This window comes from Shewanella colwelliana ATCC 39565 (assembly GCF_000518705.1).
Classification (GTDB): Bacteria; Pseudomonadota; Gammaproteobacteria; order Enterobacterales; family Shewanellaceae; genus Shewanella; species Shewanella colwelliana.
Genome location: NZ_JAEC01000005.1, coordinates 57672 through 115342, shown reverse-complemented (window position 1 = coordinate 115342; position 57671 = coordinate 57672). Strand labels below are relative to the sequence as shown.

Here is a 57671-nt window from a genome sequence, read left to right as displayed (position 1 = left end):
GGCATTTGTGAATCCATTCACATCAGATGCTGGCGCAGAGCACACAGGGATTGTGCTTGTACAATGTCCATGTCTAAAAGCCAGTTCGGCAAAATATATCCATATACAAATGCCAGTTCGACATCCCTGTCTCTCGTTCGCGAGTATATGGCTGTCGCCAAGCTCACCCTGCCTCTCGTTCGTAGGCTCGAAGCTACGCTTCACTCACCGTGTAGCAGAAGTGTTTGCACATTCGTCGTTCCCTCACATCCCTGTGATCACGACATTGGTGCTTCCATGCACTGCACCCGCCCGACAGGCGTTAAGTAGCAATGAAGGTACGACCTTCAAAATAGCCGCTTCCAAGCCAAATGTTAAAAATGACCAACCTTCATTCAAAGGTAACAGTCGATACTAGGACTCGCTTGATGATATCAAGACATCAAATTTAGGGTTGTCTCTTAGGTTGGCAAAGTCGGCTTCGTTGGCGGCCACTTCCTTAAATGAAGCACTGTTTTCAATGGCTTGCTCTAAGTCTGATAGGGCGCGGTCTTCTTGTCTTAAGCAGGCAAATGCACAGGCGCGTTGGTACAGAGCGTGGGCATTGGCACCATCGACCTCAAGTACGCGGTTACATAGGCTTAATGCCCAGTTGAACTCGCGCATCTCCATGGCGGCATCAGCTTTGTAGGTCATGGCTTCTAAATCGCCAGGACGAATGGAGAGGATCTCATTGTAGACATCAATTTTTTGCTCTGGGGTTTGTGCACTTTGAGCATGTAACCACAGGGTATGGATCTCGTTGATGATCTCAATTTCACGGTTGTTCTTGGTGATAATGCGGCTCTTACGTTTGAGGTCGTGCTCTAACTCTTTAAATTTCTCTTCATATTGCTCGGTAATTTTCTGTAGCTGCTCGGCAGCGAGCTTAGCGGTATTGGTTTTAATTTCACGCAATGATTGCCAACCGATAAAGGCGATCAACGAGGCGACACCCGCAATGATATAAAAGAAGTAGGTCACAGTGACATTGGCGTAGTTAAGCGACTTGTCGGCAACCGCCAACTCGCGGTCGGTGATATCTACTGTCATCCGGCGCTCTAAATCTTGCTGCTCCATTCTTAGGGCTTTGAGTTCATCCAAGATATAACGCTCAATCAGTGGTCTGTCTAATAGGTCTAGGTCTGAGTGAGTCACCACATCTGTTGTTGCTGTGGGCTGGGGGTCAACCGCAGCGACGAGTTGAGGAGCAAACGTGACCAGTAACAGGGCCAGTAGTGGCAAGATAAAGCGTGGCATAGGGCATTCCTTTAATACAGCTTTGGGACAATCAAAATTAAATTAGGGCCACCCTAACAATTTAGCCCTCTAGATGCTAGCCAATACGCCCATCTAGGGCCATTGACATGATATTGATTGATGGGCGAGGGAGCAAAAAGCAGATAGAAGCGCTTTTTTAACAGTTCTTTTCGCGATAACCGTATTTGATAGCAGTTTTGATAGCAGTTTTGATAGCAGTTTTGATAGCAGTTTTGATAGCAGTTTGGCATAGCCATCTTATATCCCAAAGGACGGGTGACAATGTCTGATCCGCCTAGCGACGTAATGTGTGGTTAACAGTGGTAAACTGCGTGTCTGTTTCTTTTAGTGTTTTCATCATGACGTTCGCTAACCTTAAGCTAACCGCCGCAATCATCGACAATTTGCCTCACGAACTCACCACCCCAACGCCGATACAGCAGTTGGCGGTGCCCGTTATTTTGGCCGGGCGCGATTTAATTGCGCTGGCCCAAACCGGCAGTGGCAAAACCTATGCCTTTGGCCTGCCACTGCTGCAAAACATCGACGTGTCAGCCGGTTATGTGCAAGGGGTGGTGATAGTGCCGACAAGGGAGTTGGCACAGCAAGTCGCCACAGCTTTGCAACCAGTGGCCCTAGGGCTTGGCATTAAGGTCAGCGTATTGTGCGGCGGCATTGATATTGAAGCGCAGCGCGCTGAATTAGTTACCTGTCCACAGCTGGTGGTAGCTACTCCCGGTCGGCTGCTAGCACTGTTGCAGCAACAAGCGTTGCAGCTTGAGGGGCTCAAGCAGTTAGTGCTGGATGAGGCCGACAGGCTGATGGAGATGGGCTTCTGGCCCGATGTTGAGCGCATGATGACCTATATGCCCGCGCGTCGCCAGACCTTGCTGTTTTCCGCTACTATGGCGGCCAATTTAACGGTGCAAACAGACAAACTGTTATTCCAGCCGCAACATATTAAGATATTGCCTGAGCGCGCTGCTGCTAACGACGTCACTGAGCGCGTGTACTTAATCAATAAGGGGGATAAAGCTAGGGCCTTAATTGCCTTGTTGAATCAATCGTCATGGCCCCAGGTATTGGTGTTTGTTAATGGTCGTGATGACACTGACAAATTACTCAAAAAGCTGCTCAAAGCGGGAATCGATGCCACTGCATTGCACGGTGATAAAAATCAGCAAGCGCGCGAGCAAGCCTTGGCCGATTTTAAAGCGCAGCGGGTGCGGGTGTTAGTGACCACAGATCTCTTGTCTCGCGGCATTCATGTTGAGGCCTTACCTGTGGTGATAAATCTGGATCTGCCCACGAGTGCCCCAGTTTATGTGCACCGTATCGGACGCACTGCGCGCGCTGGCGAGTCGGGGTTAGCGATATCGTTAATTTGCCACAGTGAACAGAGTTATCTAGAGGCGATCGCCGCGCTAACACAGCGGGTATTAGCACCTGAGCCGTTAGCGGGGTTCATGGTGACCGATAAACCGGCCAGCGAAATGGCCACACGTAAGCGAGCTCCTAGAGATAAACAAGCCAATCGACGCAGCCTAAACAAGCAAAGTGCGAGAGACTTTGTTAAAAAAGCCGATAGACGCTAGGCCGGACAGGCAGCGTCTTACAAGCTTGGTGGTTGGCAGCAAGGTAAAAATAATCGACCAACATCCCTGTTGGTCGATTGTAAAGCCCATAGGAGCTAAATGGGTGGGGGGATTACTTTCTTGCTCGCCATCCTGCAGCAATGATCAACATCAATAGTGCATAGCCTAATGCGCCGCCACCGCTTTGATTCGGTTCGACAATGACAGGAGGAAGCACTTCAGGGGCTGCGGCAACCGTTAGGATGAAGGTCGTTGATACTGAGAACTCTGCATCACTGGCGGTCACCACAATCTCAAAGGTGCCAGCTTCAGTCAATGAGCCTGATAAGGTCATGCCGTCAATGCTTAATGCATCTAGGCCTGACACCCTGTAGGCTAAGGTGTCATTTTCGGCATCGGCAAATACATCGGTTAAATCAACACTGAACGCCACGCTACCGGTATTGGTTAGCTCGGTGTCAACATGGCTCAGTGGGTTGGCGACTGTGGGCGCAGTATTGAGTGGGATTTCAACGGGCGCTAGACCTTCAACCTTAATCAGCGTGCCACCGATATTGCGAACCAGGTTCGCGGTGGTGCCGAGCTCAAGTAGACCATAGTAGACTTCGCCCTCTTCTAGTGGCATTAAGGTTTGGCTGTCATCCAGATAGCCATTGACCGTCACGGTTAGGTTGAATACTTCATCCTGAGCAACGCTTGATGGAGCCTCAATATCAAAGCTGGCTTGGCTGCTGTAATTTACTTGGGTCAAGCGGACAGTAACCTCATCAGGTTCATCTGCGGTTGTACCCTCAAAATTGTGTGCCAATATCCAATAGTTACCAGTGGTAGGCGTTTCGATGACACACCGCTCGTTTGAGTCTACTGCGCCGCTGACACAGACTAATGAGTAATACATTTCGTAGACGTCAGCTTTGCCGTCATTGTTTTCATCAATACCCACGTATAAGTCCATATCTGGCGCGGTGGTGTCTGTGATCTCGACAATGAGTCGCTTGGTATAGGGCTTCACGACCGTGGTGGTGGTAAAGAGCACTGCTTGGTTATAGGCTGGGGTATTGCGTTCTGCATCATTAGAGGCACCGATGGCGGTTCCGGTAACGCTTTGTGACTTGAATAATCCAAAACCTTTGGTTTGCAGATCGTTACTTCCGGAGGTCGTTATCTCATTGATTTCAATTGTATTATCAAGGTTGTTTAATTTGGCTGAGACCGTGTCGATGATCTGTCCCGCTTTAAAGCCTATGGTGGCTTGCAAGTGGGTGTCGCTCATGGTGGCATCGGCATTGTTGAGGTTAATATAGCCATGCACCCATTCATCAACCAGGTTAACGTTGGCAGTCGCCTTAATCGTCAGTTGCTGCGTGTCTCCGGCTTTCAGTGAAAATTGAGACGGCGTGACCTCCAATGTAAAGCCTTCGTTTAAGTACTCATAACTGGCAGTCCACGTGCTGTCTTTAGTTGCGGTAACTGTGCGTGTCCAAGTGCAGTTTGAAATACACTCATTGTTGACCATGGAACTGGTATTCAAATCACTAGGGTTACCACCGATTTCAGGGTTAGCTGCAAGGTACTCATCTTTGGTGATATCTAGCAATAACCCGGCTTTCAAGGCTGCATGAATACGCAAGCTGCCCGCCCCTTGAATAAAGAAATCAGAACGTATTTTTACGCCATCGTAATCATCATCTTGATAAGTCACCTGATGGGCTGTCGACATGATTGCCGATTGCGCTTGCGCCGGTGTCCAATTCGGGAATGAAGCTTTAATTAGCGCAAGTGCCCCCGCCACATGTGGGCTAGCCATAGAGGTACCAGAAAACGAGACGTATGGAATATGGCCTAGTTGATCCTTAAACACTCTATCTTCAGCATTGGCGGCATAGATATCGACGCCAGGTGCTGCAATATCTGGGGCAAAAATGTTCGGGTAGGGCAGGTTAGGCCCGCGAGAGGTAAATGGCCCTGCAATATCACCGAGCGCATCATCTGTACTGGTTACACTCGCGGCGATGGTTGCTTGATGATCGCTGCCAGTTGCTAACCAATGAGTCAGTCGCTCGCCATCTACATCATTTAAGTGAATGGCTGGGATCACATGGTTGTCATCATTCACGGTATCTGCGCCGCCAGCCAAGTTGATCAGAATCATTGCGCCAGCTCCACCCTCTCTGACGTTAATGCCTTTACGGACACGGGCATTAACGCCGCGTTCACAGACAACGATTTGATCAGCGGTAAATGTATTGGCGTCAAAAGGCTCGGTACACATTGCGTTATCAGGGTTGTGATCTTTAGCCTGAACAAGCTTACCAGTAAAACCTTTGGTAATGCCGCGACCAGATAGGTCTGCTAACGATTCTCCCCCCACAGAACTAAAATCAGTTAATCCTTTCTCATCAAAGCTGAGATTGTGGCTATAAGCCGCAACAGTGGTCACCCATGGCGCGTTACCTGGTGAACCTAATGTGCTCGCCGTGGGACCCGCGTTGCCAGCTGCGGTTGCCACATGGATACCGGCTTCACGAGCGTTTAGGAAGGCCTCGGCACTGACTGAGCTCCAGGGATCGGTGGCTGAACCGCCGACCGAGTAGTTGAGCACTTGGATACCATTTTCAATGGCATGCTCCAAGGCTTGAATCGTAAATTCTGGGTAACAAGCGCCTACATCGTCGCAGACTTGGTAGGAGACGATGTTGGCACGTGGGGCGACGCCGCTGATGGCATCAAATTCGAATGCGCTTTTCTCAGCGATAATGGTGTCATCATCTTCTTGGACTTGTAGATAATAGTTAACGTTATTAACGATGTTACCAGCGGTGGTGGAAGCAACGTGTGATCCGTGACCGTGGAAGTCATAACCCACTTTGGCTTTATCGGCTAAATCATCATACGCGGCATCGTCAAGGTTATCGGCTACGCTGGCACGATGATCGATAAGCTCTTTATAGCTGACGATACCAATTAGCTTGTTGTTGCAGAACTTTGGATACTGCTGACAATCACCAAAATATTGGCCTTCACCCAACGGATTGATGTGCGCATAGCCATCATCGCTGATGGCTTTGAAAGATGGATGATTGGCGTTGATGCCTGTATCCATAATACCGACTACAACGCCTTCACCTTTGGTGCCAGGAAGCTCATTCACCCCCTGCCATACTTTTTTTGCACCGACGAACTCAGGCCCGGTTGAGGTATGAATAAAATGCATACCAACCGGCTCGACACTCATCACGTCGCTATCTTTTAGAATGGTTTTTACTTCACTTGTGTCAAGTTGCACCGCAAAGGCGTTAGCGACGACCTGATATTGCTGCGATGGTTTGAGGGTGCGGTTAATTTTGCTGCTTAATCGTTGAGTCACTTGTGCCTGCTTGTTCTGCAGGTAGTGCTTGTAACTGATGCTAGCTTGAGATGTTAGGTTTAACACCCCAGAGGCTGTTTTATTGGCCTGATTGACCTTGAGGCTGGTGGCCGCATAACCGCTAACTGAACCGTCATAGCTGGCTAAGGCACGCTCTTTTAGGCGTACAAAGTACATGCCGTCGGTGCGTTGTTTGCTGGCGCGTTCGAGTTTTATTTTCTCTTCGCCAGGGTTGATGGTGTTAAGTGGCTTGCCAGAATCAGCTTGGCTTGAAAATGCCAGTACAGAACTCACTGCACTAAGAACCAAATATCTACGACTTAATTTCATTTGATTACCTATTTTATTATTAGAGAGGGAAAGCCCGAATGAGGCTTTCCCTATAAGGGATAGAATCAATTAGCTGATTAACCCGTTAGCGACGGCGACGCTGTGTCATGAGGCCTGCAAGCAACAGAGATAGTAGCCCCAAACTGCCGCCACTATCGCTTTCTGGCTCAAATGTCGACGTCACGTTTAGGCTATGGCTGACTTCATGAACGCCATCAGAGGCAGTTACTGTGAGTGGATGTGATCCCTCACTATCAAGCTCACCGATGATTTCGGTACCCGAGATAGACAGTGCGGTAAAGCTTGAACCCTCTAGGGTGTAGCTAAGGCTATTGCCTTCGACGTCCGTAAACAGACCTGCGATATCGATGCTAAAGCTGGCTGATTGGCCTTGTTTGAAGCTCAGTTGTGGCGTCGGCATTGAAGCGGCCACTTTCTCGTCAACCACTGGGGCAATATCATTGGCGTCGGTCACCATCACCTTGACCGTTTCCGTTTCACCAAGTGTGTTGCCTTTTTGAGCGGTGATTTTTAGTTCAAACTCTCTAATATTTTCATAATCAATTGCGGTAGGGTTAATCACGTATAACTCATGCGTGTCTTGATTAATCGCAAACGGCGTACCAATTAAGGTATTGGTAATGTGGATCTGTAATGGTTCAAATGAAGTAGAGCCGTAAGTAAAGAAGCCCTGTGTGTCTAATTCAATTTTGCCAATAATGGTCCCCACTTCAACGTTCTCTTCAAGGTTAAATGTCTGGTTTGCTTTGGCTTTGGCGACAATAGAACCGTCGTTATCCAGCATTGAGTTATAGCCTATCTGCATAAAGTCATCGTTGACACTGACGACCATAAAACCTTTAGGCTCTGGTATTGCGCCAATACCGCCTAACTCTGAAGCACCTACAGAGGCGATATAGATCTCTTCACCTGGCTGCGCGGTATAAGTGGGAGTAAAGGCTAACTCACCGAGTGAAGCCTCTGGAACCATCGCTGCAAAACCTACGTGTACCGAGCGGTCATTGACCATATCGCTACAGACCTCTTCGCCGGAAAACCAATCGAAGTAGCAAGATTGTTCTACCGAATAGGTGCCGCCTTTGATTGGATTAAATTGGGCGATTGGCTCGTATATCTCCGTGCCAGTATGGCGATCGGTTTGAATATGGAAACCAAAGTTTTGGTCGAAATCTTCGACGCTATCCAATTCATGGTGAAATAGATCTTCGAGACAAACTTGCGACACAACATTTTTACCGTTGTTGGCAAAATAGGTTGGCAAGGTCGATTCTTTTAGGCGTCCATTTGGATTGTTGTAGTCATATGGCGTTTTGTAATCAATGACATAGGTTGTTGGCTGCCCCTTTGCATTGAGTGCAATTCGTGGCTGGTTGACCATTTGAGCTTCATCCCATAGGTAAGCCCCTTCAAAGCTCTCGTGCCAGTTGTTTTCAAGTACCACAGATTCGAAAAACAGATCGTAGGTAAATAGCTGTGGACCGCGTTCCTGGAAGTTAGCCAGTGCGACGTCTGCGCGATCAAATAGGCTCACGGCGATGTTGAGTTTTTTGCCCGTTACGCTGCACATGGCATCGTCAAAGATAGCGCCACCGACAGCTTTAATCATGTGGCCTTTGACATTTTTTAGGTCGTCACGAACGTCACCGTTTTGTAAAATTAACGGGTAAGCATGGAATGTTGTTTCACTCTGTGAGTCATTGATAAATGAAGCCACGTAGCCTTGATAGCCGCCATTACCAAACTCATCGTCAGGGTATAACGCTTGCCCCCATGCAAGGTGATCCCAATCTGTTTGATAGGTATCAGGGTTCCAACCTAGGTAGGTGGGAAATTCCGTAGCGTTAGGGCGTTTAGTGATGGTGGTGCTATGACGTGCCTTAACCATCCAGCCTAGATTGATTTCTGGTTTTCCTTCAGACGTAAGACTAATGTAGCCATTTAGCTCAGTGGCTTTTAGGTTTGCATCACTATGATCCGCCGACATCATTAACGGCCACTGCGGCAATTTAGCTCCCTCAAGCATCATAGTGACGGGGATAACCACACTTGAGTTGGCCGGAATGTTTACCGATTCAGGTAGGGTAATCGCGAGTGCGGCATGGGCGGCTTTATCACCGACCATTTTGAACGATAAGTGGTAAGTTTGCGCAGTATCAGACAGGTTACGTACGGTGATATTCTTGTGAAGGGTTTTACTGCCAGCCACTTCATGCATACCAAACTGTACATAAGGTTGATTAGAGTTTGAGTCCCAAGCCACTAATGGTGAGCTAATTGCGGCATCAATATTTTCAACACCATGGCCGATAGAGTAGATCTCAGCGGGCGTAATTTCGTCACTCTCCAAAATGCTATTGATATTGGCGGTATTAGCCAGTAAGGCTTTGATTTCTGCTGGACCAAAACCAGGAAATTGACTCTTTATGACGGCTGCAGCGGCGGCGATTCTGGCTGCGCCAGACATTGAACCTGACCGTGTACCATATTTTGCGGTTGCATCGTCGGCGTTAGAAATTTTTGCTACCGGCTGATTGTCGGTAAAGGTGATGATTTCTGGCTTTAAGGTTTGTGACCCACGAACTGGTCCCATTGCAGCCCATGATGGAACAATCAGGGTTTCACCGTCTTCTGCGTAGTTTACCGCACCGACAGTTATCGCAGAGGTTGCACTGCCTTCTGCTGAAATCCAATTGCGGTGTTTTGCTTGTGCGTCACCGTACAGAGAATATTCAGCGAGGTCGCCAGCATGGGTGATCACAGTCATTCCCTGTGCAGACACTCGTTCAAGTAAAAGCTGTAGTAAATTAGCCGAGGCATTGCCGTCGATATTGAAAAATGCCCCAGCGCCCGAGGCTTCTAATAGTGCAATATCTATATGATCTGAGGTGTCGCCATCTTGGTTAGGGTCCAGTGCGTGCTCAAAGGCTTGAACTATTTTAGCCAGCGTCGGCCCCGATGCAGTGATATAGCTTGGGTCCCAGCTCGCGCCCGATACGTTATACACTTTATACGCGTGTAGCGTGGCCCCTGGCGCGAGTTGATGAACGATACTAGCAAGTTCAGTCCCCATGCCCGTTGGGTAGGTCCAACCATTCCACGACTCATAACTGAGGTTTTGATCGATTGGGTTGGCGTCATTACCGGCGTTCTCACTAGAGAAGTCCCAGCCACCGCCAACGACTGCGGTCGGAAAGCCGTTGTACTCTATGGCACCGTGCTCTAAGGCATCTAAGTAACTACCAGCTGGTGGCGGGGTCTCAGGATCGTTGTTTTCACCATAAACACCAGACCCGCCAAAGATTGGTAAGGTGTAATCGATACCGGTTGAGATAATAGCAACGCTGACACCTGTCCCTGCCGACGCGTTAGCCGTGTATGGACTCAGTAAGGCGATCTCTTCATCAGCCATCACCGATGTATCTTGCGCTGTGGCTTTGACACTTTGGTTTAGCTTAATGCTTGAAGAGTTATCTGCATTGAAAATCTGCTCAATGGCGTCGATGGCTTTAACTTGTTCAAGTGAACTGTGTTGCAATTCAACAGTAATAATGTTGGCCACCAGACCTGAGCGAGCAACGAGGGTTGCTTGAGGGTCAATCGCTTTAACTAGATTAAAAACTTGGTCTTGAAAGCTGCTGATTTGTTTAAGGCGTTGCTTATAGTTATTCTTTTTAGTCTGGAGTTCGATGGCCGACGCACTATTTAAATACAAGGTATAGGTTGCGCGTTGCTGCTGTTGGCCACTTGTAAATGCTGATATCGATTCAGTCTGAATTTCTGCCTGCAGAGCACCCGATAGGATGGCGGTGGAGACGCATAATGCGAGCGTGCATTTTCTAAATTTCATTTCCATTCCTTCTTGTTGTTATATTGTTGTGTCATTGCTGAGGTGACTGTCACAATTTAATAACCTGTAGGTGATACAGGCTCAACAAGAGGTGGCTCAATTATTAGCCGTTTTTTGCTCTTTTAAGGCATACAATTTATCTAATTAAAAACTAATCCTTTACTATTTAAATGTTTACCTTACATTTTCTGTGTTGGCGGAGAGGGCGTAGCCGAACACATCAGCTTCATTCGCGACCTTTAAAGTGACCAGAAATGAGTGTCTATCTGCCGCAGAAAGCCCGAAAAATTTGCGCACTGAGTTTGCTGGGTAGGTTGCAATGATGTCGACGTTTGCATCAGCGGTGACTGCAATCCGCTCGACAGTATCGAGTTGGTGTTCGCGAGAAAGGTAATAAATATAACCCTGTTCGTAGTAGAAGGAGCCAAAATCAAACTTGGCTAATTTGTCTGTTATTTGTGTCAATTCACTGGTTTCGACATCAAAGCGCCAAATGCCATTCTCATTGAATTTTGACAGATAAATAACAGAGTCACGCTCACCTTCAACACTGTAAACGCCATTGTTTTGAATGATTTGCTGCAGCTCTCCAGACTTTACATGCAACTTATAGATGGCGGTTAACGCTTTAGTTGAGCCTTTAAAGTAGAGGTACTCACCATCTTTAGACCAGCTAAGGTTATCTGCTTCAAGTCCATTGATGTCGATTGTGCTAAAGGTTTCTGAGTTGATGTCGCCTAAAAACAGGGTTGAGCGTCCATCGACATTGATGTTGACGGCGAAATCTGTGTTAATCGGCGATATTGCCGGCACAGTTACATTGCCTAAGTTTTTAGTTAAATTTTTGCTGCTAACGCGATTGTTTTTCCAAACAGACCAGAGTTTGGAGCGGTTAGACATAAATAATATGTCGTCGTTGGTGACTGAGTATCTGGCGTACATGTCACGAGAGGAGGAGGATATTCGGCGCAGCGTTTGTTTCTCATCGTAAGATTGTTGAGCGATATATTCTTTGGAAATATGCTCAGTGACATACAAGGTTTTATTGATGTCAGATAGGGTGATACTGCTGGGCAGCCCCACATGCTGAAGTGGTGGCAGCGGGGTTCCATCAGCGTAGATTCGAGAGATGATGGCGTTCGCGCCATCGACATTGTTGATGTAAAACAGATTGTCTGTGGCCGAGTAGTCAAAGTCGACAATACTGGCATTGTTGCTGATGAGCTGTTGGGTAGTGCCATCTAGGCCTTGTATAACCAGGCTGGCTAGGGTTGAGGTGCCGCTCTCGCGAATAAATGCAAGCTGGTTATCATTGGGTAGCCATTTCGGTGCGTAGTCGATCTCATTGCGTTGTGGGAAGGTAATTTGTTGGCTGATCCCAGTGGTTAAATCGTGAGTGACAAGACTGACGTTGTCGCCATACTGCTTGGAATAGACCAAACTGTTGTCGTCATGGCTCGACCATGCGACGACACGTTTATAGGGCATATAGAAGCAATCGGATGCAACGAGTGCATCGGTATTATCAATTAAGTTTTTGACTCGTACTTGGCATTCACCACCTTTAGCGATGCGGACGTAGGCGAGCTTATCATCTGCGCTGGACCAAGCTGGTGACGCTTCTTCATTGTTCTCAAAAGAGATGAGCGTTAGCGGTGAGTCTGTTTGGGTCAGATTTTTAATGTAGAGCTTGCCAGTGAGCGTGTCGGTACGCCATTGCATAGCCAGTCTCTTGCCATCATGGGAGACCGCAATATGCTCTTCAACCCCTTCATAATTAGTGACCTTTGTTTTAGTTGGTTTTACAAAGGCTGTCGGCGCAACGCTTGTCGGGGGAGTGATTGCTTGGGGGGGCTTGAGGTAAACAACCAGCGCGACAAGGGTGGCAATAAGGAGTAATGGGAGGATGATAACAAGCATTTTTCGCTGCTGGCTGTGCGCTGTAACGGCTGACTGGTGTTGAGTGACTGGGAGCGTGAGTTGGTAGCCGAGTTTGGGTAGCGTCGTGAAAACTTCATCTTGTATACCTAGCTCTTTGAACGTCTTTCTAATGACCCAGATAGCATTGGTGAAGCCTTTTTTTCCTACGCCTTCATTACCCAACCAAATCGTGTCGATAGCCTGCTGGCGAGAGACAATATTGTCACGATTTTCAATGAATAATAGCAAGAGTTGGTAAACTTTAGACGAGAGTTTGATGGTGTTTTGCTGATAGTTTAACGACATTAACTTACAGTCTAATTCGCACTCTCCAACCAAATATTTACTATTCATCATTAATCTAACTGTCCATCATTATTATAATAATTATCCTTCTATCATAGAACCAGAACTACGTTTCACTCAATAGCAGTTGAGAATGCATTGAAATTAAAAATCTAATATGTTGTTTTATTTAAATATTCAAAGGTTACAATTTGTTAAACTTTGATTTTGAGGCTGATAGCCCAGCGTTATCGCCAGCGGTGCTCAGGTTTATGCTGATTGGCCTTATTGGTTACGCAATAAAAAAGGTGAAACATTACTGTTTCACCTTTCTTTATTTCGAACGCTATCGATTATTCGCCTTGCTCAACGCCTGCACGGTTGATCAGGAACTGAGTTAACAAAGGTACAGGGCGACCCGTAGAGCCTTTGTTGGCACCGCTGTTCCATGCACTACCGGCCACATCAATATGGGCCCAGTTGTACTTCTTGGTAAAGCGTGACAGGAAGCATGCCGCTGTGATCGCGCCTGCTGGGCGGCCACCTAGGTTAGTCATGTCGGCAAATGGGCTTTCAAGGTGCTCTTGATACTCATCCCATAATGGCAAACGCCATGCGCGGTCACCACTTTGCTCACCGGCATTAAGCAGCTCATGAGCCAATGGATTGTGTGATGAGAACAAGCCTGATGCATGTTTGCCTAGGGCAATAACACAAGCGCCAGTCAATGTTGCGGTATCGACGACCAGTTCAGGGTCGAAACGCTCAACATAGGTCAACACGTCACACAGTACCAAACGGCCCTCTGCATCGGTATTCAATACTTCAACAGTTTGACCCGACATCGTGGTTAAGATGTCACCTGGACGGTACGCATTGCTTGACGGCATGTTTTCACAACCAGCAAGAATACCCACTACGTTGATAGGCAGCTTAAGCTCACACAGTGCTTTCATGGCACCGATAACACCTGCCGCACCACCCATGTCGTACTTCATCTCATCCATGCCTTCGCCTGGCTTAAGTGAGATACCACCTGAGTCAAAAGTAAGGCCTTTACCCACTAATACAATCGGCTTTTCAGTGCTGTCGACTGCGCCCTTGTACTCCATCACTGTCATGATGGATTCGTTGTCACTGCCACGGCCCACAGCAAGGTAGGAGTTCATGCCTAACTTAGCCATCTGCTCTTCGCCAACCGTTGATACCGTTAGGGTCTCATGAGTCTCGGCGATTTGGCGTGCCTGTGACGCCAAATAGGCTGGATTACAGATGTTTGGTGGCATGTTAGCCACGTCACGACATAGGTGCATACCTGAAGAGACGGCCATGCCATGCTCAATCGCACGTTCGCCAACCGTTAGCTCGCGACGTGTCGGTACGTTAAACACCAACTTGCGCAATGGGCGACGAGTTTCGCCTTTGCGGGTCTTTAATGCATCAAAGCTGTAAAGACTGTTTTGTGTGGATTCGACCGCTTCACGTACTTTCCAGTAGGTATCGCGTCCTTTGACATGTAACTCAGTTAAGAAGCATACCGCTTCCATAGAACCGGTTTCATTCAAAGTGTTGATGGTTTTAGTAATGATTTGCTTGTATTGGCGCTCGTCTAGCTCGCGCTCTTTTCCACAACCTACAAGCAGGACGCGTTCACTAAGGACGTTTGGTACATGATGCAAAAGCAACATCTGACCCGGTTTTCCTTCTAAGTCGCCGCGGCGAAGTAGGTTGCTAATGTAGCCGTCACTGATTTTATCCAGTTGCTCAGCAATACCAGAGAGGCGTCTAGGTTCATAGACACCAACGACAATACAGGCCGAACGTTGCTTTTCCGGACTGCCGCTCTTAACGCTAAACTCCATGAGCTCTCCTAGATTCTTAAAGACAAATTTTATTATTTATTAGATAATGTCTGCTTGTGTCCAAAACGGACCTAAAAATTGGTACACCAATGTTAATTTTTCAGGTGTTTTTCTACCATTTTTAGTTAATGGCTGGTCACAAAACTACCAAAAGTAGACAGTCTACATGAAAAGTAGGCTGACACCAGCATAAATATAAGTTTAGGGACTGGATCCTGCCTGTGATTGTATTTAGATACTTGATTCGAGAAGTTTTAAAAGCGCAAATGGCGGTGCTTTTAGTACTTTTAGCTATTTTTATTAGCCAACATTTTGTTCGTGTGCTCGCTGACGCATCAGACGGTGAGTTTCCCGCTTCTCTTGTGATGACACTGCTGGGGCTTAATTTGCCCTATCTGGCTGTGTTAGTGGTACCGCTCAGTCTTTTTCTCGGCATTTTGGTGGCTCATGGCCGCATGTATGCAGAAAGTGAGATGGTGGTGCTGCATGGCGTGGGCGTTAGCGAGTGGTATATCACGCGCGTCACCCTGCTGATCGCGATCGCTAACATGATCTTTACTGGCTTCTTGTCGATATACGTCACTCCCTGGGCGGAGGAGACGCAAAATCGTGTGCTTGAAAATGCACAATCAGAGGCGGGGATCGCTGCATTAACCCAAGGTCGATTCCAAACCAGCCCCAATGGACGTGCGGTACTCTTTGTTGAGCGCATTGGTCGTGACAATCAATTAGATAAAGTGTTTGTGGCCCAGCTGCCTGACCCTGACGATGATGCCGGACAGGCCAACATCGTTGTGGCGAAAGGGGGCAGTGTGGTTGAAGATGATACCGGTGCTCAGCGTTTGCAACTTAACGAGGGAACCCAGTACCAAAGCACGCCTAATCAATTGGACTATCAAGTGGTGGAGTTTGCAGGCTACCAGATGGAGATTAAAGAGCAGGAGGTCGATGAGCGTCGCCGTAAATTGTCCGCGCTGCCAATTGACCAGCTGATGGACACGGAAGGCCCTGGGGCTGTTGCAGAGTTTCATTGGCGTTTGGCTATCCCGTTAGCAATACCTTTCATGACCTTGATTGCGGTGCCGATGGCCAGAGTCAATGTGCGCCAAGGTAAGTTTGCTAAAATGTTCCCAGCAATTTTACTCTATCTAGGTTATTTCGGTTTGATGATTGCAGGGCGTAAAGCCCTCGAAGATGAGGTGATACCCGCATACTTAGGCATGTGGTGGATCCATCTCTCCGCTCTATTCTTAGGCATACTGCTGCTCGGTAAAGAGCGCCCCGCAGGCGCTAAACTGACCGGCTTTTTTAAGCGTAAGAAGGTAGCGGCATGAGAATTTTAGATTTCTATATTGCTAGAGTTTTGGTTAGCACCTCAGCGCTTTGCTTACTGGTGCTGACCGGATTGTCGGGCATCATCAAATGGGTGGATCAACTACGCTTAGTTGGCCGCGGCACCTATAGTATGGTGGATGCGGGGATCTATGTGCTGTTTCTTATTCCGCGTGATATTGAGATGTTTTTCCCCATGGCTGTGCTGCTAGGTGCCTTGATTGGTATGGGCATGTTGGCCTCTAATTCTGAACTGGTGGTGATGCAGTCCTCCGGTTTATCTCGCTTGCAAATTACTCTGTCTGCCATGAAAACCGCTGTGCCCTTGATGTTAATCGTCATGGCGTTAGGCGAGTGGGGCGCCCCAGTTGCCGAACGTCATGCCAAAGAGTTACAAGCGGTGAAACTGTCTGGTGGTAGTCTGTTTAAGTCAAGCCGTGGTATTTGGGCTAAAGATGGCGATCTGTTTGTCAATATTGGCGAAGTGGTGGATATCAATAGCCTCAATAATGTCACCCTGTATGAGTTTGACGCTGATTTAAAGTTAATCGGGACTGTTGAAGCAAAACGTGGTGTCTATGCCAAAGATCATTGGCGCTTACTCGATGTTAGACAGACCAAGATTGAAGCGCAGCGGGTGACATTGACGGATTTAACCCTGTTCCGCTGGGAGTCAACGTTAACGCCAGATAAGCTCAGTGTGGTGTCGGTTAAGCCCGAAGCCTTGTCGATTGAGGGCTTGGTTGACTACTTAGAGTACCTTAAGGTGAACAATCAAGATTCTGGTCGTTACGAGCTTGCGCTGTGGCGTAAGATTATGCAGCCCGTGACAGTGGCAGTTATGATGTTAGTGGCCTTGTCATTTGTGTTTGGCCCGCTGCGAACTGTCACCATGGGCGCTCGGGTATTACTGGGCGTTGTTGCGGGCTTCAGCTTCTATATCTGCAACGAGATCTTCGGTCCTATGACCTTGGTGTATGGGCTACCGGCCGTGTTTGGAGCCATCATGCCCCCCATTATCTTCAGCGGTGCGGCGATATACTACATACGCAAGTAGAGGGTGAGCTGATAGGTGTGAGGCTTTAGGGCATCTAAACAGGTTGCTAGCACCTAGCACCTAGAATCTAGAATTAAAAAAAGGACCATTCAATGGTCCTTTTTTGTTGGTGTTTGCCAGTATTGGAGGCGAATTATACGCCGCGCCAATTACGCATCTGGTTGGCTTCTTTAGACAACACCACCACTTCTGAGCGGGTCATCATATCTTGCAGTGCCAGTTTATCGCCATTGATTAATATCCACAGATTACCGATACCTAGCAATGACCAAACAAGGCGCGCGGCTGCGGTAATGATGCTTAAGCTTTGGCCATTAGGGTGTTGAATTTTCAAACGCCATGCGCGCATACCAAGGGTCTGTCCACCATAACTCCAAAACATCACGTAGAAGAGTCCAACACAGGCCGCAATCCAAAACTGGTAGATCCCTTTATATAGGGCAACGTCGTTAAGCAGATCGGAGACGTGTTCATGTCCGTGCATCGCAATCATGCCTGTTGAGGTGAGTGCAGTGAAAATACCAAAGCCGATGGCACCCGCTATCATGTAAACGGCTACCGCTAACAGTAGGTCGTAGACGATGGCGCCAAAACGGCGAAAAAAGCCTGCTCTAGGGAAGTTAGCATGTTCAAAGTTGGACATGGAGGTTCCTAAATCATGTGGTTAAGGGAGGGCGATTAACGCGCTATTTTAGCCAAGTTACTCTGGGGTTTCATCTCTAATAAAATGAATCTTGGTAAAACCGAAACGCTCAAACTCTTTGAGGCGATAATCTTTAACGGCTTGAGAGCCTTTTGAGGTCATGGCAACCTGTGCTTCCATTGCATGATAGCGGGTTAAGTCTACCCCCTCTGCGGCCGCTACGGCTTCATACATATCGTTGTATTTGTCATAGACAAAGTTGATCTCTTTGTACTGCTTTTTAAAGGTATAACCGACTCTACGGGCCATATTTATCTCTTAACTGTTTAATAATGAATGACTAAATTCTAGTTTACTCGGTAATCTGGTACACCATGTAACAGGCATCATGAGTATAACTATCGAGGGATTTGTCGATTATACGCGATTTAAACCCAAGACGTTGCCAATAACTGCTTGCGCCTTGCACGGCGACCAAAGAGAGGCTGGTAAACTGCATCAGTTTGGCTTGGATAAGCAGTTGGCTAAAGACTTGCTCGCCAGCGCCTTTTCCCCGCGATGCCGACGACAGTGCAATATCGTGCAGATAGAGGGTATCGGCATTGGTGGGCGGTGTCAGCTGTTGTGCTAACGCGGGTGGGCGGCCCAATAGCCAAGGGTGTGCCAAACAATAACCAAGGACAGTATTATCGTCGACGACGACAAAGCATGATTGCGGCGACAGCTCAGCTTTACTTTTCAGTACCGCAAGAGATTCTGGTTCAATAGTGGGATAGCATTCATCTTGAATGGCCAATATTGCCCGCCAATCATTGTCTTGTATCGAACGAATTATCATCTTCTTGGGTTTCGCTGTGGTTAGTGAGGTGAGCGCTGTGAGGGATACTCTCATAGCGGCTTGGGCGAATCAAATATGCGGCCAACTTTGATTGTGAACTAATATAGTTTAACTATGATATTCAGTCTGTTATTCTGCAGCCTATTGGGCCAAATCCTGCCACCGAACGGTGAATTTTTTGGCTATATCGACTTCTCATGGAGAGAGATACGATGGATTTTTTACTCCTTTCTACTAATGTGCCTTTTACAGTTGCCATCGCCTTTGTGGCGTTATTGGGCGCGGTAGAGGCACTATCGATGCTGATTGGCCTGAGTTTATTAGGCTTACTCGATGACTTATCCCCGATAGATTATGACGCAGACTTAGATTCCGCCTCCGGGGTTACAGGCGTGGTGGGCTGGCTATGTTTAGATCGTTTGCCCTTACTCATCTGGCTAGTATTACTCTTAACCAGCTTCGCTGTGGCGGGCTTAAGCGTCAATTATATCGGCTTAATGTTAGGCATGACTGTGCCTATGTTAATAAGCGTGACGTTAGCACTACTATTATCGGCTGTCTCTTGCCGTACTCTGGGCCACGGTCTTGCCAAATTACTTCCCAAAAATGAATCGTCAGCAGTGTCAGTGGATGCGCTCATTGGCTCAGTTGGCGTGATCACCTTAGGTTGTGCGCGCCAAGGACTCCCTAGCGAGGCGGTGATTATCGATAACTATCAGCAAAAACACTATGTACTTGTGGAACCAGAAGGGGCCAACGAGACATTCCCTAAAGGGACGCAAGTGGTGCTGCTTAATCGTATCGGCAAAGTCTGGTCCGCAGCACAACTGACTCAGTAACCAACTGACTCAATAACCAATAGATGCAGTAGACGCTATCTCAGTGGTGAGTAGCGTCATTTTTGATTTAACAATAATAGCTTTTTTAAGGAACAATTATGGATGAAATTCAAGGAATAGGTTCATCGCTAAGTGGCGGTTTTGTCTTCATTATTGCAGGGGCCGTGCTGCTTGGTTTGCTGGTGATCGGTTTGATTTTTGCCAAACTCTATCGCCGAGCCTCGAAAGAAACTGCCTTTGTTAGAACCGGCTTTGGTGGCGAGAAGATCATCAAAGATGGTGGCGCAATCGTCTTGCCTGTGTTGCATGAAACGATTGCCGTCAACATGAATACTTTGCGTATTGAAGTTGAGAAGATGCAAAAGGATGCTTTGATCACCAAAGATCGTATGCGTGTCGATGTGCGTGCCGATTTCTATTTGCGTGTGGCACCGAGTATCGAAGGGATCTCGATGGCAGCGCAAACCTTAGGTACGCGAACCACGCGCGTCGAAGAGGTGAAAAAGCTGATGGAATCTAAGTTTGTCGACGTGTTACGTGCCGTTGCTGCTGAGATGACCATGACAGAGATGCATGAACAGCGCTCTGACTTTGTGCAGCGAGTGCAAAATAACGTCGCCAATGATTTAGAAAAGAATGGTTTAGAACTCGAGTCTGTCTCCTTGACCGGTTTTGACCAAACAGACCTGCAGTTTTTCAATGAAAATAACGCTTTTGATGCTGAGGGTCGCGCCCGCCTAGCTAAAATCATCGAAGAGAAACGTAAAGAAACTAACGACATAGAACAAGACAACCGGATTAAGATTGAGCAACGTAATCTTGAGGCGGAAAAAGAGTCGCTAGAGATCGAGAAAGCAGAACAAGAAGCTCGCTTGGCTCAGCAACAGGTGCTTGATTTCAAACGTGCCGAGCAAAAAGCCGAGATCCTCAAACAGCAAGAACAGAAGACACGCGAAGAACGCGAAGCTGAAATTGCGCGGGAACGTGCGGTTGAAACCGCCGAAATTGAAAAAACCAAAGATATCGAAACCCGCGAAATTGAGAAGCGTAAAGCCATTGAGCAATCACGTATTCAGCAGCAGCGAGATATTGAAGTTGCCGAGCAAGAGAAGCAAATTGCGGTCGCCGAGAAGTCAGAAGAGGAGTCGGCCGCGCGCGCTAAAGCTGCCGGAGCCGAAAAGCTTAAAGTTGAAAAAGAAGAAGCGGTTATCACGGCTCGTCAAGTGGCCGAAGCGAATCGTCGTAAAGAGATTGAAGTGATCGATGCGCGTAAAGAGGCAGAACGTGATGCTGTGGGCGTGACAGTTGAAGCGGAAGCGGAGAAGCGTGCGGCTGAAGATAGAGCCAGCGCCATTTTAACCGAAGCCAAAGCCAGTGCCGATGCCAAAATATTGCAGGCGCAGGCTAATGAGAAAGTCTATGAAGTAGATGCTAAAGGTAAGCAAGCCTTACATGAGGCGGAAAACGTATTGAGCATAGAGCAGATAGAGCTACAAAAAGCCTTAGCCATGCTTAAAGCACTGCCGCAGATTATTGAGCAATTGGTTAAGCCGCTTGAAAATATCGAAGGCATTAAGATTCTTCAAGGATATGGCACTGGCGGTAACACCTTAGCGACAGGTGAAGGAACGACTGCCCAAGGTGGCATGGCCGAGCAGGTAACGAGCGCCGCGCTTAACTATCGAGCCAACGCACCATTGGTGGATGCCATGCTTAAAGAGCTTGGCTTAGTGGATGCAGAAAAAGGCGGTTTAAACGATCTGTTAAGCGGTAATCATCTGTTGGCTGACGGTAACTTTGCTGTGAGTGATGTTGCTAAGGCGGCGACCAAAGGGCTCAATGGTCAGGGCACCAGTGAGGCTGACGCCTAAGGTCAAGCTACTTCGCGTCAATCATTGAAAAAAGCACCCATTCGGGTGCTTTTTTGTTTGTGGTTTAGGGCTATAAATAACGATTGAAGAGGTGACGCTTAAAGTGCTGCGGATTGAGAGATTCGCCCGTTGCGGCAGTAATGAGTTCATTGGTGGTCAATAGTGAGCCTTTGCTCCAGATATTGTGTTGTAACCACTCAAAAACGCGATTAAGTTTACCGTCACTCACAAGTTGGTCGATATTGCCTAGTTGCGCTTCAATGGCACCTCTGAGCTGTGCAGCATACATGGCGCCCAAGGTATAGCTGGGGAAATAACCTAATTCACCCACGGGCCAGTGAATATCCTGCATACAGCCGTTGCGGTCGTTATCTTTAGTGGATAATCCCAGTAGAGATTGCATGGCGTTGTCCCAAAAATCTGGCAGGTCGGCGACAGATAAACTGCCATCGATCAGGGCTTTTTCAGCATCAAAACGCAGCATAATATGGCACGGGTAGGTGACCTCATCGGCGTCAACGCGGATTAAACCGGGCGTGACTTGTGTGGTGAGGTGCTCAAGTTGGGTTGCAGTAAACTGAGTCCCTAGGTGTTGATTGACCTTGGCGGTGAGTGGCGACAGCAGGCCTTTACCTCTTGCCAGTTGCATTTCAAAGAACAGGCTTTGGCTTTCATGTATCGCCATTGAACGCGCTTGACCTGCTGGTTGGCCGCGCCACTCGAGCGGTAAGCCTTGCTCATAACGGGCATGACCCGTTTCGTGGATAGTGCTAAAGAGTGCGCTGAGAAAGTCTTGCTCCTCATAGCGGGTGGTGATGCGCTGATCGCCAGGCACGCCGCCAGAGAAAGGGTGGCTGCTGACATCGAGCCTGCCTTGATTAAAGTCAAAGCCGAGCAGAGACATGACGTCTAGACTCAGTGCTTGTTGCTTATCAATCGAGCTGGCAGGGATGGTAAGGTGAGGTCGGCTAGCTTGGTGTTGCTGCACCTGCTTGATGAGATCTGGCAGCCAAGTTTTGACCTCATTAAATACCTGCTCAATTTGGCAAGCTTGGGTGCCGGGCTCAAACTTGTTTAACAGTGCATCATAAGGGGACAGCCCTTGCGCCTCGCCTAAAATCTGTGCCTCTTCTCTGACTAAGTCGATAACCGCAGTCAGGTTGGGCGCAAAGCCTTGCCAGTCATTATTTTTACGTTGGTCGCGCCAAGCATGTTCGCACTGGTAGGTGAGTTGAGTTTTCGCCTGTACCAAGGCGCTGGGCAGGGCGTTGGCTTGCAACGTTTGATAGCGCATCTCAGTCAAGTTAGCGCGCTGGGACGGGCTGAGCGGCTCACTGTCAGCACAGTCTAACAACTCAAGCAGCAGTGGCGCGGTTTTCAGCTGATGAATATGCACGGCCAGCTCTGCCATCGCTTCGGCACGTCCATGACTGCCACCCATGGGCATCATGGTCGCTTGGTCCCAATCTCCCAGCGCTTGCAGGTGCTGAAAGTGATAAATACGCTGAAACTCTTGGCTTAGCGCTTGGTAGTGCTTGGGTGTCGTCATGGCGGGCCGCTGCTCTATGTTAAGTTGAAATGATTTAGGCAACCAATAGCGCTAGGCTAGGTTGTTGATTATTGGGATAGAGTTTGTAAGCCTTATGATGCTTGATAAGGCTAGCTTTCTTATTTCCTGGGCTCAGTAGCAACTGATGCTCTGCCGCCAGTTGTGCCAGCAGTTGCTCGTCACCGCGCACATAGAGGGTGACGGGTTTAAGTAGTTGTCCTTGGCTGATGTGCTGCTCATATTGTTCAACAGAGGTGATTAAGCTGTTGCGGCCATCGCTATCGAGTTTCAGCTTAGTGGTGACTTCGCAATCGACAATCACTAACCACTGCTCCTCATCGAGACTATTGAGCATGGCCTGCAGTGAGGCCCCAATATCACTATTATCGATAGCGGCTAGATATTGCTGCTCAATACGGGAGAGCAAGTTAGGCAGTTGTGCTCCCGCGCCCATGCTGCGTCCATCGCGGATCCAGTTGTTAAGATCCTCGGCGACGAGCTTAGAGAAACGACGCTCTTTTAGCGCTTGCACCATCCAGCTGCATAGGAAGTGGCTTTCGGCTGCTGGGGTATTAATGGCATTACTGCTGCTTTCTCTTTGCGCAAGGGCAGCGAGTCCAGCCTGTGCTAGGGCCAAAATGGCTTGGTTATAGGTTTGCTCTGTCATGGTTTCTCCGAGCAGAATAGGTGGCGATTTGCCCGGAGAGTATATCCTAAATGCGCTAAGAAACCCTAGGGTTGCGGCACTAAACTGGCGGCCGTTAAGATAAGTTTTGGCGCGGCGCGCACCTTGTAGTTAGGGTTTACATATTGAAAATGGATCAGCCCTGAGGCATCGGTGATATAGATGGCTGGCACAGGTAATACCAAGCGCATATCGCCATCTGGTGTGGGACGCAGTAAGTTATCCAGTTTCATTTTACTCATGTAGCGCTCAGTGATGCGGGCACTGCTGTAGTAACCTAAACCAAACGCTTGCATCGCTTGTAGCTCGGTGTCGGAGAGCAAGGTGTAGGGCAAGGATTGACTGAGCATTGAGGCGTTGAGTTTTTCAGGGCTATCCGGTGAGATACCAATTAACTGAAACCCCATCTCAATCAGCTTAGGTTCTATCGCTTTGAGCTGCCCCATTTGGCTATTACAGAACGGGCACCAGCCACCGCGGTAAAAGAATATGACGCTGGGTTTGCCGGCGAGAAAGGTGTTCAACTCGACAACTTTGCCTGCTAACGTTTTGACTAATGCCGGGGGGATCGTTTGCCCGTTCATTAATGGCGCAACTGAGAGTTCATCCAGGGCGAGTGGCTTGGCAAGGGCGGGCAGGGCCAATAGCAGCATGAGGGCAGCGACAAGGGATTTCATTGATTATTCCTATTTATTGAGATCGATTGTTCTTGAAAAAGAACAGACCCGCTGACGCCTTGGTTACTTTCACAGCGACAAATAAATAATCGTTATGCATAAAAAAGGCACAGTTAAGTGCCTTATTTGATTGTTAAATAATTCTATGACCGTACGTCGATTATTTTTGCTTCTTTATTTTCGCGTTAGATGAGTTTTTCACTTTAACCCGGCGACCCGTCATGTTCTTCTCTGCGACCACTTGAGCGCCTACATTATCACTGCGCTGCTGCTTCTTAGCAAAACTGCGACGCTTCTGCAGTTGCTTGATCAATAGCTCACGGCTGCCCACTTCGTAGCCAGCAATGGTGATGCGACGTAGTTTATTGCCGATCAGTTTTTCGATATCGGCTAAGGTGCGCTCCTCTTCACGACTGACTAAAGAGATGGCGACACCGCTACGCCCAGCACGACCGGTACGGCCAATACGGTGCACATAATCTTCGGCAAGGAAAGGTAGGTCATAGTTGACCACATATTCAAGCTCAGGAATATCAAGACCACGTGCAGCGACTTCGGTTGCAACCAGTGCGCGTACCTTACCCTCTTTAAACTCACGTAGGGCGCGGCGACGATTGCCTTGGGCTTTTTCACTGTGCACTACGGCTGACGGAATACCGTCGAGATTGAGCTCTTTAACGAGCGTATCGGCTGCTTCTCGGGTGGCGGTAAACACCAATACTTGTTTCCAGTTTTTCTTACCGATTAGCTCAGATAAGAGTTCACGCTTACGACGTTGCTCAACCGGATAAACCACTTGGCTCACGGTGACTGCCGTGGTGTTTTGGCCGTCAACGCTGATCAGCTTAGGTTTAACCAGCATCTCATTGGCAAGCTGTTTGACCGACGATGAGAAGGTCGCAGAAAACAGCATATTTTGACGCTTGCTATTAACGGCTTGCAGAATTTTTTGAATATCAGCGATGAAACCCATGTCTAGCATACGGTCTGCTTCATCGAGCACTAAAAAGTCGACGTTAGACAGGTTGAGGTTACAGGCGGTTAGATGCTCTAACAGGCGACCAGGTGTCGCCACTATGATGTCGGCGCCCTTTTTTAGTTTCTGTGCTTGAGTGTCCATCTTGACACCCCCATAGATAGTTAGCACTGAAATAGGCAGATAGCGGCTGTACTCTTGGATATTGTCAGCAACCTGCGCGGCTAACTCACGCGTAGGGGCCAGGATAAGGGCGCGAGCGTTAGAGCGTTGGGTTTCAACTGGGTTGTCGACCATTTTTTGTAAAATAGGCAGTGCGAATGCGGCGGTTTTCCCCGTTCCCGTTTGCGCGCTAGCAAGGATATCTTGGCCACGACGGATAGCAGGGATCGACTGCTGCTGAATAGGCGTCATTTTTTGATAACCGCAATCAGAGATGGCGCGCAAAATCTCGGGAGCAAAACTAAAAGATTCAAATCTCATTGGGATATCCTATTTACCTATTACAAAAATAACGCTTAATGTCGCTTAGCCGCAACGGAACCCGATCCGTAACACAAGCTACTACAGCCTAAATGGCGGCCGCGGAGTATAGCAAACATTTTTGCTTAAAACCTGCACTTTCGCATTAATGTCCATTCATTAGAGTGAGTTTGATCCTAAAGGATCGGCGGCGATCGCACCTATGCTAAATTATCTTAGTGCAATAAAAATGGCGCCACGAAGGCGCCATTTTTAGGTGGGTGGGCTTAAATGGCCAAGGTAGCCTTGTTCAACCACGCTAGCTCCTCTCCCTGCATCAGCGGTGACAAGGTTTGCTGTACCCGCTGGTGGTATGCGTTTAGCCAATCAATCTCTGCTGTGGTCAACAGTGATTTGTCGATGAGGCGCGAATCGATTGGAATAAGCGTTAAGGCATGAAACTCATAGATTTCTCGCTCTGCGCCCGCCAAGGCCTGGCAATGCTGTACTGCGACTAAGTTTTCAATTCTGATGCCAAACTCGTTAGCACGGTAGTAACCCGGCTCATTGGATACCACCATTCCAGGTAGTAGCGGTACATCGTTACTGTTTTTAGCGATGCGTTGCGGGCCCTCATGCACACTAAGGAAGTGGCCGACCCCATGTCCGGTGCCATGATCATAATCAAAGCCATGTTGCCACAGGTATTGACGGGCAAACCCATCGAGTTGCTGGCCTGTTGTGCCTTTAGGGAAGCGGGCTTGATCGAGTGCAATATGGCCTTTTAACACCAAGGTGACCATTTTTCGCTGCTCGTCGGTGACCTTGCCGATGGCGATGGTACGGGTGACATCTGTGGTGCCATCTAAATACTGCGCACCGGAGTCAACTAAGTAGATGCTGTCCATCTGCATCATTGCTGGAGTGCCATTATTGTGGTTGTAGTGACACATTGCCGCATTGGCGCCCGCGGCAGAGATGGTGTCAAAGCTGGGCTCTTTATAGATAGGGTCGGCTAAGCGGAAGCTCTCTAACTTGTCAGCGAGTGCGCCTTCATCATAAAGGCGTCCAGCGGCAACCTCTTTGTCTAACCATGCGAGGAAGCGGCTTACGGCAACACCGTCGCGAATATGACAAGCCATCATTCCCGCTAGCTCATGGCTATTCTTCTGAGCTTTTGGCAGCGCGACAGGGTCTTGGCCTGTGATCAGATGAGCACCATGAGATTGTGCGGTGAGTTGCAACCACGCGTTTGAGGCATTGGGATCGGCGAGTAGTTTGACGCCCTCTAGTTCGCTTAATATGGCGGCAAGCGACGCCTCGGAGCGGACCGTCACGCCGCTGCCGACATGGGCGTCGAAGCCATCAGGTATCTTAGCTAAATCGGTAAACAGCACCATATCGCCGTTGGCATGCAGCAATGCAGCACCGAGCACAACGGGTAGTCGGGGGACATCACTGCCGCGAATATTCAGTAGCCAGCAGCAGGAGTCCAGCGCGGTTATTAGCGCACAATCTGCACCGGCGGCTTTGATCCGGGTTCCAATGGCCTGACGTTTTGTAAGGCTGGATTCGCCGGCGCTCTGCTCACTAAAGAGGGTGATTTGTGCTGTTGATGCTGGCGGACGTTGCTCCCAGTGCAGATCGATAGGATTAGCACTCACGGCAACTAATTCTATGTTGGCACGCGTGAGCTGTTGCGCAGCTTTAGTGTGCCAACTGAACGGGTGCAAACGAGGGTCATAACCGATACGGGTATTGGCACCGAGCTGGTCAATCAACCACTCAATTTGCGGTGTCTCGGTGAGGCTCTCATATTCAAACAACTCGCCGTTGACTTGTTGCTGTACCTGGACTGTGTAGCGTCCATCGATAAAAATGGCGGCCCGTGTTTTTAACACAATCGCCATGCCAGCGGAGCCCGTAAAATCGGTAAGCCAATGCAGTCTTTCGTTACGCGCTGGCACATACTCGCCTAAGTATTCGTCCGCACGGGGAACAATAAATGCGTCTAGATTGGCGGTTTGCATCTCTGCGCGCACGGCGGCAAGGCGATTAGCGATTGAGGTAGTCATACTGGCTCCTGTTATTACCAATAAGGTTTGGTATCGGGCTTTATCAAAAGAGGCGCATAGAATATCACAGTCGATAGGCGCCATGGCAAGGGATCTGTAGCCTTGAAGATTGAATCAGTTTATCTTGGTACCACGATTTGATTAGGCGGCGTGATAGCAGATGGAGCGGGGATTAAGAAAAGGGATGCCGAGTAATGTTTGGGTATTAACGCTTGCGCAAGCCTTTGCGATGAGTGCGACGCCGATGATGATGCTGCTCGGTGGCTTGATAGGTGTAGAGCTTGCGCCAAGCCCAGTCTTAGCGACACTGCCCATTGCCTCTATGGTGATTGGGGTGGCGCTGTCAGTGATCCCTGTCAGTCGTGCTATGCGTCGATTTGGTCGAAAGCCGATTTTTATTTTTGGCGCATTTCTCGGGGCTTGTTCAGGATTAGTCGCCGCCTGCGCCACTCACTTTCATTGGTTTATCTTGTTTTGCTTCAGTGGATTTATGCTAGGGGCCGCGGGCGCTATTGTGCAGCAATATCGCTTTGCGGCGATGGAGTCAGTCGATGCAATCGATGGGGCAAAGGCAGCGTCTAGAGTGCTGGTCGGTGGTTTGGTGGCCGCATTTGTCGGACCAGAATTGGCGGTATTGGGCAGTGAGTTAATCACCACCCCTTATGTGGGGGCATTTCTGTTTTTGACCTTGGTCTGTTTGCTAGCCGCCGTGACCTTAAGTTTCTACCAAGAAGCGGATGGGCTCGTGGTTTCTCCTGATCCGACAACGCAAGATGATGGACGAGGCATGGGCCTTATCTTAGCTCAACCTATGTTGTGGGTAGCAATTGGTGCGGCGACTTTGGGTTATGCCATGATGAGCTTTGTGATGACAGCCACGCCGCTGCATATGCATCATATGGAGCATCACTCACTTGCCGACACTAAATGGGTGATTCAGAGCCATATTATTGCGATGTATTTTCCATCACTGTTTAGTGGTTATTTAACGGCTAAATATGGCCCATCCAAGATGATGTTAGCGGGGTTGTTGGCTTATGGTGTCACTATCGCTATTGCGTTGATGGGCAGGGAGCTACTTAATTATTGGCTAGCCTTGGTGTTACTGGGGATTGGCTGGAACTTCCTGTTTGTGGCTGGTACGGTTTTGCTACCGCAGTATTATTGTTCTCAAGAGCGTTTTAAGGTGCAGTCTTTTAATGACTCGTTTGTCTTTGGGGCGCAGGCGATGGCTTCGCTAAGTGCGGGTTGGGTGCTGCACGCACTTGGGTGGGAGGTCATGCTACTTAGCTGTATACCATTGATTGCTGTGTTGCTGTGTCTGATGGCTTGGGGGCGGATGTCGCTGCCTAAAACGGTTAAACGAGGCGTCTAACTGGACGATTGGCAACAATGCATACCCACCGCGCATGAATCTGTGGTTTAAATGTAATCAAAGCAATGTGTTAGTGTGACTTTTTATAGCATCATAACTGTTATTGTGTGGTAATATTTTTGTTTCAATAGTTGCGAGTTATCACGGCGCAAGGACGATTGTCATCGGAGCAAGTTATGCAATCATTAACCATAGATATTGGCGGTACCACAGCCCTATTTGAGATAGTGCAGCAGGGGCGGACAGAGCAGTATAAGATTGCAACGGGTGAGCATTTTACGGTTGATGACCTCAATCAGCAGATCGCTGATTTAGAATCAGACTATGGTCTTAGCGATTACGCACTTGGTGTTGCTGTGCCTGGGTTAGTTAAAGGTAACCAGCTGGTGTCTTGTAAAATATCACCTAAGCTCAATGGTTTATCTATCGATAAGATTATTAGCCGTGCCGCAAAGGTGGGTATTTATAACGATATTGATGCGGGCATGCTGGCTATCTGTGATGTTAAAAATGATTGTGAATTGCTGTTAACCAGTGGCATGGGGATCGGCATGGCGATTGCGATTAAGGGACAGCTGTTTACGGGCGCGGCTGGAATGGCTGGCGAACTCGGCCATTGCCGCGTGATGACTGAAGCGGGCGAATATAGCGTTGAGCAGTTAGCTAGCGGTGAGTCGATTCGATTAAGAGGATTAAAGACGCCGCAAGATCTATACCGTGCTGGCAGCTATTTGGGCATGGGCTTGGCTTGGGCCGTTAATCTGTTTAATCCTAACCGTATATGGTTGGCGGGGCAGATGATAAATAATCCTGACTACCACAAAGGCTGCATCGATACCTTAAAGCAACTCGCGCTAACTGCACCAATGACAGAGGTGAAAATTGCTCGTGTCGATGATATGGAAACCTTAGTTTGTCGTGGACTACAAGTGTTACTAAGGCAGTAGACGTTGCTTGCTATGATTGAGGGTGATTTGCCCCTTTCGCTGTTTTTCTCGTCTCAGTACTGATACCAATCAGTATAAAGGTGTGGTCACTCAGGGATAGAACTTGCTGAGTCGATCACTTTCTTATACTGATAGGTATAACCCCCTGTTTGTATCGCATCTGCTTTTAGCCGAGTTCAGCTACCTCATTAGAAAATTTCCAATAAGTTTATACTGATTTTTTGTATATTTTATGCTAAAAAGTCTGGCTACAATCTTGAACTCCCGCGGCAATGTGGCCTAATGTTGGCCTTTGCTGCGCAAATTATAAAGGTGTGTTATGACAGAGATGAGCAGTGGTGCATTTGGTATTGGTGGCTCAACGCCAGCACAAGAGCTAGCAAAGCTTAGCGATATGACTGAGGGCGTTGTCGGCATCAGTAAAGATGAGTTTTCTGCCCGTGTCGAAAAAGCGCAGCAGCTTATGCGTGATCAAGGGTTAGCGGCTATTTACATTAATGCAGGCACTAATCTCTATTACTTTACTGGCACACGCTGGTATGCCAGTGAACGTATGGTTGGCGCCATTATTCCTGCAAACGGTGCCGTGGAATATATTGCGCCTGCCTTTGAAGTCGACACCCTTAAAGGTTTTATGGTGATTGATGGCAAGGTCAATACTTGGCATGAAGATGAGAGCCCTTACCAGTTGTTTGGTCAAGTGCTTAGCAAGATGGGCATCGACAACGGGAAAGTGGGCATCGATGAATCAGCAGCTTTCTTTATTTTTGATGGCGTACGTCAAGCCGCGCCAAGTTTTGAATATGTGAATGCAAAAAGCGTGACCGCTGAGTGCCGTATGATTAAGTCGGCAACTGAGTTGAGTCTGCTGCAGCGGGCTAAAGATATGACCCTTGAGGTGCACAAAGCGGCGGCGCGCATTCTACACGTTGGGATCTCGGTTGCTGAAGTGGAAGACTTTATTAATCAGGCGCACAAAGCGGTGGGGATTCCTGCTGGGTCCTATTTCTGTATTGTGCTATTTGGTGAAGACAGTGCTTACCCTCATGGTGTGAAGTCGCCTAAGGCGTTAGAACTCAATGATACCGTGTTGATTGATACCGGCTGTCAGCTTCATGGGTATAACTCAGACATTACCCGTACTTATGTCTTTGGTCGTCCAAGTGAGCGTCAGCGTCAGTTGTGGCAACTAGAGCAAGATGCCCAAATTGCGGCATTTGAAGCGGCAAAAGTAGGTGCTACCTGTGCCAGTGTCGATAGAGCGGCGCGCGATGTGCTAGAGGCGGCTGGCTTTGGTCCAGGATACGATGTTCCGGGTTTACCTCATCGCACAGGTCACGGTATTGGTTTAGATATCCACGAATGGCCCTATTTGGTGCTTAACGATAAGACGCCACTGGCACCTGGCATGTGTTTTAGTAATGAGCCTATGTTGTGTGTACCGGGAGAGTTTGGCGTGCGTCATGAAGATCACTTCTATATGACCGAAAACGGCCCCGTTTGGTTTACCGCGCCCGCTCACTCAATCGATAACCCATTTGGTTACGAGTGATCAGGCTGTGGGCCTTAGTGACTAAAAAAAAACGCGCCAGTCGGCGCGTTTTTTTTTGATTGCGATAGCATTACTTATCTATGCTGATTAGCTCTACATCAAAAATCAGTACTGAGCCGCCAGTGATCTTGCCAGTACTGCGATTGCCATAGGCAAGTGTGCTGGGAATAAAGAAACGGGTCTTTTCGCCCACCACCATTAGCTGTACGCCTTCGGTCCAACCTTTAATGACGCGGTTGAGTGGAAAGGCGATAGGCTCACCGCGCTCAACTGAGCTGTCAAACACTGTGCCGTCAATTAAGGTGCCATGGTAATGGACGGTAACAGTATCGGTCGCTTTAGGATGTTCAGTACCGTCACCCTTTGCCAACACTTGATATTGTAGACCCGTTAAGGTTTCAACCACACCAGGTTTGTTTTTGTTATCGGCTAAGAATTGCTGACCCATCTCAATATTCTCTTTGGCCGCTTTTTGGTTATTCATGCTGGTGTAAAAGTAAAACAGCACCCCAGCAATGACGACGACCGCTAATATCATTCTCATAATTAATTCATTTAGTTAAAATTGATGAGTCATGATACCCAATCTATCAGGCTAAAACTACTGAGATAGCCTTGATAGGTAAGCCATATCAATATTGCGCTGTTAATCATGACTGCCAGCCATAGACCGATGCGAAAACTCCTCTTCTGCGATTTATGGCGCAGAGTTTGCTGCGCCAGCAGTGCCCCTGGCCAGCCACCTAATAGCGACAATATTTGCAAACTTCGTTCACTGATACGTCGCCGGTTTAACTGCGCCGCCCGCTTATCGATGGCAAAGGTTGTAAAGGCGGTAAGGCTTAAGACTAAAAAGTAGTACAGCGCATCGACAGGGAGAGACTGCATCAGGTAGCCGCTAATTAAGCCAACAAAGAATGTTGTTACTATGATTAACCTGAATGTGAGTGGTATTGCTGACGTCGATGATGGTCTTGTTTTTTTGGATAATGATGTCCCATGTTTATCGACTATGGTGGCACAGCGTCGCCCTTGCTTATCTTTACTTGGCGTGAAATAGACAACTTGGCCGCTGAGTGGCGGAGCGCTTTTGATGCCAAAACTGCTGATATGAACAAATAGGGCATCAGTGCCACCAAGGGGCCGGACGAAACCAAACCCCTTATCTTTGTTCCAATCTGTGATTGCTCCTTTAAATACCTTCAAGCTCGTTCCCAAGGATAAAAAGTCTAAAAGTAATCGATCTCGACTTCATAGAGCAAGGCATCATCGTCGTAGGAGTCATATTTAGCGAAAATTGCAAACTTATCTCGATAGATATCAACGGCGTCGAAGTTGTCGGTGGCATCTGTGTATTGAGCCAATAACCCCTGCTTGATCGTTGGGATCGCTAACGCATTAACTTCCTCGCGAAATTGTTTGTCGGAGATTGCTTGGAATACACCTTGACTCAGTTTGGTTTTACGTAATTGTTCATCGTCAAATTGTAGTTGGAGCAGATTACCAATGATCCACCACTCACCTGAGCCAGAGATGGCAAGTTTGGTCATGTGGGGGAACTGTTGCTGAAATTGAGTAAGGAGTGGACGTTTGCCCTGGTATTGCGGGGCTAAATGAGTCATTAGCCAATCTTTTTGGGCTGGATTTAATCGATCCGTCTGTGGTTGTTTAACTGAATGACTTTGTGCTTCACTCAAGGTAAAGCCGGTCAATAAAGATTGTGGATCGCTAGCGCTGTCTGGGTGGAAAGTTTCAAAGGTCAATGTGAGTTGGTTGCCCTTGCCAGTCAGCGTCAGAGTGTCGTCTGTGCGACGGGTTATCCATCTATCGAGTTGCTTGTCGGCGTCCAAACGGCTGGCTTTTTGTGGTAATAAGTTCTGCACCGACCATAGCGTGTCATCAAATCCATCACGGAACTCAATAAGGTTTCGCCCATAGGCAGTTAATAGATCTGATTCACTACTGATATTAATGAGTGTGGATGATTGAAATACCAACCAGATGTGCCTGCCATATCCCCAGATGGTGTGATGATTTTGTGCGGGGATCTCTATACTTGCGGGTCCAAGTAATGCTAACACCTGCGCTTTACTCATTCCTAGCTGCGCGCCATAGACGCCTGTTTCTAGCGAGACTGCCGCTGGTGGCAAGTCAATGCTAGCTGCCAGGTTTGCTGCTGATTTTATCTCTGGTACCTCGAAGGTATATTCAAACTCAATACGTTGCAGTTTGTAGCCATCGTGGCTAAATGGGGCGGCCTCTGCACTGAAGGTTTTATCGTCGGCACATTGGGTAAAAAGCTGTGCTTGTAGATGGGTACGCAGTTGAGAGATTTTTATCTCTTTTCTGTCGCTATGGGCAGAAAGGGGACTGGTTTTACTGGAGTTGATGACGGAGTTTCTCACATCGATAAGTAAAATGGTGTCGGCACCGCGCTCATCGGCTATTTGGCGTAGTCGTTCGAGCGCATCTTTAAAGGCTTGGCTTTGTTCTGGTTTTTGGGGGGCTTGGTATTTAGAACTGGTAATGGATAAGCTGACTGGGCGGATAGTTTGTGTAATACAGTTAGGTTTGTAATCGACAATTTCTGCAGCCATAACATTGCTGTGGCTGAACAGAGTAAAAAGTAAGCTGACAGCAATCGATAGAGATAACGGGGCGAAAGGTGAACGATCCATGTGATACATCCTTGAGTCCAAATTAGTATCAATTTCAGCGATCGCTACATTAATGTCAACAAATTTAATATGTTGAGATTTTTAAGCGTGGTGGTTATTGCGGGTAGGGCTATATCAGTCATGGCTCCAGCTAGAGGAGCCATGGCTTGAGAGTCGACTATTTTGCAGGTTTAGCAGAGATCCAAAGTTTAATATGGCCTTTCACCACGATCACATTATTGTCGTCATAGGCGGTAACGGGAACCAGTAAGTCGCCTTCAACCCACTGCTCTGGCGTCACTTCAGCAACACAGCGAATGTCGCTACCCGCTTTGGCGGTATAATCGACACTCATCCCTTTGGGGATCCAGCGTAGATGAGAGGGAATAGAGGCTTCAGCCATGACGCCCATCGCCATCTCTAAGCCGTTACAGATAGCAATAACATGTACGGTCTGAATATGGTTGTGTACCGCTTTACGCTTTTTGATAAAGCATTGGCAGTAGTTGGGACGAAGCTCGGTGATGAGCGGACGTATGGTGCCAAAATAGGGGGCCATACGTGACACCATAATGGAGAAAATCTTCTGCCCAAATGGCAATCGAGTGACCTTGTTGTATAACGCCATCACCTTGGTTGGTTTTTGTTGCATAGACTCGCCTGTAGGTCTGTTCTGGTCGGATGAGTCGATAGATTAGCCTAATAACAACTGGTTAACAATGGTGTGTTTTTCTGTCAGCTGAGATTGCTGGGGAAAAGGCATAAGGTAAATGAAGCAAAGTTCATTTACCTATATGGCACCAGCATAGGTATAATCGACCGCTATTAACATCGTAATGGCGGTGTGGGATCTATTTAATAAGGAATTTGAGTGAAATACCTGCTGACTTACTTAAAAGGCATGGCGATGGGCGCTGCGGATGTGGTTCCAGGCGTATCGGGCGGCACAATCGCGTTTATTACGGGGATTTTAGATACCTTACTTGAGAGTATTGCACGCATTAACCCGCGTTTGATTGGCGTTATCAAAGAGAAGGGCGTTAAGGCGGCATTTGAGCATATCAACGGGCCATTCTTAGTTGCCGTCTTTGGCGGCATCTTAACCAGTATCTTCACCTTGGCTAAGTTGATCACCTATCTGCTGGCTAGCTATCCCATTCCTGTATGGTCATTCTTTTTTGGACTGATAATTATCTCCGTCATTCATATGTTGAAGCAAGTGCAGGGTTTTTCCTTGGTGAGATTGCTCTTGTTTGCCGCAGGTGTTGCCTTTGCATGGATCATTACGGTGTTAAATCCTATAGCGCTGGAAATGACCTATCTTAATGTGTTTATCGGCGGCAGTATTGCTATTTGTGCCATGTTACTGCCTGGTATTTCCGGTAGTTTCATTTTGCTATTGCTTGGCTTATATACCTCGGTACTCAGTGCGGCGAAGAGCTTTGATATTCTCATTCTAGCGATATTTGCCTCGGGCTGTGTGTTCGGTTTATTGACTTTTAGTCACCTGTTATCGGCGTTGCTACGCCGCTATCACGATGCCACGCTTATCTTTCTCACCGGACTCATGTTGGGGACTTTGGGTAAAATTTGGCCATGGAAACAGGTACTGACTTGGCGAGAAAACTCGGCTGGCAACTTAGTGCCTTTGATGGAGCAAAACTTGTCGCCAATGCAGTTTGAGCAGTTTACTGGTCAGCCTGCACATCTTGCCTGGGCCATTGCTTCGATGGTGGCTGGGATTGGATTGGTGTGGGGATTAGAGCATTTTGCAGGGAGAAAAAGTTAATGAAAAAACTATTACTTCTTGGGCTATTAGGGCTGAGTGCTTGCGCTAATATCAACCATATTGACGTTAGTTTAGAAGAGGAGCCACAAACTGATCCGCTGCAAGTTAAAGACCCTATGGCCACCGATAATCAACGTATTATTGATGATGCTCGCCGTGAGGGGAGACTCAATAACGGCTAGAGCTTGGTCTTGAAAGTAGGCGGCAGTGCGCCGCCTATCTGTTTAGCCTGTCTGTTTAGAATTATCGACCTGCTTCTTGTCGTAGTACTCAAAGGGAAATTGATTGCGGATTCGCTGAGTAATGGTGTCACTCACGTTCGCAGAAACATGCAAGCGCACGTTACCGACTTTTTCTGCTCGCACCACACAAGTGAGTTTTTCAGTCTTGGCGATAGCACGACACTCTCGCTCAAAACGTTCGGGGATCTTGCCTTTATGTTGGGTCAGTCTTCCCTCTTTAAAGTGCATTTCAAATAGGGTTAAGCCTTTCTTGCCGCTAAAAATCAGTTTGTAAGCCGCAAACAATCCAATAAGAATAAAAAGTGTTTTTAAGATGGTGGCAGTCATTGAATTTCCTTATTTTGCTCTTTTAAACTCAAGATACTCTTGGTAGGTTTTTTTTCCTAGTAGTTATACCTATCAGTATAAAGATTTGCGTGCTCAGCGAGGTTTTAGCGCTTATGAAGCTGGCTCCTTTGTGCTTGCATCGCCATATCGTCGTGCATTAACGGTATTAACGGCATTAACTCGATCCACGTTTATTGCAACGAGTGAGCGCGTAATGAGTCTAGATTTAAGCGTTGCTAACGCAACTCCTGCAGCACTATCACTCGGCTCTTAGGTGGGGTCTGCCTCAGAGATGAACCAATTGACCCGAGAATATCCATTGCTGCATCTGTTCGCCTTGAATGAGTTTGCCAAACAACACACTGATCACAGTCATTTCTCATATTGAGTCGTTTTTGCCCTATTGCAGGATCTTTATGCTATATATACAGAAGCTGTTGTAAGGGATGACTTAACTAAATTAAGGAAGATGCTATGTACCTATCTAATGCCCAGCGCTGGGCAAAACTGTGTGAAGAGCAAGCTAAGATTATTGAAAACCTCTCAAATACCTTCCCGCAGCGTCAAGCACAACATAAAGAGCTGGGTTATTGTTGGCGAAACCTCGCCGATAAAGTACGCAGTGGCGAAAGCCCTAAGGTTTTGCAATGACACAATAAAAAACCGCCAAAGGCGGTTTTTTTGTATCGATAATAACGATGGGAACGGGATAGCTTAGAAAGCGTATGAAGCCGATACTAAGAAAGTGCTATCGTTACGGAAGCTACCTTCATCGAACTGGTATTCGCTGTCGATGTTATTATCTAACCAAGCTGCAGATAAACCAACGCCTGCAATTTCTGTTGAAACACCGATAGAGTAGTCAACATAGGTACCCATATCATCTTCTGGTGCATCACCAAAGTTATAGCCAGCATGGAGGTCTAAACTCCAATTTTCAGCAAACTCCCATGAGTAGTTGAGCTCGGTGTAATGGTAATCAAGGTCACTTCCGCCGTAGTCATTGGTATACCAATATGCAGCATGGAAATCTGCAAAGTAGAAACCTATGGTACCTTCTAGGTAATCTTGAGATACATCATCGCCTGGATAAGTGTAGTAAAGTAGGGTGACGTCATATTCTACTTCTTCACCGATAGCACCAGCGTAGCCAGCATAAAAATCAACTTCTATGTTGGCGCCATTTTCATCTTCAGGATCATCAAAATCAACGTTACTTCCCCAAGCTCCGACGAAAAATCCGCTTTCCATGCTGTAATCGATACCAGCTTGTACGGCAAAGTCGCCTGCTGACTGTGATACACCGCGGAAGCGATAGTCATTTGTTACACCAATCTCGCCAGATACTTCTGCTTGAGCAATAGGGGCCATTAGCGCTGTTGCTAAGGTTAGTCCCACGACTTGGGCAATCCGTTTTTTATTAAATTTTTTATACACGGTGTTTTCTCCATTTCACTTTGTTGACATAAGTCCATTTAAACCAATAAATGGACTTAGTTAAGCCAAACAACAGCCTTTTAATGCTGAGACATCATGGCGCTTACTCAAACTCGAACAGGGTTACTTTTGTTCAAATATGACGTAAATTTTTCTGCATGCTTGGGTGATTTTCCATACCCCTGAAAAGCCTGCGGGTATCACGAAACGATCGCCTTTTTTTACCGTGACACTCTGACCTTGTTGATCGGTTATCTCGCTTTCACCGGCCAGGATTTCGCAATATTCATGTTCGGTATAATTAATCTTCCAGCTGCCTATTTCACCTTGCCACACACCCGCATGAAACTGGTTGCATGGACTAGAGTAGTGATTATCTATTTGCTGCTTGGGATCACCGCTAAGCACCTTCTCCTTGGCGACATCATAAAACTCTGTCTCAACTGCGTGTTGGCTAAAGTTAACAATGCTGTTGACGGTAATGCTCATTTTTTCTCCAAACATTATAGGCTTAACATATACGGGTGCAGCGATAACTGCACCTGTTTTGTTAAGGTTAAAATCATTATTTCATTGTCGGCATGACAAATTCGGCCTGGGCGTCTTTGGGCTTAGGCCAACGTGCAGTGATCGCTTTACGCTTAGTGTAAAAACGCACTCCATCAGGTCCATGCATATGTAGCGGACCGAACAGTGAGCGCTTCCAGCCACCAAAGCTATGAAATGCCATTGGCACGGGGATCGGTACGTTAACCCCAACCATCCCCACCTGCACGTGATGACAGAAGTGGCGTGCAGCTTCACCACTTTGAGTAAAGATGGCCGTGCCATTACCAAATTCATGGTCATTGATTAGTTGGAGGGCTTCTGCATAGTCTTTAACACGCACAATGGCGAGCACCGGCCCAAAGATCTCCTCTTTGTAAATCGTCATATCAGGGGTCACGTGATCAAACAAACTGCCACCTAAGAAATACCCTTGCTCATGGTCCGTTACACTGAGTTGACGTCCGTCGGCCAGTAGCGTAGCGCCTTCGGCAACACCTTGGTCGACATAGCTGCGGACTTTCGCTAGGTGCTGAGCTGAAATGAGTGGCCCCATATCCATATCGGCTTCAAGGCCATTGCCCACACGAAGCGCTTCAATTTGTGGCAGCAGTTTTTCGACTAACGCATCGCCTGCATCACCAACAGCCAATACTACTGAGATAGCCATGCAGCGTTCACCAGCACTGCCATAAGCGGCACCCATCAGTGCGCCGACAGCTTGATCAAGGTCGGCATCAGGCATCAATAGCATATGGTTTTTAGCACCACCAAGGGCTTGAACACGCTTGCCATGCTTGGATGCTGTTTCGTAGATATATTCGGCAATAGGGGTTGAACCTACAAAGCTAACCGCTTGAATATCTTTATGACTAAGTAGGGTATCAACGGCTTCTTTATCACCATTAACCACGTTAAAGACGCCATCAGGTAGTCCTGCTTCGGTGAGCAGTTCGGCCATACGCATCACAGAGCTAGGATCTTTCTCTGAGGGTTTCATAATAAAGGTGTTGCCCGCAGCGATAGCAATAGGGAACATCCACATCGGTACCATGACTGGGAAATTAAACGGGGCAATACCGGCAACGACACCTAAAGACTGGTTAAGTGTCCAGGCATCAACACCACCACCCACTTGTTCGGTATGCTCTCCCTTTAAAAGATGAGGGATACCGCAGGCAAATTCGACCACTTCAAGTCCGCGGATGATTTCACCTTTGGCATCATCGAGTACTTTACCGTGCTCACGGGTGATAAGGGCGGCTAACTCATCCATGTTGGCTTCGACGAGCGCCTTAAACTTGAAAAGCACGCGCGAACGATTAAGCGGGGTCATCTGTGACCAGCTTGCGTGAGCTTTCTTAGCCAGTTCAATTGCGCCAGCCACATCTGCTGCACTCGCCAAGGATACGTCAGCTTTGTGTTCGCCCGTTGCTGGTTCATACACTGCGCTGCAGCGCTCGCTCTTTTGGGTGTGTTGTCCGTTTATATAATGGTTTATCTGCTGCATAGCGCTAAAATTCCTGCAAAGTTTCAATTAGGTTTAAGGTAAAAATCAGTCGTTAGCCTACGCTTTTTATCGCGTCACTTAGGGTGTTAACAATGTGGTCAATCTGTTGTCTATCAACGATAAGTGGTGGCGATATGGCGATAATGTCGCCAGTGGCACGCACTAAAGTGCCATTTTTGAAGCAGGTTTCAAAAATACCAAATCCACGTTTGCCAACCCCTTTGTCACTGGGGGCAAACTGAATACCCGCCACTAAACCTGTGTTACGAATATCGATAAGGTTAGGTAGGCCTTTCAAGCTATGAACTGCTTGTTCGAAATAGCCTTCGAGTGAGCGGCTGCGTTCAAACAGCTTTTCCTCTTCATAGATGTCTAGTGTGGCTAATGCCGCGGCGGCAGCGACTGGGTGCCCAGAATAGGTGTAACCATGAAACAGTTCGATAGCTCCTTCCGGTGCATCCATACTGGCATCATAAATCCCATCATCGATGAGTACCGCACCCATAGGAATAGTGCCGTTGTTGAGAGCTTTTGCTGTGGTGATCATGTCTGGTTTCACATCCCAGCGTTGGCTAGCAAAGGCATCACCGACACGACCAAATCCAGTGATCACTTCATCAAAGATGAGCAAGATGCCATGTTTCTTGGTGATCTCTCTAAGGCGCTTAAGGTAACCCTGAGGTGGTAAAATAACCCCAGCCGATCCCGACATGGGTTCAACAATCACGGCGGCAATATTTTCTGCACCGTGCAGCGTGACTAACTGTTCTAACACATCAGCTTTCTCTGCACCTGTTTCAGGTAAACCTTTGCAAAAAGCATTGGTGTTGATGTCTAGCGTGTGGGGAAGATGATCGACACCTTGAAGTAACTGTTGGCTGAAGGTGCGACGGTTGCCACCAATACCACCAACAGAGATGCCGCCGAACCCAACACCGTGATAGCCTAACTCTCTACCGATGAAGCGGGTACGAGTGGCTTCACCGCGGGCACGATGGTAGTTAAGGGCAATTTTAAGGGCGGTATCAACCGATTCAGACCCTGAGTTGGTAAAAAACACCTTATTAATGCCTTCAGGGGCAATAGCCGCGAGGCGTTGGGCTAATTCAAATGCTAATGGGTGACCCATTTGAAAAGAGGGCGCGTAGTCCATTTCATGGATCTGTTTGCTGACCGCTTCAGAGATTGCCTTACGTCCATGGCCAGCATTACAGCACCACAAACCCGCAGTGGCATCTAGGACTGGACGGCCATCGACATCTTTGTAGTACATGCCTTCGGCTTGAGCTAATAATCTAGGATTTTGTTTAAATTGTCTGTTGGCGGTAAAAGGCATCCAATAGTGATCGAGTGATACTGCTTGGCTCTGCCCTGCTTTCTTGAAATCTTCCATATCATCTACCCTGGTCCGAATTAGTTGTTGTTTTTTTGAGTGGTTGATATTTGCTATGCTATGTCAGAAATAATGAATATGAAAGTCTTTTGTTCATTATTTATAGCAAAAAATAACTTTTTGTAAAAAATATTGAAATAAGGCTGGGGAAAAGCGTAATCTAACGGCAAGCGTTTTCCACTTATCCTAAACAACTATGGTGTTGAAAAGGCGTTCGACTAACATTATGTAATTTATCACCCGTTAAGAGGTCAGAATGAGTACTCCAGAAAATCGTGAACAATGGCAGCAGATGGCAGATTCATTGTCGATCAATGGTCAGGCATTTATCGATGGCGAATATTGTGCAGCGGCATCATCCGATACCTTTGACTGCATCAGTCCTGTGGACGGCAAGGTGCTGGTAAAGGTGGCTAGCTGTAATGAAGCCGATGCCAACATTGCTGTAGCCAATGCGCGGGAAGTATTCGATAGGGGTGATTGGTCGCAGATGCCACCCGTTAAACGAAAGCAGGTGATGATACGGTTTGCCGAGCTGCTTGAAGCGAATATGGACGAACTTGCACTGCTTGAAACGTTAGATATGGGCAAGCCTATTCGTTATTCACGTACGGTAGATGTCGCGGGGCGGCGCGAGCGATCCGCTGGTCAGGGGAAGCTGTCGATAAGATTTATGACGAGATTGCACCCACGGCTCATAATGAGATTGGCATGATAACCCGTGAAGCGGTAGGCGTAGTGGCCGCTATTGTGCCGTGGAACTTTCCGTTGCTCATGGCATGTTGGAAGTTAGGGCCAGCCTTAGCCACGGGTAACTCTGTGGTGTTAAAACCCTCTGAAAAGTCGCCACTCACCGCAATACGCATGGCGCAAATTGCGCTTGAGGCGGGTTTGCCAAAAGGCGTGCTAAACGTACTTCCAGGTTTTGGACATACCGTGGGTAAGGCATTAGCCCTGCATATGGATGTCGACACATTAGTTTTCACCGGATCCACCAAAATCGCTAAGCAGCTAATGATTTATGCGGGTGAGTCCAATATGAAGCGAGTGTGGCTTGAGGCGGGCGGTAAGAGCCCTAATATTGTCTTTAATGATGCGCCTGATCTGCAAAAAGCGGCCATTGCAGCGGCGTCTGCGATTGCATTTAACCAAGGTGAGGTGTGTACCGCAGGTTCAAGACTCTTGGTGGAGTCAGGCGTTAAGGATGAACTGATTCGTTTAATCGAAGCTGAGATGCAGGCTTGGCAGCCAGGCCATCCACTAGACCCTGAGACAACCTGTGGCGCTGTCGTTGACCAACAGCAGTTAGATAATGTGCTGCGTTATATCCGCTCAGGTGTTGCCGAAGGGGCCAAGCTGGTTCAAGGTGGTGAGCAGGTGATGACTGCGACGGGTGGTGTTTATGTTGCGCCGACTATCTTTGCCAATGTTAAAAATGAGATGACCATTGCCAAAGAGGAGATCTTTGGGCCTGTCCTCTCTGTTATTACCTTTGATGGCATGGATGAGGCGATTCGTATTGGTAACGACACTATCTATGGCTTAGCCGCGGGTGTTTGGACTTCTGATATCAATAAAGCCCATAAAACGGCCAAGGCGCTGCGCAGCGGTATGGTATGGATTAACCATTACGATGGCGGTGATATGACCGCACCATTTGGTGGCTATAAACAATCGGGTAATGGCCGTGATAAATCGCTACATGCTTTTGATAAGTATACTGAAATAAAGGCGACTTGGATTGTGTTAGATTAATCTTTCGGTAACCAAACCGCTTCAATTAAAGCCCTTCAGCTTACGCTGTAGGGCTTTTTTATTTACCTGTCGGTTAGGGCATATAGGTCCAGTGAAATCGTGGTAGTGCATATTTTACTTGTAGATAACAAGGTTATTCGTTTATGTTGCGCAAAGTGATTGAGTTTTGAATATTGATTGGCGCGAGCCAGTTGGGAGTCAGTTATGGAATATCCTTTGGTCAGCACGGCCTGGCTTGAAGCCAATCTATTTGAAGCAAATCTGATTGTTTTAGATGCCAGTATGCAATCGGTTGTGGGTAAAGAGCCGATTGTTTATGACGAGTTTGTGGCGATTCCGCGCGCCCAGCAATTTGATCTAGAAAAGGTATTTTGTGATCTGACCTCAAGTCAAATTCATGCAATGCCCACCGATGTGCAGTTCAATCAAGCGATAGCCACCTTTGGTATTGATAGCGATAGTACTGTTGTTATCTACGATAACCAAGGGATCTACTCATCACCCAGAGCATGGTGGATGTTTAAAGCTATGGGGTTTGAGCGGGTGTTTGTACTTGACGGTGGATTGCCTCAATGGTTGAGTGAAGCGCGTATGACCGTAGATTCATATCATCAACCTGAGCAAGATAGACTGGGTGATTTTCATGGCCAATATCATAGTGAACTCGTGTGTGATACGGCTCATCTATTAGCCCGGTTTGATGATGAGCATGTGCAAGTGTTCGATGCTCGAGGAGCACAACGTTTCTCTGGTGAAATGGCGGAGCCTAGACCCAATGTACGCAGTGGTCATATACCCGGTTCGGTTAATTTGCCGTTTGCACAGGTGCTCAACGGGCATCGGCTTAAGGAGCGCACTGAGCTTGTTAAGCTGTTTGATGGATTAGAGGGCAATGACGAGCAGCAGCGTATTTTTAGCTGTGGCTCAGGTATCACGGCCTGTATTTTAATTCTTGCCTCAGTGGCTGCAGGCCACCACCGAGCGGTATTATATGATGGTTCTTGGGCTGAGTGGGGCAGTAATCATCAGTTGCCAATTAGTCCCGCCGCACTCAAATCGGATCGCAGTGATAGTGGTAATACCGTGAACTGAGAGCTAAAGCGCGTCATAAGGGAGCCTAAGGGCTCCTTTTTTATGGCGGTTAAAATAGGTCTTTAAATCTATGGTACAACATGCCTGCAGCCAACATAGGTGACCTAAATGTTGGACCACCTGGAAAGGTCATGTGGGGGATTTTAGCAAAGATATCGAAACGTTCAGCTTGGGCTGTTAGTGCTTCAGCAATGAGCTTTGCTGACATATGAGTGGCATTGACACCGTGCCCTGCATAGGCCTGCGCATACAGAATATTGGGGCAATCTGGTAGGCGTCCAAGTTGCGGTAAGCGATTAGCGCCAATGCCTATCATGCCACCCCATTGGTAGTCGATTCTCACTCCTTTTAATTGGGGAAATACCTTTTCTAAATTAGGTCTGAGTGCCGCTTCAATGTTTTTAGGATCTTTTCCTGAATAGGTGCATAGACCGCCAAAGAGCAATCGGTTGTCTTGGGATAGGTGGAAATAATCGAGGTCGATGCGGAGATCGGCAAAAGCCATATTTTGTGGAATTATTGCATCGCATTGGGCTTGAGTCAGCGGCTCTGTTGCAAGCAGGTAACTGCCTGCGGGAAGCACTTTCCCACCGACGTAGCTGTCGAGTTTATGGCCAATATAGGCATTCCCCGCTAACACGACGTACTGGCAATCGACGACACCTTTGTCGGTGATAACTTGCGGTTTGTCACCCTTTACTATCTTGGTGGCGGCGCTGTATTCAAATATCTGCACCCCAAGTGAGCGTGCAACCTGCGCTTCACCTAGCGCTAAGTTTAGTGGATGCAGGTGACCACTGTTCATGTCTACTAATGCACCGCTGTATACCGATGAGCCGATAACCTCACCCACATCTCGCTGTTGTAGCAGTTTAAAACCCTCGCCACGTCCTTGCGCTAGCATCTGCTCGTAGTCAGCGCTAAGTTCCTCCATATGACGTGGTTTGATGGCAAGGTCGCAATAGCCCATTTTCAGGTTACAGTCTATGTTGTGCGTTTTAACTCGGTCGCGTACTATCTGCACCGCCTCAAAGCCCATTTCGTGGATAGCGTTTACGCCATCGTGACCAATCTCATCACGAAACTGGTCAACATTATGACCAATTCCTCTAATAAGCTCACCGCCATTACGTCCAGATGCTCCCCAACCAATACGTTTAGCTTCGAGTAGTGCGACGCTAAATCCCTTTTGAGCGAGTTCTATGGCGGTGTTAATGCCACTAAAGCCACCACCGACCACACAGACATCGACCTTAATGTGCTCAGTCAGTTGAGGCGCTTCATGCAAAGCATTTGCTGTGGCGTAGTAATAGGAGTCAGGATAGTTATTGCTGTGAACGGGGCTTTTACTGGACATCATGGCTCCAAAATCGGCATTTTTTATCGTTATTCGACTAAATTGGCTTGAGTGCAGTATACTTTGCGCTTGGGTTAGTTATACTTCACACCTGTTGATTATATTTAACATGCTTTTTTGTGTGAGACAAACTAGTATGTTAAATAATTTCTACATAAGTTCGTTTAGAAGAGGGTCTTTTTTTGGATATAGGCGCAAATCTCAAAGCTGTACGTAAAATGAAAGGTTTATCGCAACGAGAATTGGCAAAAAGAGCTGGTGTGACTAATAGCACGATCTCAATGATCGAAAAAAACAGTGTCAGCCCTTCGGTGAGTTCCCTAAAAAAAGTATTGTCTGGACTACCTATGTCCTTGGTGGATTTCTTCTCCATTGAAGATAATGAGCCTAGCGAGCCAAAGGTGGTTTACCGTGCTGGAGAGTTATTGGATATTGGTGATGGCAATCTAGATTACAAGTTAATTGGACGAGATTACCCTAACCGCGCAATGTCTGTGATGAATGAAGTTTATCCACCTGGTTCTGATACTGGCGAAGAGATGCTTCAGCACGAAGGCGAGGAAGCCGCCATGGTGATTGAAGGTAAGATAGAGATCACCGTGGGTGGAGAGGTATTTGTGCTTGAGGAGGGTGATAGCTATTACTTTAATAGTGAACAGCCACACCGTTTTCGCAACCCTTTTGAGGCACCTTGCCGAATCGTTAGTGCGACCACACCTGCAAACTTCTAATCTTGTCTTTCCTTACTAGGCGTTAATTGACGCCTAGGAACCCCTTTGTTTTTATTCCTCAAAACCTCGTGATCACCGCGTGACCCTCGGCTTTTCTTTGGGTTTATCTTTCCTTATTAGTGTAAATAATATCGCGCAAACCATAGTGAATATGGCTGGGCTTCCGATAACGCAACCTTGGGAGCGATGTCACATACTCACGGCTTAATGTCGCATGCGTTTATGCTGCCTATAAAAGCTGTTTCGTTATTAACTTCTGTTTAATAAGACTTTTATTGTTACCCATAAAGTATTGTATATTTTGTTGGTGAACACCTATTGCCTAGTGATATTTTTCAGTGTAGTGTGTGAAAAAATGAACGCTTTGTTACATGGTGTTCATTTATCTATAACTATAAGAATGAAGCAACAACACAGGTGAACTATGTCCGAGGAAGGACTCGCAGTGATTGGCGTGACAGCGTGTAATCAACAACTAGGTTTGCATCCGTTTAATATTGTTGGTGAAAAATACCTTCTCAGTATTGCAGATGCGACTAACGCATGGCCTTTGGTTATTCCCGCCTTAGGGCATTGTCCTGCAGAGACTATTCTTCCTCGTCTGGACGGTATCTTATTTACCGGGTCCCCATCAAATATCGAACCTCATCATTATGATGGCCCGACGAGCGACGTTGATACCCTGCATGATCCTAAGCGCGATGCGACAAATTTACCTCTATTACGTGCGGCAATTGATGCCGGTGTGCCTGTTTTGGCGATTTGTAGAGGCTTTCAAGAGATGAATGTCGTTTATGGCGGCACTTTGCATCAAAAATTACATGAAGTGGATGGCCTAATAGAACACAGGGAAGATAGAACTGCTTCAGTAGATATTCAATATGGCTTATCTCATGAGATCAAGATAGAACCTGGAGGATTGCTCCACGAGGCGTGGGGCCGCAATTTAGCAGAGGTGAACTCTGTACACACTCAAGGTGTCGACCGTTTGGGTGTTGGATTGCGGCCAGAAGCTTACGCCTTGGACGGACTCATCGAGGCTTTTTCGGTCAAAAATGCTAAGAATTTTGCGTTAGGTGTTCAATTTCATCCTGAATGGAAGGTACTCGATAACGCCTTTTACCGCGCCATTTTTAGTGCATTCAATACGGCGTGCCAAGTGCGCGCATCGAAACGAACGAGATAAACACATGAAGAAGTTAATCAGTTATTTAAAAGAAAATAAGATCACCGAAGTCGAGTGTGTCATCAGTGATATGACAGGTATTGCTCGCGGCAAAATCGCTCCAGTGGGTAAATTTATTGATGAAAAAGGGATGCGTTTGCCAGAGAGTGTTTTGCTGCAAACGGTTACCGGTGATTATGTTGATGGCGACGTCTACGATTCGTTGCTGGACAAAGCTGATATCGATTTTGAGTGTGTTCCTGACGAAAACGCCATATATATGTTGCCCTGGTGCGTTGAGGCAACCGCACAGGTTATTCATGATACCTATGACAAGATGGGTAACCCCATTGAACTTTCGCCACGTAATCTATTAAAGAAAGTGTTAAAGCTTTATGACGCAAAGGGTTGGAAGCCCGTCGTTGCGCCTGAGATGGAGTTTTACCTCACTAAACCAAACGAAGATCCGGACATTCCATTAAGTCCGCCCATTGGTCGCAGTGGTCGGAGAGAGTCTGGCCGTCAATCTTTCTCTATTGATGCAGCCAATGAATATGATCCGCTATTTGAAGATATGTATGACTGGTGCGAAGCCCAAGGGTTAGATATTGATACCTTGATCCACGAAGAGGGCACGGCACAGATGGAGATTAACTTCAGCCATGGTGATGCGCTGTCGCTTGCTGATCAAGTATTTGTTTTTAAGCGCACCCTACGTGAAGCGGCGCTAAAGCATAATGTGTGTGCTACCTTCATGGCAAAACCTGTTACTGCAGAACCTGGCAGTTCGATGCATATTCACCAAAGTGTGGTTGATGCGAAATCAGGTCAAAACGTGTTTACAAATGAAGATGGCACGATGAGTGCTAAGTTTTTAAGTTATATCGGTGGCTTACAAAGGTACATTCCTGAATTGTTGCCATTGATGGCACCTAACGTGAACTCATTTAGACGGTTTTTGCCCGGGACATCAGCGCCTGTGAACTTAGAGTGGGGCGATGAAAACCGGACATGTGGTTTGCGTATTCCTGAATCATCACCACAAAACCGTCGTATTGAAAACCGTATTGCAGGCGCCGATGCCAATAGTTATTTAGCGATCGCAGCGACTCTGTTGTGTGGCTATATGGGGATGGTTGAAGACGTTAAGCCTTCAACACCTGTACAGGGCCGTGCCAATGAGAATCGTCAAGGTAACAGCCTACCTTTAACGCTAGAAGAAGCCTTGGCGGTGATGTCTGAGAGTTCTGCTGTGCGTGAATATTTAGGCGAAACGTTTACCAATGGCTATATTGCGGTTAAACAGGCGGATTTAGAAAATTTTCGACGTGTGATCAGTTCGTGGGAGCGAGAGTTCTTATTGCTTACAGTTTAGTTGGTTACTGCACTTTTATGGTGCGAAAGCCTAATCATTTTGGGGCGTAAAGGATAATTTTTTACGAGTGATGATTGCGTTGTGATTGGAAAGTTTAAGAGTTTTAAATTCATCTTGAACGGGAAAGTATTCAGTTTTATTCTACGGGAGAAAAAGGCGTTAGATGGGTTCGATGCGGTTGTAAGCTGTAGCATTGGTCAATAATAACAAAATAATGATGTCGATAAATCGACACTACTTATGACTGACAGTTATGCCCCGTGAAAACGGCGGTAGCAATGGAGAAATCGATGACAGTTTTTAATACAGTTAAAGCATCTTGTTTGGTTGTTGGATGTGCTTTAGCGAGTGGTTCGCTTCAGGCTGAAGAAGTACTTAAAGTCTATAATTGGAACGACTATATCGCTGAAAATACACTAGAGAACTTTTATAAAGAGACCGGTATTCGGGTGATTTATGATGTGTTCGACAGCAATGAGATGGTTGAGGCTAAGTTGCTATCTGGCCATTCGGGTTATGACATTGTTGTGCCATCTAATGATTTTCTCGCTAAACAGATTAAGGTGGGGGCGTTTGCACCACTGGATAAAACTAAGCTGACTAACCTTGGTAATCTTAATGCCGATTTAATGAAGCAATTAGAGAAGGCTGATCCACAAAACCGTTATGCAGTGCCTTACCTTTGGGGCACAACAGGGATTGGCTATAACGTTGAAAAAGTGAAAGCCGTTTTAGGTGAAGATGCGCCGGTTGATTCTTTAGCGCTGATTTTTGAACCTAAGTATGCGGAAAAGATTTCAAGCTGTGGCTTTTCTATGATGGATTCAGCCGATGAGATGATGTCGCAAGCCCTTTCTTACCTAGGTCTCGACCCAAACAGCACCTCTGCTGAGGACTATAAAGCCGCTGGCGCGGCGATTGAGAAGGTACGTCCTTACGTCACCTATTTCCATTCATCACGGTATATCACAGATTTAGCCAATGGTGACACCTGTGTGGCCTTCGGTTTCTCTGGTGATGTGTTCCAAGCGGCTGCGCGTGCAGACGATGCAAAGAATGGCCAGCAGATCCATTATTCGATAGCCAAAGAGGGCGCTAACTTATGGTTTGATATGTTAGCCATCCCAGCCGATGCAGAGAATATTGATAACGCACATGTGTTTATCAATTACCTCATGCGCCCTGATGTGATCGCAGAGATCTCAAACTATGTGGCTTATGCCAATCCTAATGACAAAGCACAGGCTATGGTGGACAAGGAGATATTAGATAATCCTGGCATCTACCCGAGCGATGAAATCATTAAAAATTTATATATTCGTGAGGTGCGTCCTCTGAAGGTTCAGCGAGCGATGACTCGTGCTTGGACCAAAGCAAAATCAGGATACTAGTTTAAACCAATGCGCTACTCGTGATAGCGGGTAGTGCGATTGAACTGTTGAATGTTAAGCAATCAGCCGATGCGCTTTACGCGTTGTAGCATTGGATAATTATAACAATGAAAGCCGTAATTTAGCGGCAATGCACTGGCAGTAAATTAGATAGACATTACTGGCACGCTAATAAGGAGATAGCATGAAGCTTTTAAAGAAAATGACAACATTGGCCTTAGTGACAGCTGGGGTATTTACCAGTTCGATGGCGACCGCAGAAGAAGTTGTGCGCGTTTATAACTGGTCTGATTATATCGCTGAAGATACCTTGGCTAATTTTGAAAAAGAAACGGGCATTAAGGTTATTTATGATGTGTTTGACAGCAATGAAGTAGTTGAAGCTAAACTGCTCTCTGGGCGTTCAGGTTACGATATTGTTGTACCGTCTAATAACTTCTTAGCTAAGCAGATCCAAGCGGGTGCCTTTCAAAAGTTAGATGCTAGTCAATTGAGCAACCACAAAAACCTTAAGCCTGAGTTGATGAAGCAGCTAGAATCGGCTGATCCGCGCAATGAACACGCTGTGCCATATCTTTGGGGCACAACGGGTATTGGTTATAACGTGGCGAAAGTAAAAGAAGTCCTTGGCGAAGATGCACCAGTGGATTCTTTGGAGTTAATGTTTAACCCTAAGTATGCAGAAAAGCTATCTAAGTGTGGCATGTCATTCCTAGATTCTGCCGACGAGATGTTACCTATCGCGCTAATTTATCTTGGTTTAGATCCTAATAGCACCAGTGCTGACGATTATGCGAAAGCGGGTGAAGTGATGTCTAAGGTGCGTCCTTATGTCACCTATTTCCACTCTTCACGCTATATTACCGATCTGGCTAATGGTGATATCTGTGTAGCCTTTGGCTATTCAGGCGACGTGTTCCAAGCGGCCGCGCGTGCTGAAGAAGCTGAAAATGGCCAAGAGATTGGTTATGCGATTCCAAAAGAGGGCGCTAACCTTTGGTTTGATATGTTAGCGATTCCATCTGATGCGAAAAACGTCAAGAATGCGCATACTTTCATCAACTACCTACTTCGCCCTGAAGTGATTGCGCCTATTACTAACTATGTGGCGTACGCTAATCCAAATGTCCCAGCACAAGAGTTAGTGGATGAAGAGATCCGTAATGACGCAGCAATCTATCCAACTGCTGAAGTTCTTTCACGTCTCTATGTTGCTGATGTACGTCCAATGAAAGCACAGCGTGTCATGACGCGTGTTTGGACCAAAGTCAAATCAGGTATGTAATACCCGCTTAAAACAGGGCAAGTTTACTTGCCCTGTCTCATTTCAATTTATTCAGTATTGCAGTAGGTGCCTGGAAGGCACTTTTTGTGGAGAAGTAACTATGGCTAGCAATTCGGGCGTCACCAATAAACCGACAACAAAGACGCAAGGAGAGGTATTGCTGAAGATAGACAGAGTCAGCAAGCTATTTGACGACGTTCGCGCTGTGGACGACGTTTCGCTCAATATTAATCGTGGGGAGATTTTTGCATTATTAGGCGGTTCAGGCTCGGGTAAATCCACCTTACTGCGGATGCTAGCAGGTTTTGAGAAACCTTCAGAAGGGCGTATCTATCTCGATGGCGAAGATATTACCGATATGCCACCTTATGAACGTCCAATTAATATGATGTTCCAATCTTATGCATTGTTTCCGCATATGACAGTGGCGCAAAATATCGCCTTTGGTTTAAAGCAAGACAAGATGCCAAAAGCTGACATTGAGCAGCGTGTGCAAGAGATGTTGAAGTTGGTGCACATGGAAGCTTATGCAAGACGTAAACCTAACCAGCTCTCTGGCGGTCAGCGCCAACGTGTTGCCTTGGCGCGATCTCTGGCTAAGCGACCTAAATTACTCTTACTCGATGAGCCGATGGGCGCATTGGATAAAAAATTGCGTACCCAGATGCAGCTTGAAGTGGTCGATATTTTAGAGGCTGTAGGGGTGACTTGTGTGATGGTAACCCATGACCAAGAAGAAGCGATGACCATGGCTGAGCGTATCTCCATTATGAATGATGGTTGGATTGCACAAACGGGTTCGCCAATGGATATTTATGAAAGTCCAGCCAGTCGCATGGTGGCTGAGTTTATCGGTTCAGTAAACTTATTCGAAGGCGAGATCATTGTCGATGAGGCGGATCATGCCGTTATTCAAGCGCCTAATTTGCCACAGCAGTTCTATATTGGTCACGGTATTTCGACCAGTGTTGACGACAAGCATGTGTGGCTAGCGGTGCGACCAGAAAAGACCCATATCACGCGAGAGCAACCACAAGAGCAGTATAACTGGTGTCAAGGTGAGGTTGAGGATATCGCCTATCTTGGCGGTATCTCTGTGTACTACATTCGCTTAAGCAACAAACAGCTTATCCAATCAGTGATGACCAATAGTGACCGCCGCTCAGACTCACCAACATGGGAAGAGCAAGTGTTCGTTAGCTGGGAGGCCACCAGTGGTGTGGTGCTCAGATCATGAGTGGGGGCGGTATGAAGAAAAAACGACTGACGTTTAGGCTGCCCAAAGGGCAGTGCTATACCATAGGTGTGCCCTATTTTTGGCTATTGATGTTTTTTGCGTTGCCGTTTGCCATCGTATTAAAGATCAGTTTGTCTACGCCAGCGATTGCGATTCCGCCATATGAAGCGCTATTTGAATACGCCGATGAGTCACTGCAGATTATGCTTAATCTGGGTAACTACATCTTAGTTTTCGAAGATTCTTTATATATCAATGCCTATTTAGGCTCATTGAAGATGGCCTGTATAACGACTCTAGGATGTCTACTGATTGGCTACCCCATGGCATATGCCATTGCTAGAGCACCTAAGCAGCATCAGACAGTGTTGATTTTGCTGGTGATGTTACCGTCTTGGACGTCGTTTCTTATTCGCGTGTATGCTTGGATGGGAATATTGAGTAATAACGGCGTTATCAATAACGTGCTGATGTGGTTAGGAGTTATCTCTGAGCCTATTCAGATGCTTAATACAAACTTTGCGGTCTATATCGGTATTATTTATACCTACCTTCCATTTATGATTTTGCCACTCTATGCCAACCTATCTCAACTCGATGGTAGTTTGCTAGAAGCCGCGGCGGATCTGGGTTCTCGTAGTTTAAATACCTTTTGGAAGATCACCTTGCCCCTGTCTAAAGGCGGCGTGATTGCAGGCTCTATGTTGGTATTTATTCCTGTGGTGGGTGAGTTTGTTATTCCTGAGCTGCTTGGTGGCCCGGACTCACTAATGATCGGTAAAGTGCTATGGCAAGAGTTCTTTAATAACCGTGATTGGCCGGTTGCATCGGCACTAGCCATTGTAATGCTTGGACTACTGATTATTCCTATCACGCTATTTCATCGTTACCAGTCGAGAAGTATGGAGAAAACGATATGAATAACAGATTAAAGAAAATGAGTTTCTCAACCATTATGCTTTGGGCTGGAATGTTTTTCCTTTATGCCCCGATGTTTATTCTGGTGATCTACTCGTTTAACGAATCCAAACTGGTCACAGTTTGGGGCGGCTTTTCACCTAAATGGTATGGCGAGCTGTTCCGCGATGAACAGATTCTGGATGCAGTTTGGACCAGTTTGAAGGTGGCGTTTTTTGCCTCAACGATGGCGGTGATCTTAGGCACCATGGCGGCATTTGTGATGACACGTTTTGCGCGCGGTTGGGGCAAGATGACGCTGTCTAACATGATCACCGCACCCTTGGTCATGCCAGAAGTGATCACGGGTCTATCCTTGTTACTGCTGTTTGTACACATGGCTGATCTCTTTGGCTGGCCTGCTGAACGCGGCATGTTGACAGTATGGATTGCCCATTCCACTTTCTGTGCGGCTTATGTTGCAGTGGTTGTCGCATCACGTTTGCGTGAACTCGATATGTCGATAGAGGAGGCGGCTCAAGACTTAGGTGCCACGCCGCTTAAAACCTTCTTCTATATCACTGTACCTATGATCTCTCCGGCCTTAATTGCTGGTTGGCTATTGTCATTTAGTTTGTCGCTCGATGACTTAGTCATAGCCAGTTTTGCTTCTGGTCCAGGTGCTACAACATTGCCAATGGTGGTGTTCTCATCTGTGAGGATGGGGGTTTCGCCTAAGATCAATGCACTGGCAACGCTGATTATTTTGATTGTGTCACTCATCGCCTTTATCTCTTGGTATATGGCAAGACGTGCCGACAAGCGCAGCAGAATGGCTAGCGATTAACGGATCAATCCCTTCTATCAAACAAGGTGACAGGCTGCAGCTAAAACTGCTGCAGCCTGCCTAATGCAACAGCACAACAATGATAAAGATTTAGGTGGATTTTATGAACTGTACACCTCATGCAAACTCTTACTACGCGGCGTCAGCCAATACCAAACAGCTGCGAGCGAAACTTGCCGATAACATCGAAACCGATGTGTGTATTATCGGCGCTGGCTATACCGGTTTATCCTCGGCGATTCACCTTTTAGAAGCGGGCTTTAAGGTCACTGTACTCGAAGCCGCTCGCGTAGGCTTTGGCGCCTCAGGGCGTAATGGCGGTCAAATTGTAAATAGCTTTAGCCGTGACATCGATACCATAGAAAAAACGGTAGGCGTTGAGAAAGGTAAGCTCTTTGGTGAGATGGCCTTCGAAGGCGGTCGTATCATTAAGCACTTGGTGGCTAAATATAACATCCAGTGTGACCTTAAAGATGGTGGCGTTTTTGCGGCATTAAACAGCAAGCAGATGGGCCATCTTGACTCACAAAAGGCGCTGTGGGAAAAGCACGGTCACATGGGACATCTAGAGATGCTTGATGAATCAGGTATCCGTAATGTTGTGAGCTCTGAGCGCTATGTGGGCGGATTGCTCGACAAGAGTGGCGGCCATATTCATCCGCTTAACTTAGCACTGGGTGAAGCCGATGCGGTAGAGTCATTAGGCGGACAGATTTTTGAAGACTCGGCGGTAATCAAGGTCGATCAAGGCGAGAGCCCTGTCGTGCACACTGCACAAGGCTCGGTGAAATGTAAGTTCGTCATTGTGGCGGGTAACGCATACCTAAACGGGCTAATGCCTGAACTGCAGGCTAAGTCTATGCCATGCGGTACTCAAGTGATCACCACCGAACCGCTGAGCGACGAGTTAGCAAGATCGCTGTTACCACAAGATTACTGTGTCGAAGATTGTAACTACCTGCTTGACTACTTCCGTTTGTCAGGTGACAACCGACTCATTTATGGTGGTGGCGTGGTATATGGTGCGCGCGATCCTGCTGATATCGAAGCTATCATTCGGCCTAAAATGTTATCTACCTTCCCGCAGCTAAAAGATGTGAAGATTGATTTTACTTGGACGGGGAACTTCCTGCTAACGCTGTCGCGTTTACCGCAAGTTGGGCGCATTGGCAGTAATATCTATTACTCACAAGGTTGCAGCGGTCACGGAGTGACTTATACCCATCTTGCAGGTCAAATACTCGCTGAAACCATTAATGGTCAAGCGAAGCGTTTTGATGCCTTTGCTGGGCTGCCACACTACCCGTTCCCTGGTGGTCACTTGATGCAAGTGCCATTCTCGGCGATAGGTGCTTGGTACTACACCATGCGAGACAAGCTTGGTATCTAAGTTACCATTGAGCTGTAATAATAGAGCCTGCGTATAGCGGGCTTTTTATTGGCTGTGGTTTAGGGGTTTGGCAATATTTGGGTGAAGCGCTTGTTGATCAAATTCACTATGCCACTACAAATCACTGTCGGCTTATTACGCTCAACCTAATGTGAAAGCCCTCAGTAAGGATTAACAATGAAGATGAAGTTGTTTGCAGTGGCAGCACTGATATTGATGGTGATAGTGGTATTGTCGCAACACGGCCATCAGCTTGAACCTTTGTCGCCTGAGGCCAAGATACTTGCCTTTGGCGATAGCTTAACAGAAGGTGTCGGGGCGTCAGAGGGAGCCGATTACCCACAAGTGCTATCCACCATGCTGGGGCGCACAGTAGTCAATGCTGGTATCTCTGGTGAAACCACGAGTGAAGGGCTTATACGGTTTGAGGAACAGTTAGATCTATGGTCACCTGGATTGGTTTTACTGTTAGAAGGTGGCAACGATTTTCTGAGAAATGTCAGTGAGCAGAAGGTAAAAAACAATTTAAAACAGATGATTGAGATAGCAAAGGCGAGGAATATTGAGGTGGTATTGATTGCGGTGCCACAAAAAAGTCTTTGGTTGGCACCATCTGAAATATACGCAGAACTGGCTGCACAATTTGAACTGTTATTAATTGAAGATATTTTGCTAGACCTGCTAAAATTACCAGAGGTAAAGTCAGATAGTATTCACTTCAATGATGAGGGGTATTATCGCCTAGCAAAGCATATCGAGCAGCGCCTCGTAAAAGCTGGGGCAATTTAGCTAAATCTGAGTCAGATAACGATAGATGCTCCATGAATACAGGCTCGCTACCAGATTACGCTGGCTAGGCTTTTGCCAGATATCACTATAAAAAGGCTCACTTTGACGGCGTTGATAGCTCAATTGTTGTTTATTTAAGGTAAACTCCAGTTTTGCTCTAATTCGACTTGACCACAACGGGCGTTTTATGGGTAAATTCTTGGATAACAAATGGCATTTGGCCAGAATAATAAATCAGGTTAATAACTTCTCATGACAGATCTTGAGCATCAAGTTTTCACTCAAGTACGTGCAATTATCGCCAATGAAGAGCAGGTCATTGGGCGCCGCGGTATTTTGATCCCATTAAAGAAAGCGATCATTGCCGATGGTGATATTCGTAATGTGATTGATATCGTTTCTTCAGATCCCGCATTGGCGGCGCATCTCCTTTGGCGTAGTAATTCTGCGGCCAATGCTGGTGGCGTAGTGTCATCTAAGAATCGTTCTTTAAAAGATGCATTGGTGCGTTTAGGTCAAGTAAATATCTACCGTTATGCTTTTACCTTTTATTTGAAAGAACGTCTCGATGAACTGCCGCAACCCTACAAAAAACTGGTTTATGGGTATTGGGCATTAACTGAGAGTATTGCCGCTGATGCGGTAGATAACTTGCACAACATGGAAGGGGTAAATATTAACCCTGATGAGGTGCAAACCTTAGCGCTATTTAGTGTCTTTGGTGAGATTATTGCGTTAACCGCTTTTGCATATTTAAATGCTGAGTCGGAGCAATCTTTCCCTCTGTCTATTATCAAATCTTTGATTGATAATCAGAAACAAACATTGACTATCGAAGCGTTTGAATCGCTTGGGTTAGATGAAGAGCTCAGAGAAGAGTTTATGATTGCCCACAACTTACGCCAGACCCGCAATCCTGATTCTCCAGGTTTAGTACTTAGACGAGTGCTATCAATGCGTAAGCAGCTACTCAATCCGCTATAGCCGATAATCTCTTGTCGATACCAAATAATAAAAAACCTGCTAAGTGCAGGTTTTTTTATCAGTGTGATTAATTCAACTTTTGTTTACTTAGC

At 47.1% G+C, this 57671-nt stretch carries 48 protein-coding genes and 1 pseudogene (1 of these 49 only partly in view); 25 read left to right on the top strand and 24 right to left on the bottom strand.

Going from position 1 to position 57671, the window contains the following annotated elements:
• Nucleotides 1-393 precede the first annotated feature (393 nt).
• Nucleotides 394-1278 (bottom strand): tetratricopeptide repeat protein, encoded by an 885-nt coding sequence (locus L876_RS0102420; RefSeq protein ID WP_028762336.1) that lies wholly within the window; start codon nucleotides 1276-1278, stop codon nucleotides 394-396.
• A gap of 359 nt (nucleotides 1279-1637) precedes the next feature.
• Between L876_RS0102420 and L876_RS0102415 the strand changes: the two genes are divergently transcribed.
• A complete protein-coding gene (locus L876_RS0102415; RefSeq protein WP_028762335.1) occupies nucleotides 1638-2873 on the top strand; it encodes a DEAD/DEAH box helicase in 1236 nt (411 codons plus the stop codon).
• A 112-nt stretch (nucleotides 2874-2985) separates the two neighbouring features.
• Here L876_RS0102415 and L876_RS0102410 read toward each other — a convergent pair whose 3' ends face one another.
• The 4 genes from L876_RS0102410 to pepA all read right to left on the bottom strand — a co-directional run bounded on the left by L876_RS0102410 (nucleotide 2986) and on the right by pepA (nucleotide 14505).
• Entirely contained in the window at nucleotides 2986-6570 is a 3585-nt protein-coding gene (locus L876_RS0102410) for a S8 family serine peptidase (RefSeq protein WP_028762334.1), read from the bottom strand.
• A gap of 85 nt (nucleotides 6571-6655) precedes the next feature.
• Nucleotides 6656-10438 (bottom strand): S8 family serine peptidase, encoded by a 3783-nt coding sequence (locus L876_RS0102405; protein WP_028762333.1) that lies wholly within the window; start codon nucleotides 10436-10438, stop codon nucleotides 6656-6658.
• A 174-nt stretch (nucleotides 10439-10612) separates the two neighbouring features.
• Nucleotides 10613-12712 carry a winged helix-turn-helix domain-containing protein gene (locus tag L876_RS0102400; RefSeq protein WP_211237641.1) on the bottom strand — a complete coding sequence of 700 codons (2100 nt, stop codon included), beginning with the start codon at nucleotides 12710-12712 and terminating at the stop codon, nucleotides 10613-10615.
• Nucleotides 12713-12996: 284 nt separating this feature from the next.
• Nucleotides 12997-14505 (bottom strand): leucyl aminopeptidase, encoded by a 1509-nt coding sequence (pepA, locus tag L876_RS0102395; RefSeq protein WP_028762331.1) that lies wholly within the window; start codon nucleotides 14503-14505, stop codon nucleotides 12997-12999.
• A 221-nt stretch (nucleotides 14506-14726) separates the two neighbouring features.
• On the opposite strand from pepA, the gene lptF reads away from it, so the two are divergent.
• Together lptF and lptG are read left to right on the top strand one after the other, a co-directional pair.
• On the top strand, nucleotides 14727-15839 hold the full coding sequence (lptF, locus tag L876_RS0102390) for an LPS export ABC transporter permease LptF (protein ID WP_028762330.1): 1113 nt from the start codon (nucleotides 14727-14729) through the stop codon (nucleotides 15837-15839).
• Nucleotides 15836-16894, top strand: a complete 1059-nt coding sequence (lptG, locus tag L876_RS0102385) for an LPS export ABC transporter permease LptG (protein ID WP_028762329.1) — start codon at nucleotides 15836-15838, stop codon at nucleotides 16892-16894. Before lptF ends, lptG begins: the two co-directional genes overlap by 4 nt.
• A gap of 133 nt (nucleotides 16895-17027) precedes the next feature.
• On the opposite strand, the gene L876_RS0102380 is transcribed toward lptG, so the two are convergent.
• Genes L876_RS0102380 through L876_RS0102370 form a run of 3 tightly spaced genes read right to left on the bottom strand, consistent with a single transcriptional unit; the run spans nucleotide 17028 to nucleotide 18375 of the window.
• Entirely contained in the window at nucleotides 17028-17537 is a 510-nt protein-coding gene (locus L876_RS0102380) for an RDD family protein (protein WP_028762328.1), read from the bottom strand.
• A gap of 57 nt (nucleotides 17538-17594) precedes the next feature.
• On the bottom strand, nucleotides 17595-17846 hold the full coding sequence (locus tag L876_RS0102375; RefSeq protein ID WP_028762327.1) for a DUF2960 domain-containing protein: 252 nt from the start codon (nucleotides 17844-17846) through the stop codon (nucleotides 17595-17597).
• 43 nt (nucleotides 17847-17889) lie between these two features.
• On the bottom strand, nucleotides 17890-18375 hold the full coding sequence (locus L876_RS0102370; RefSeq protein WP_028762326.1) for a GNAT family N-acetyltransferase: 486 nt from the start codon (nucleotides 18373-18375) through the stop codon (nucleotides 17890-17892).
• A gap of 212 nt (nucleotides 18376-18587) precedes the next feature.
• On the opposite strand from L876_RS0102370, the gene L876_RS0102365 reads away from it, so the two are divergent.
• Both L876_RS0102365 and L876_RS0102360 read left to right on the top strand, forming a co-directional pair.
• Nucleotides 18588-19214, top strand: a complete 627-nt coding sequence (locus tag L876_RS0102365) for an OB-fold-containig protein (protein ID WP_028762325.1) — start codon at nucleotides 18588-18590, stop codon at nucleotides 19212-19214.
• Nucleotides 19215-19312: 98 nt separating this feature from the next.
• The gene (locus tag L876_RS0102360) at nucleotides 19313-21085 is read left to right on the top strand and encodes a flotillin family protein (protein ID WP_028762324.1); all 1773 of its coding nucleotides are present in this window, start codon (nucleotides 19313-19315) and stop codon (nucleotides 21083-21085) included.
• Nucleotides 21086-21155: 70 nt separating this feature from the next.
• On the opposite strand, the gene L876_RS0102355 is transcribed toward L876_RS0102360, so the two are convergent.
• The 5 genes from L876_RS0102355 to L876_RS0102335 all read right to left on the bottom strand — a co-directional run bounded on the left by L876_RS0102355 (nucleotide 21156) and on the right by L876_RS0102335 (nucleotide 27509).
• Nucleotides 21156-22634, bottom strand: a complete 1479-nt coding sequence (locus L876_RS0102355; RefSeq protein WP_028762323.1) for a carboxypeptidase M32 — start codon at nucleotides 22632-22634, stop codon at nucleotides 21156-21158.
• 34 nt (nucleotides 22635-22668) lie between these two features.
• Nucleotides 22669-23301: a DUF2913 family protein gene (locus L876_RS0102350; RefSeq protein WP_028762322.1), complete on the bottom strand. Its 633-nt coding sequence runs from the start codon at nucleotides 23299-23301 to the stop codon at nucleotides 22669-22671.
• Nucleotides 23302-23366: 65 nt separating this feature from the next.
• On the bottom strand, nucleotides 23367-23996 hold the full coding sequence (locus L876_RS0102345; protein ID WP_028762321.1) for a peroxiredoxin-like family protein: 630 nt from the start codon (nucleotides 23994-23996) through the stop codon (nucleotides 23367-23369).
• 160 nt (nucleotides 23997-24156) lie between these two features.
• Entirely contained in the window at nucleotides 24157-25455 is a 1299-nt protein-coding gene (locus L876_RS0102340; protein ID WP_028762320.1) for a DEAD/DEAH box helicase, read from the bottom strand.
• 266 nt (nucleotides 25456-25721) lie between these two features.
• Nucleotides 25722-27509, bottom strand: a complete 1788-nt coding sequence (locus L876_RS0102335) for an aminopeptidase P family protein (RefSeq protein WP_028762319.1) — start codon at nucleotides 27507-27509, stop codon at nucleotides 25722-25724.
• Nucleotides 27510-27693: 184 nt separating this feature from the next.
• On the opposite strand from L876_RS0102335, the gene L876_RS0102330 reads away from it, so the two are divergent.
• The 3 genes from L876_RS0102330 (at nucleotide 27694) to L876_RS0102320 (ending at nucleotide 31383) form a co-directional block, all read left to right on the top strand.
• Nucleotides 27694-28884, top strand: a complete 1191-nt coding sequence (locus L876_RS0102330; RefSeq protein WP_028762318.1) for an MFS transporter — start codon at nucleotides 27694-27696, stop codon at nucleotides 28882-28884.
• A 176-nt stretch (nucleotides 28885-29060) separates the two neighbouring features.
• Nucleotides 29061-29831: an ROK family protein gene (locus tag L876_RS0102325; protein ID WP_028762317.1), complete on the top strand. Its 771-nt coding sequence runs from the start codon at nucleotides 29061-29063 to the stop codon at nucleotides 29829-29831.
• Between the two features lie 319 nt (nucleotides 29832-30150).
• Nucleotides 30151-31383: a M24 family metallopeptidase gene (locus tag L876_RS0102320; RefSeq protein WP_373316134.1), complete on the top strand. Its 1233-nt coding sequence runs from the start codon at nucleotides 30151-30153 to the stop codon at nucleotides 31381-31383.
• Nucleotides 31384-31453: 70 nt separating this feature from the next.
• On the opposite strand, the gene bamJ is transcribed toward L876_RS0102320, so the two are convergent.
• From bamJ to L876_RS0102300, 4 genes are all read right to left on the bottom strand, one after another.
• Nucleotides 31454-31927: a BamJ family beta-barrel-assembly machinery protein gene (gene bamJ / locus L876_RS0102315; protein ID WP_028762315.1), complete on the bottom strand. Its 474-nt coding sequence runs from the start codon at nucleotides 31925-31927 to the stop codon at nucleotides 31454-31456.
• A gap of 29 nt (nucleotides 31928-31956) precedes the next feature.
• Nucleotides 31957-32589, bottom strand: a complete 633-nt coding sequence (locus L876_RS0102310) for a DUF1294 domain-containing protein (protein WP_037427823.1) — start codon at nucleotides 32587-32589, stop codon at nucleotides 31957-31959.
• Between the two features lie 23 nt (nucleotides 32590-32612).
• Nucleotides 32613-34061, bottom strand: a complete 1449-nt coding sequence (locus L876_RS0102305; protein ID WP_028762313.1) for a hypothetical protein — start codon at nucleotides 34059-34061, stop codon at nucleotides 32613-32615.
• A 157-nt stretch (nucleotides 34062-34218) separates the two neighbouring features.
• On the bottom strand, nucleotides 34219-34692 hold the full coding sequence (locus L876_RS0102300; RefSeq protein WP_028762312.1) for a hotdog fold domain-containing protein: 474 nt from the start codon (nucleotides 34690-34692) through the stop codon (nucleotides 34219-34221).
• A 219-nt stretch (nucleotides 34693-34911) separates the two neighbouring features.
• Here L876_RS0102300 and L876_RS0102295 point away from each other — a divergent pair, with 219 nt between their 5' ends.
• On the top strand, nucleotides 34912-35829 hold the full coding sequence (locus tag L876_RS0102295) for a polyprenyl-phosphate transporter (RefSeq protein ID WP_028762311.1): 918 nt from the start codon (nucleotides 34912-34914) through the stop codon (nucleotides 35827-35829).
• Nucleotides 35829-36011: a hypothetical protein gene (locus L876_RS0102290; RefSeq protein ID WP_028762310.1), complete on the top strand. Its 183-nt coding sequence runs from the start codon at nucleotides 35829-35831 to the stop codon at nucleotides 36009-36011. Before L876_RS0102295 ends, L876_RS0102290 begins: the two co-directional genes overlap by 1 nt.
• Nucleotides 36012-36053: 42 nt before the next feature.
• On the opposite strand, the gene L876_RS0102285 is transcribed toward L876_RS0102290, so the two are convergent.
• Nucleotides 36054-36398, bottom strand: a complete 345-nt coding sequence (locus tag L876_RS0102285; RefSeq protein WP_028762309.1) for a DUF3634 family protein — start codon at nucleotides 36396-36398, stop codon at nucleotides 36054-36056.
• Nucleotides 36399-36483: 85 nt separating this feature from the next.
• On the opposite strand from L876_RS0102285, the gene L876_RS22660 reads away from it, so the two are divergent.
• Both L876_RS22660 and L876_RS22875 read left to right on the top strand, forming a co-directional pair.
• A complete protein-coding gene (locus L876_RS22660) occupies nucleotides 36484-36672 on the top strand; it encodes a hypothetical protein (protein WP_156029360.1) in 189 nt (62 codons plus the stop codon).
• A gap of 200 nt (nucleotides 36673-36872) precedes the next feature.
• On the top strand, nucleotides 36873-37049 hold the full coding sequence (locus tag L876_RS22875; RefSeq protein ID WP_169731087.1) for a hypothetical protein: 177 nt from the start codon (nucleotides 36873-36875) through the stop codon (nucleotides 37047-37049).
• 63 nt (nucleotides 37050-37112) lie between these two features.
• On the opposite strand, the gene L876_RS0102275 is transcribed toward L876_RS22875, so the two are convergent.
• The 4 genes from L876_RS0102275 to aptA form a co-directional block, all read right to left on the bottom strand.
• Nucleotides 37113-37835: a TorF family putative porin gene (locus tag L876_RS0102275; protein WP_028762308.1), complete on the bottom strand. Its 723-nt coding sequence runs from the start codon at nucleotides 37833-37835 to the stop codon at nucleotides 37113-37115.
• A gap of 123 nt (nucleotides 37836-37958) precedes the next feature.
• On the bottom strand, nucleotides 37959-38324 hold the full coding sequence (locus L876_RS0102270) for a cupin domain-containing protein (RefSeq protein WP_028762307.1): 366 nt from the start codon (nucleotides 38322-38324) through the stop codon (nucleotides 37959-37961).
• A gap of 76 nt (nucleotides 38325-38400) precedes the next feature.
• Nucleotides 38401-39891 carry a CoA-acylating methylmalonate-semialdehyde dehydrogenase gene (locus tag L876_RS0102265; protein WP_028762306.1) on the bottom strand — a complete coding sequence of 497 codons (1491 nt, stop codon included), beginning with the start codon at nucleotides 39889-39891 and terminating at the stop codon, nucleotides 38401-38403.
• Nucleotides 39892-39943: 52 nt separating this feature from the next.
• Complete coding sequence (aptA, locus tag L876_RS0102260) at nucleotides 39944-41284, bottom strand: omega-aminotransferase AptA (RefSeq protein WP_028762305.1); 1341 nt, start codon at nucleotides 41282-41284, stop codon at nucleotides 39944-39946.
• Between the two features lie 256 nt (nucleotides 41285-41540).
• On the opposite strand from aptA, the pseudogene L876_RS20900 reads away from it, so the two are divergent.
• Nucleotides 41541-43039, top strand: a pseudogene (locus L876_RS20900) (aldehyde dehydrogenase).
• Nucleotides 43040-43243: 204 nt separating this feature from the next.
• Nucleotides 43244-44131, top strand: coding sequence for a sulfurtransferase (locus L876_RS20895; RefSeq protein WP_051412864.1), 888 nt, complete (start codon nucleotides 43244-43246; stop codon nucleotides 44129-44131).
• 49 nt (nucleotides 44132-44180) lie between these two features.
• Here L876_RS20895 and L876_RS0102245 read toward each other — a convergent pair whose 3' ends face one another.
• Complete coding sequence (locus L876_RS0102245; RefSeq protein ID WP_028762304.1) at nucleotides 44181-45488, bottom strand: NAD(P)/FAD-dependent oxidoreductase; 1308 nt, start codon at nucleotides 45486-45488, stop codon at nucleotides 44181-44183.
• Between the two features lie 182 nt (nucleotides 45489-45670).
• Between L876_RS0102245 and L876_RS0102240 the strand changes: the two genes are divergently transcribed.
• From L876_RS0102240 to L876_RS0102190, 11 genes are all read left to right on the top strand, one after another.
• Nucleotides 45671-46219, top strand: coding sequence for a cupin domain-containing protein (locus L876_RS0102240; RefSeq protein WP_028762303.1), 549 nt, complete (start codon nucleotides 45671-45673; stop codon nucleotides 46217-46219).
• A gap of 424 nt (nucleotides 46220-46643) precedes the next feature.
• Nucleotides 46644-47405, top strand: a complete 762-nt coding sequence (locus L876_RS0102235) for a gamma-glutamyl-gamma-aminobutyrate hydrolase family protein (RefSeq protein ID WP_028762302.1) — start codon at nucleotides 46644-46646, stop codon at nucleotides 47403-47405.
• A gap of 4 nt (nucleotides 47406-47409) precedes the next feature.
• Complete coding sequence (locus L876_RS0102230) at nucleotides 47410-48759, top strand: glutamine synthetase family protein (RefSeq protein WP_028762301.1); 1350 nt, start codon at nucleotides 47410-47412, stop codon at nucleotides 48757-48759.
• Nucleotides 48760-49049: 290 nt separating this feature from the next.
• Complete coding sequence (locus L876_RS0102225) at nucleotides 49050-50150, top strand: polyamine ABC transporter substrate-binding protein (RefSeq protein ID WP_028762300.1); 1101 nt, start codon at nucleotides 49050-49052, stop codon at nucleotides 50148-50150.
• 184 nt (nucleotides 50151-50334) lie between these two features.
• Nucleotides 50335-51435, top strand: a complete 1101-nt coding sequence (locus L876_RS0102220; protein ID WP_028762299.1) for a polyamine ABC transporter substrate-binding protein — start codon at nucleotides 50335-50337, stop codon at nucleotides 51433-51435.
• 100 nt (nucleotides 51436-51535) lie between these two features.
• Nucleotides 51536-52672 (top strand): polyamine ABC transporter ATP-binding protein, encoded by a 1137-nt coding sequence (potA, locus tag L876_RS0102215; RefSeq protein WP_028762298.1) that lies wholly within the window; start codon nucleotides 51536-51538, stop codon nucleotides 52670-52672.
• An 11-nt stretch (nucleotides 52673-52683) separates the two neighbouring features.
• Complete coding sequence (locus tag L876_RS0102210) at nucleotides 52684-53592, top strand: ABC transporter permease subunit (RefSeq protein ID WP_028762297.1); 909 nt, start codon at nucleotides 52684-52686, stop codon at nucleotides 53590-53592.
• Nucleotides 53589-54416 carry an ABC transporter permease subunit gene (locus L876_RS0102205; RefSeq protein ID WP_028762296.1) on the top strand — a complete coding sequence of 276 codons (828 nt, stop codon included), beginning with the start codon at nucleotides 53589-53591 and terminating at the stop codon, nucleotides 54414-54416. The genes L876_RS0102210 and L876_RS0102205 overlap by 4 nt, the downstream gene beginning before the upstream one ends.
• 103 nt (nucleotides 54417-54519) lie before the next feature.
• The gene (locus L876_RS0102200) at nucleotides 54520-55806 is read left to right on the top strand and encodes an NAD(P)/FAD-dependent oxidoreductase (protein WP_028762295.1); all 1287 of its coding nucleotides are present in this window, start codon (nucleotides 54520-54522) and stop codon (nucleotides 55804-55806) included.
• 177 nt (nucleotides 55807-55983) lie between these two features.
• Nucleotides 55984-56595: a GDSL-type esterase/lipase family protein gene (locus L876_RS0102195; protein WP_028762294.1), complete on the top strand. Its 612-nt coding sequence runs from the start codon at nucleotides 55984-55986 to the stop codon at nucleotides 56593-56595.
• A gap of 252 nt (nucleotides 56596-56847) precedes the next feature.
• A complete protein-coding gene (locus L876_RS0102190) occupies nucleotides 56848-57579 on the top strand; it encodes an HDOD domain-containing protein (protein WP_028762293.1) in 732 nt (243 codons plus the stop codon).
• Between the two features lie 67 nt (nucleotides 57580-57646).
• Here the strand turns inward: L876_RS0102190 and L876_RS0102185 are convergent, their stop codons facing one another.
• Nucleotides 57647-57671, bottom strand: the 3' end of a protein-coding gene (locus L876_RS0102185) for a LysR family transcriptional regulator (RefSeq protein WP_028762292.1). The gene runs 878 nt beyond the window's last position; 25 of the gene's 903 nt are visible here — the last part of the coding sequence; its start codon lies off the right edge, out of view; the stop codon is at nucleotides 57647-57649.

What these genes read in the sequence shown, in the direction of transcription:
- L876_RS0102265 (WP_028762306.1), bottom strand. Translation starts at nt 39,891, where the DNA reads ATGCAGCAGATAAACCATTATATAAACGGACAACACACCCAAAAGAGC.
- L876_RS0102330 (WP_028762318.1), top strand. Translation starts at nt 27,694, where the DNA reads ATGCCGAGTAATGTTTGGGTATTAACGCTTGCGCAAGCCTTTGCGATG.
- L876_RS0102235 (WP_028762302.1), top strand. Translation starts at nt 46,644, where the DNA reads ATGTCCGAGGAAGGACTCGCAGTGATTGGCGTGACAGCGTGTAATCAA.
- L876_RS0102400 (WP_211237641.1), bottom strand. Translation starts at nt 12,712, where the DNA reads ATGAATAGTAAATATTTGGTTGGAGAGTGCGAATTAGACTGTAAGTTA.
- lptG (WP_028762329.1), top strand. Translation starts at nt 15,836, where the DNA reads ATGAGAATTTTAGATTTCTATATTGCTAGAGTTTTGGTTAGCACCTCA.
- L876_RS0102285 (WP_028762309.1), bottom strand. Translation starts at nt 36,398, where the DNA reads ATGACTGCCACCATCTTAAAAACACTTTTTATTCTTATTGGATTGTTT.
- L876_RS0102360 (WP_028762324.1), top strand. Translation starts at nt 19,313, where the DNA reads ATGGATGAAATTCAAGGAATAGGTTCATCGCTAAGTGGCGGTTTTGTC.
- L876_RS0102200 (WP_028762295.1), top strand. Translation starts at nt 54,520, where the DNA reads ATGAACTGTACACCTCATGCAAACTCTTACTACGCGGCGTCAGCCAAT.
- L876_RS20895 (WP_051412864.1), top strand. Translation starts at nt 43,244, where the DNA reads ATGGAATATCCTTTGGTCAGCACGGCCTGGCTTGAAGCCAATCTATTT.
- L876_RS0102355 (WP_028762323.1), bottom strand. Translation starts at nt 22,634, where the DNA reads ATGACGACACCCAAGCACTACCAAGCGCTAAGCCAAGAGTTTCAGCGT.
- L876_RS0102210 (WP_028762297.1), top strand. Translation starts at nt 52,684, where the DNA reads ATGAAGAAAAAACGACTGACGTTTAGGCTGCCCAAAGGGCAGTGCTAT.
- L876_RS0102375 (WP_028762327.1), bottom strand. Translation starts at nt 17,846, where the DNA reads ATGGCCCGTAGAGTCGGTTATACCTTTAAAAAGCAGTACAAAGAGATC.
- L876_RS0102220 (WP_028762299.1), top strand. Translation starts at nt 50,335, where the DNA reads ATGAAGCTTTTAAAGAAAATGACAACATTGGCCTTAGTGACAGCTGGG.
- L876_RS0102420 (WP_028762336.1), bottom strand. Translation starts at nt 1,278, where the DNA reads ATGCCACGCTTTATCTTGCCACTACTGGCCCTGTTACTGGTCACGTTT.
- L876_RS0102195 (WP_028762294.1), top strand. Translation starts at nt 55,984, where the DNA reads ATGAAGATGAAGTTGTTTGCAGTGGCAGCACTGATATTGATGGTGATA.
- L876_RS0102350 (WP_028762322.1), bottom strand. Translation starts at nt 23,301, where the DNA reads ATGACAGAGCAAACCTATAACCAAGCCATTTTGGCCCTAGCACAGGCT.
- L876_RS0102415 (WP_028762335.1), top strand. Translation starts at nt 1,638, where the DNA reads ATGACGTTCGCTAACCTTAAGCTAACCGCCGCAATCATCGACAATTTG.
- L876_RS0102320 (WP_373316134.1), top strand. Translation starts at nt 30,151, where the DNA reads ATGACAGAGATGAGCAGTGGTGCATTTGGTATTGGTGGCTCAACGCCA.
- L876_RS0102230 (WP_028762301.1), top strand. Translation starts at nt 47,410, where the DNA reads ATGAAGAAGTTAATCAGTTATTTAAAAGAAAATAAGATCACCGAAGTC.
- L876_RS0102300 (WP_028762312.1), bottom strand. Translation starts at nt 34,692, where the DNA reads ATGCAACAAAAACCAACCAAGGTGATGGCGTTATACAACAAGGTCACT.
- aptA (WP_028762305.1), bottom strand. Translation starts at nt 41,284, where the DNA reads ATGGAAGATTTCAAGAAAGCAGGGCAGAGCCAAGCAGTATCACTCGAT.
- L876_RS0102325 (WP_028762317.1), top strand. Translation starts at nt 29,061, where the DNA reads ATGCAATCATTAACCATAGATATTGGCGGTACCACAGCCCTATTTGAG.
- L876_RS0102290 (WP_028762310.1), top strand. Translation starts at nt 35,829, where the DNA reads ATGAAAAAACTATTACTTCTTGGGCTATTAGGGCTGAGTGCTTGCGCT.
- L876_RS0102335 (WP_028762319.1), bottom strand. Translation starts at nt 27,509, where the DNA reads ATGACTACCTCAATCGCTAATCGCCTTGCCGCCGTGCGCGCAGAGATG.
- L876_RS22875 (WP_169731087.1), top strand. Translation starts at nt 36,873, where the DNA reads ATGTACCTATCTAATGCCCAGCGCTGGGCAAAACTGTGTGAAGAGCAA.
- L876_RS0102270 (WP_028762307.1), bottom strand. Translation starts at nt 38,324, where the DNA reads ATGAGCATTACCGTCAACAGCATTGTTAACTTTAGCCAACACGCAGTT.
- L876_RS0102245 (WP_028762304.1), bottom strand. Translation starts at nt 45,488, where the DNA reads ATGTCCAGTAAAAGCCCCGTTCACAGCAATAACTATCCTGACTCCTAT.
- L876_RS0102345 (WP_028762321.1), bottom strand. Translation starts at nt 23,996, where the DNA reads ATGAAATCCCTTGTCGCTGCCCTCATGCTGCTATTGGCCCTGCCCGCC.
- L876_RS0102380 (WP_028762328.1), bottom strand. Translation starts at nt 17,537, where the DNA reads ATGTCCAACTTTGAACATGCTAACTTCCCTAGAGCAGGCTTTTTTCGC.
- L876_RS0102205 (WP_028762296.1), top strand. Translation starts at nt 53,589, where the DNA reads ATGAATAACAGATTAAAGAAAATGAGTTTCTCAACCATTATGCTTTGG.
- L876_RS0102225 (WP_028762300.1), top strand. Translation starts at nt 49,050, where the DNA reads ATGACAGTTTTTAATACAGTTAAAGCATCTTGTTTGGTTGTTGGATGT.
- L876_RS0102190 (WP_028762293.1), top strand. Translation starts at nt 56,848, where the DNA reads ATGACAGATCTTGAGCATCAAGTTTTCACTCAAGTACGTGCAATTATC.
- L876_RS0102405 (WP_028762333.1), bottom strand. Translation starts at nt 10,438, where the DNA reads ATGAAATTTAGAAAATGCACGCTCGCATTATGCGTCTCCACCGCCATC.
- L876_RS0102370 (WP_028762326.1), bottom strand. Translation starts at nt 18,375, where the DNA reads ATGATAATTCGTTCGATACAAGACAATGATTGGCGGGCAATATTGGCC.
- bamJ (WP_028762315.1), bottom strand. Translation starts at nt 31,927, where the DNA reads ATGAGAATGATATTAGCGGTCGTCGTCATTGCTGGGGTGCTGTTTTAC.
- L876_RS0102305 (WP_028762313.1), bottom strand. Translation starts at nt 34,061, where the DNA reads ATGGATCGTTCACCTTTCGCCCCGTTATCTCTATCGATTGCTGTCAGC.
- L876_RS0102340 (WP_028762320.1), bottom strand. Translation starts at nt 25,455, where the DNA reads ATGAGATTTGAATCTTTTAGTTTTGCTCCCGAGATTTTGCGCGCCATC.
- L876_RS0102410 (WP_028762334.1), bottom strand. Translation starts at nt 6,570, where the DNA reads ATGAAATTAAGTCGTAGATATTTGGTTCTTAGTGCAGTGAGTTCTGTA.
- pepA (WP_028762331.1), bottom strand. Translation starts at nt 14,505, where the DNA reads ATGGAGTTTAGCGTTAAGAGCGGCAGTCCGGAAAAGCAACGTTCGGCC.
- L876_RS0102365 (WP_028762325.1), top strand. Translation starts at nt 18,588, where the DNA reads ATGGATTTTTTACTCCTTTCTACTAATGTGCCTTTTACAGTTGCCATC.
- potA (WP_028762298.1), top strand. Translation starts at nt 51,536, where the DNA reads ATGGCTAGCAATTCGGGCGTCACCAATAAACCGACAACAAAGACGCAA.